Here is a 57671-nt window from a genome sequence, read left to right on the forward strand (position 1 = left end):
CACGCCCCAGTGAATGAATAAACCATAGCGGGCATCCTGAAACCATTTTCGGGCTTCCAGATTCTCGGGTGTAGGTTGGTAGGCTTGCCCCTGAGCTAGAAGAGTGCTCAAGGAGAAAAGGATAATAAATAGTTTTTTCATAGGAGATGAGGTATAAAACGTCCCGAAAGGCAGCACGCCCTAGTCCTAAACTGAGGCACGCCGTCTTTCGGGACGTGGTAGTGCTAAAACTGTTGCAAAACTTTCGCCATCTGCTCTGCTACGAACTGATTACCTGTATCATTCAGATGGACCCGATCCGTCGTGAGAATGCCTTTTTCTTCGTTTTTAGGGTTGTTTTTCTGGCTGTAGTCCATGAATGCCTTGCGAAGATCAATCAGAGGTAAGTTATTCTTGGCGGCCAGTTCGCGAATAAACATACTGTATTTATTAAGGTCACCATCCTGCTGATTGGTGTTATCGTAACGCTCCCCAATGGTGGAAGGAGTTGTTAAGACCACTTTGATATTTTGGGCTTTCATCTTATCAATCAAAGCCTGATAAAACTTGACGAACTTATCAGGGTCCGTTCCCGTACCGGAGCTGGCTTTATGCCACACATCATTCACGCCCACCCAGATCACTACCACATCGGGCTTTTGAGCAAGGACATCATCTTCCAGTCGCAGGTACAGATCATAGACCTTATTCCCACCAATGCCTTTGCCCACTAACTCGTACTTGTTTTTGTCGAGTAAGGTGCCCAGTTTGGTAATGTATCCGGTAGGACTAACCCCAGCCTGCGTGATGGAGTCGCCAAAGAAAATAATCTTTTTAGGCTTATCGGCCCGGAAAGCGAAGAGGAGTGTGGTGAGACAGAGTAAAGCAAGTACTTTTTTCATTGGAGCGTATTAGAGGTAAGTAATGGATTGTTTTTAGTGGCTGCGGTTACTAGCCCATGTTTTACAACTGAACCCTGTATGGTTAACTAATGGTAAGATCTTACTAAAATGGTTTGATGAAACTAGCCAGGGCAACCGCAAAGTAAGCGATTTCCCCAAAGCCCTATCTTCATCAAACCATTCCAGTGTATTAATTATTTAAAGTCGTGAAACCACCGTCAATGGGATAATCTACACCCGTAATGAAGGCCGAAGCATCCGAGCAGAGGAAGAGAGCCAGTTGAGCAATTTCTTCGGGTTTCGCCATACGGCCAATGGGTTGCGTAGCCGACAACTTCTCGAACATTTCTTCTTCTTTGCCGGGATAATTTTTGGCGATAAAGCCGTCCACAAAAGGCGTGTGAACGCGGGCGGGAGAAATGCTATTGCAACGGATGTTATCCTTGATGTAATCCTTTGCTACCGACAGAGTCATGGCGTGAACGGCACCCTTGCTCATGCTATAGGCAAAACGATCCGGGATACCCACTAGAGCTGCAATCGAAGCCATGTTCAGAATTACTCCGCCACCCTGAGCTTTCATCAGGGGAATGGCTGCGAAAAGACTGTTATAGGCTCCTTTGATGTTTACATTATAGATACGATCAAGGTCAGCTTCGGTTGTTTTTTCGAGGTTACCTACGTGAGCAATGCCAGCGTTATTTACCAGAATATCCACGGCACCAATGCGAGCAAAAACGGCCAGCATTTCTTCCTGATTAGCCACATTTACGGCATGAACGGCTGCCACACCACCGGCCTGCGTGATTTCATCAGCAACGGTCTGAGCACCTTCCGCACTTAAATCAAGAATATGCACATGGGCTCCCTGGCTACCAAATAAAAGACTGATGGCCCGACCAATGCCGCTGCCGCCGCCCGTAATCACCGCCGTTTTTCCGGCAAGACTAAATACACTCATCCTTGTTAGCTTTTTATTACCTAAAGACCCTTTCGTCCGGGCTAATACCCTATGAATACTGGATTTTTCGGTCTGAATTTATGACTTTGCAAGTTTCGTGTATTTCCGGAAAGAAGCGGAAACTTTATTCGGCTTTCTTTTTGAAGAGGGAAAAACACCAGCCTACCGTAAAGGCGACCACGCAACCCAGCATAACTTCAGACGTGCGTAATAAGGCAATTTGAAGAGCATCCTGCCAGGAGGCTTGCTGGAAGATGGCGGGCGTCATGACCGCAATAACTGTTGACGGAGCCAGTTTCCAACTGGAAGGATATTTCTTGATAATCGTACTCATGAAGATCGCAACGGCAATGGCGAGGAAAAGTGAGTAGATGTTAACACCCGTCAGAACAATGAAAACAATACCAATCAGACAACCGCTAATAGTATTAATAATCCTAGAAATGGTATTACGGCGAAGATCGCCAAAATCGGGTTCAGAAACGATGGCAACGGAGATCAAAGCCCATTCTTTTTTCTCAATATGCAGTAGATCAAGCAATATCCAGGTAATAGCAGCCCCGAGTAGAATCCGGGAAGCGTATAAAAAAGCAACCTTTTTCAGGTCAAATTGGGCAATAATAGCTTTTTCTATTTCAATAAGTCGGCGTTTGGGGTTGATCAGCGTTCTTGACATCATAGCAATCATATAAACTTTTGAAGGGAAGTGTATTTCGTGGCTTTGTATATTATTAACGCAGAAAAGCTCGATTCAGTTTTCTGTAAATTTGTATTATTCTAATAATCTACGCAATCTTTTAAATAGATTTACAAAATAGCCTGTCAGCATTTTACGAATCTGCGTCCTCGCTTAACGCCGCCAGCCGCTTATCTTTGACCGCCATCTTCATGATTAACGCATGCCTTATTTAGTATTAGACCTTGAAATGACCGGCGGTGAACCCGGCTGGAATGAGATTATTCAAATCGGTGCCGTTTTATGCGACGACCAGTGGAATGAGTTAGGAACGTATCTAACGAACGTTTACCCGGAAAATGAAGAAGCATTTTCGGAATATTCGGCTCGCATTCACGGCCTGACTCTGGATGATCTGGAGGATGCTCCCATGATTTACGACGTCATTCCCGAATTTGAAGAATGGATTCTGGAAAAGCTGGGCCGCTTGCGGGGACGGACGCAAACGGTTGATAATTCGCAATACCTGCGGGACGTTATCATCAGTGGTCAGTCGGTAATCAACGATATTAACTTTCTGCGTTTTGCCTATCGGGAGGAAAAGCTGAAATGGCCGTTTTCCAATAAGTTACTGGATTTACACACCCTAGGTTACTTTACGTTCGAAGTGCTGAAAGCCAACGGAAAACCCACGCCCAAGTCGCTAAGCTTGAAAGCCATTGCGGGTTATTTTGGGCTGGAACGCGAAGATGCGGAATTCCATAATGCCCTGGAAGACGCTCAGCTAACTACGCAATCGTTCAAGAACGTTTTTGCCCTGGCGAAGAAGTTCAAAATACAGGAGTAATAAAAAAAACGCTCTTTCGGGTTTTGAAAGGGTAGAGACGCGACTTTATCACGTCTGGGTAAGAGGCGGTTATTGGTGCTGATTGGGATTATAAATCCCTGTCAGATGGCTTTCGAATTACAAATCCGAAAGAGCGAAGGTCTCTTCGTTGGGGAGAATCATGAAGGAAGTTATGGGACTGTCATCCAGAGCGAAGCGAAAAACCTCGGTGGAGGATGCGGCCTTACCTATCATTAGTAACTGCTAGGATTTACTTGCGAAACTGTGTGATAGTAAACGCCGTTTAACCCGAAGTTTTGGTTTTGAAAGGGTAGAGACGCGACTTCATCGCGTCTGGGTAAGAGGCAGTTTTTGTTACCTCTGTATAACTTCCATCTCCCGGCCAGACGCGATGAAGTCGCGTCTCTACTTATGAACTGCAAGAATAATAAAAAACTAGCCCTGAAATAACTCAGGGCTAGTTGGCCTTCCTCCCTTACAAAACAAATGTCTGACTCGTAGCCGGAACGTGTACGGTAAAGCTTTTTTGCTGAACCGTTGTAGTAACGAGTACCTGATAATCTCCGGGTTGATTTAATCCTGAAAGGGTAAACTTCCCGTTCGCATCCGTTAAGGCTGCCACTTCGGCAAACGCTCCCGGCCCTGACTGAATCAGAATGGTCGCGTCCGAAATGGGTTGATTTTGCTGAGTTACCAGCTGTCCTTCAATGGTCATGAACCTAAGGCTTTCCAGTTTTGAATGTTATCATATACCGCCTGCACAATGCGGGTAGCCGAGTTACCCGAGCTGTGCCCGTTCGTGTGAATGCCCACTGCATATCGACTTTCGCCCACTTTCACCCACACGGGGCAACCGCTTTGTCCGCCCGCTGTATCAATCTGATAAGTAATGACCCGGGCCGAAACCGACGAGGCTTTCTGAGCCATCCACCACAGCTGATTACCTCCTTTGTCACCGGGGTAACCACCAACGTTTAAAGCATTCGCTTTGAGATAATTATCATCTCGTACCGCAAAACCAAAATACCCAACGGTATCGCCAAGGCGGGCATTGGCAGGAAGGATAATGGCTCCGTAATCGTTATTGCGGTTTCTGCTTTGCGTCCAGCCCGTCACACTTCTAAAATCAGTAGCAATAACTGAGCCATAGGGGCGGGAGGCATCATTTAATCCGGCTATTACTTCAATACTTTTCGCCCAGCCTCCATGCTCGTGCATGAATACGCAGTGACCTGCTGTAATGACTGTTCGCGGACCAACCAGATAGCCCGAACCAATCCAGCGGCTACCATCCTGAGCGGTCATTCGTAAAGCCACAATAGCTCGCCAGGGGTAAGTCGTGGTAGCTGTGATTCGTACACGTTCATCCGGGTAAATCACTACTTCCGACAGCAGTTCTTCTTCGGGGTAACTGGCATAATAGGCATCTTTCAGGGGTTCCTGCTGACCTGTCAGGCTGCCGGATTCCTCCGTACTAAAGGCAGATTCTTTGAGATTATTGGGGCTGGCGGTTTCGTCATCATCCTGAGCCGTGCGACCGGGGAAGTAACCCTCTACTTTTTCAAGCGTATCTTCAGTTACTTGAGGAGCTTCGAGCGTGAGTGTTTCACCCTGAAAAGGATCATTCGAAAGAATGGAGGTGCCATTTTTAGTAGCCATTTTCTGAAATTGGTTTAGGTTGAACAAGCGTTTACCTTGTTAGTAAGGTGTGACAAAGGTTCAGCTAAAATGGATTTCAGGAAATACCACAATTCAGTGATTCCAAGTGAATAAATAGAGCTGGTCGTGACTTTTTATTCAAGGGGTGAAATAAAAAAGCCGACCCTTTTTACAGAGTCGGCTTTTTCTAAGCATTTATTCTTAAGCTTCCAGAGCAGCTACTCCGGGAAGCGTTTTGCCTTCCATGTATTCCAACAGAGCACCACCACCAGTAGAAACGTAGCTTACGCGATCACCGTAACCCGCGTTATTAACCGCAGCGGCAGAATCACCACCACCAATGAGGGAGAAAGCTCCGTTTTCTTCCGTTGCTTTCACTACGGCTTCTGCAATGGCGTTCGTTCCAACGGCGAAGTTCGAGAATTCGAATACGCCCATCGGACCATTCCAGAGGATTGTTTTCGATTGTTCTACAATTTCCGTGAACACGGCAATGGATTGATGTCCAATATCCAGACCTTCCCAGCCTTCAGGAATCTGACCGGAAGGAACCGTCGTTTTGGAAGCATCGTTCGAGAATTTATCGGCCATAACTGTATCCAGAGGCATAACTAGGTTTACACCTTTTTCTTTCGCTTTCTCGATCAGTTCCAGAGCCAGCTCCATTTTGTCATCTTCGTGAATGGAATTACCAATCTGACCACCCAGAGCTTTCGTGAAGGTATACGTCATACCACCACCTAAGATGAGGTTATCAACTTTATCGAGCAGTTTTTCGATCACCAGAATTTTATCGGAAATCTTAGCACCACCCATAATGGCCGTGTAAGGACGCTCTACGTTATCCAGAATGCGTTGAGCATTATCCAGCTCGGCCTGCATAACATAACCGCTTACTTTATCCGTGAAGAACTGACCGATAACCGCCGTAGAAGCGTGAGCACGGTGAGCCGTTCCAAAGGCATCGTTTACCCAAACGTCACCCAGTTTAGATAATTTTTCGGCGAAAGTTACGTCCCCCTTTTCTTCTTCTTTGTAGAAACGAAGGTTTTCGAGTAACAGAATTTCACCGGGTTGCAGAGAGGCTGCCAGGTCAATGGCCTGCTGTCCAATGGCATCATCCGCAAATTTCACGGGACGGTTGAAGATAACAGACAGGGCGTTTACTAAGTGCTTAAGCGAATACTTTTCAGTAGGTCCATCTTTCGGACGGCCCAGGTGAGACATCAGGATAACCGAACCGCCGTCGTTAAGAATTTTTTGAATCGTCGGAATGGTTGCTTTGATACGGGTATCATCGGTGATTTCATAACGGTCATTCAGGGGAACGTTGAAATCAACGCGGACAAGAGCCTTTTTTCCGGCGAAATTGTACTGGTTCAGCGTCTTCATCAGTAAGAATCAGATGTTTAAATGAGTAATGATTTGACAACTCTTATTATACGTGTTGATGAGTCGGTCGAGAAAGGAACAAAATTATACATTCGGCCAAACTTCCCTAAACTTCCCTTCTTTTTAACCTTTAAGTGATAATTTAGATTTGATAAGTTATATTTTTACTTCTTTAATTTATCTTTTGCCAAGTAGAAAAGCTCTGTTCCTCTTCATCTTTATTATAACGGCAGAACCGGAAAAGGGTTTAATCCTTTATATTTGCTCCGTTCTTTGTAACGCCCGTCAATCGGATGGTTGGTTTCATTAGCAGATCTTCGCTGCTAAAGGAATGAAAAAGGAATCGTGTGAAAATCACGAGCAGACGTGCTACTGTAAGTATCTGTTTCGAACCTCGAAACAAGTGCATCCCAGATTTCCCATTGTTCCCTGAGGAATGAGAAGGGGGGAGTCGCATGATACAAGCCAGGAGACTTGCCAGCCTTCTCAATGGTCATACCTTCACGCATAGGGTCTGATTCACGCATTGATTTTACAAATTTCTGATTACCCAACTCTGCTCACTGCCGGTCCCGAAACTGGCAGGTTTGCGGTTGTGCCTGAATTGTGCTGATTTTGAAACCATCGAAGTCGGACCAGGAAAGCTATACCCTTATAGCAGAGGCATTAACTCCGTCATTCGCGTGAACGGATGACGACTCGTACGTTACTAATGCGGAATCAGTGATTCGTAACAATTCACCGTTTTTGGCGGGTTGGGTGTTTCGAAGGCGTTTTGATAAACCCTTTTTAACACAAAAACACATGGTTACTCACAACCTGGGCTACCCCCGCGTGGGCAGCAAACGCGAACTGAAATGGGCCTGCGAACAATTTTGGGCAGGAAAGATTTCGAAAGACGAACTTCTGTGGGCAGGTCGGCAAATTCGCCGACAAAACTGGCAGACGCAATTACAGGCAGGTCTGCAATGGATTCCTTCCAATGACTTTTCCTATTACGATCAAGTGCTGGATACCGCATTAATGGTGGGAGCCGTGCCCGAAAGGTATCAGGCGGTTATTGATGGAAAAAACAATCGGGAACTGGAGATTTACTTCGCCATGGCTCGCGGAATCCAGAAGGCCGAGCTGGACATAAAGGCGATGGAAATGACGAAGTGGTTTGATACCAACTACCACTACATCGTTCCCGAATTTTTGAAAGATCAGCAGTTTAAACGGTATTCCGATAAGGTCATTCACGACTTCGAAGATGCCAAGCAGATGGGTATTCTTACCAAGCCCGTCATTCTGGGGCCGGTTTCATTTCTGTTATTGGGTAAGGAAAAAGAAGAAGGTTTCCACCGAATTGATCTGCTCAATCGGTTATTACCCGTTTATATTGACGTATTACGCGAACTGAGTTACCGGGGGGCAACTTGGATACAGCTTGACGAACCTTGCCTGACGCTCGATTTGTCAGCTAATGAAAAAATCGCTTTTCAGCAGGCGTACCAGGCTATTCAGAAAGCATTACCTCAGGTTCAGCTTCTGGTGGCGACTTACTTCGAAAAACTAGGTGACAATCAGTCTTTGGCCCTGCAATTACCCGTATCTGCTTTGCATATTGACCTAATGCGTGGACCTGGACAATTAACCTCCATTCTGGCGGATCACGAATTTGTTACTTCCACTAAAATCCTTTCGCTCGGCGTAGTGGATGGGCGTAATGTCTGGAAAAATGATTTCAGCCAGTCGTTGCAATTGCTGAATGAAGCCATTGCCAAGCTAGGCAAAGCCCGTGTTTGGGTGGCTCCGTCCTGTTCGTTATTGCATGCTCCTTACGATCTGGATTTAGAGAAAAACGAAGAGGTATTGACACCGGAAATCAAAAACTGGATGGCATTTGCTAAACAGAAATTGCAGGAAGTAACCACGCTGGGTCAGTTAATCGAAGGCGAAAATCTGGAGCTATTAGCAGAAAATCAGCAGGCCATAGAAAGCCGAAGGACGAGCTCGCTGATTCATAAACCAATTGTAAAATCCCGCGTGCAAGCGGTTCAACCCAGCGATTTCGAACGGAAGCAAGCCTTTACGATTCGTCAGAAAATTCAGGAAGCAAGTCTTCAGTTACCGCTGTTTCCCACCACCACGATTGGCTCCTTCCCCCAAACCGAAGAGGTTCGTCAGTGGCGGGCGAAGTACAAAAAAGGTGATGTTACTAAAGAAGAATATGAGGCTTTTGTGGAGGGAGAGATCGAAAAATCCATTCGTTGGCAGGAAGAAGTCGGGCTTGATGTATTGGTTCACGGTGAATTCGAGCGAAACGACATGGTTGAATATTTTGGCGAACAGCTTTCGGGTTATGTGTTTACTCAATTGGGCTGGGTACAGAGTTACGGAAGCCGTTGCGTAAAACCGCCCATTATTTACGGAGATGTCGAACGGCCTGAAGCCATGACGGTTCGCTGGACGACGTTTGCTCAATCCAAAACGGCTCAATTAATGAAAGGCATGCTGACGGGACCAGTAACGATTCTGCAATGGTCGTTTGTGCGGGATGACCAGCCGCGTAGGGATACGGCTTTTCAGATCGCTTTGGCTATTCGGGATGAAGTGCTGGATCTGGAAAAAGCAGGAATCAAAGTCATCCAGATTGACGAACCTGCCATTCGCGAAGGCTTACCCTTACGCAAAGCCGACTGGGGCACTTACCTGACCTGGGCCGTGGATGCGTTCCGACTCAGTGCCGCCGGCGTTACCGATCAAACGCAGATTCATACCCACATGTGCTACTCGGAATTTAATGACATTATCGAGGCTATCGCTCGCATGGATGCCGATGTCATTACCATCGAAACGTCGCGTTCGCAGATGGAGTTACTCGATGCGTTTTCGAACTTCCAGTACCCGAATGAAATCGGGCCGGGGGTGTATGACATTCATTCGCCCCGTGTACCCAGCGTGGAAGAAATGGCACATTTGCTGGAAAAAGCACTTCGAACCATTCCAGCTCGTAACTTGTGGGTCAATCCCGATTGCGGACTAAAAACCCGCCATTGGGCCGAAACTGATCAGGCTCTACGCCACATGGTCGCTGCCGCTAAACAATTGCAGCAAACCGTGAAAGCGTAGGAGTTTAGCGTTTTGGGTTTGGCGTTTAGAGTTAATGTTACATTGAACTCTAAACGCTAAACCCAAAACTCAAAACCATTTTCCATGTCACTCGAAGAAAAAATTAAGGCGGCGGAGACCCGCGTGTTTAAGGCCGTTTTCCCGCACACAACCAACCATTACGATACTTTATACGGCGGTATGGCCATGCAGTGGATGGACGAAATCGCCTTCATTACCGCGACCCGTTTATCCCGAAAACCCATGGTAACCGTCTCCAGCGACCGCATTGACTTTCGGCAGGCCATTCAGGCAGGGATGCTGGTTGAATTGATTGGGAACGTCGTACACGTGGGGAACACCAGTATGCGAGTGAGCGTGGAGATTTACGTAGAAAGCATGTACGCCGAAGGCCGCGAACTAGCCATACACGGCACCTTCACCTTCGTAGCCATAGACGCAAATAAAAAACCAATTCGAATTTTGGAGTAATGTTTAGGGTTTTGAGTTTAGTGTTAGGAAGTTCTTTTGATAAGAAAAGAATTTACGTCGCAAGTATTAACTCAAAACCCTAAACTCCTAACTCTAAACATATGAATAAACATGCCCTTGAAGGCTGTCCGCGTTGTGGGCAGTTATTTACCTGCAAACTCAATGCAAGCTTAAAATGCGACTGCAATCAGATCGTATTAACGCCGTCGGAAATGCAGTACATCCGCGATATTTCGATCATGGATTATGACAGCGGCTGTTTGTGTCTGAATTGTTTGCAGGAGTTACAGCAGGAGGCGAGGGCATTAGAGTAAGCTTACTAAATAAACAAACAAAAAGGTAAGGCCCTGCCGCTGCCAGCTTTTTCGCTGGCAGCAACTAGTTGAAATAATGGTAACCCAACCTGTGAGGCACTATCAAACGGATTGCTACCAGTGAAAAAGCCGGTCGGTTCACGCGGGCCACGATATTCAGAAACTAATAGCAAATCAAACTTTTTCCTGAGAAAAAGACTTATCATAGCTCTAAGCCACGTAGCTATTTATGTCTGAACGTCTGGAACTTCCACCGAAATATTACCTCGATTACTTTACCTATTTACTTGCCTTTGTGCGTCGGTTTTACCTGAACTTATTAACCGACGATGAAAAAGAATTTCTTCAGGATTTCGATCAGTTGAGCGAAAACGCTCAGTGCCTTTTTATTCGGTTTACCAACCGAAGAGTGGCCTTTTTTCGGGTTCGAAAAATCAAGTATCCCGAAATTGATAACTGGGCAGAGGCTTTGCTTGAATTGGAAAACAAAGGTTTTGTCGCCCGTTTGTCTGACTATCACCAGAATCGGGCGGGGGAGATTCTTGACATTTTCAGTAAGCCGGAAGTACTAGGTTTTGCCAAACAACTGGCGTTGGAAACCAAAGGCAAAGCCAGTCTCAAAAAAGACGAGGTAAGCGACTGGTTGTTAGAATCCGTGCCTTTTCCAGATTTAGCCAGTTATATTGATCAAAGCGAACCCGTAGTCAAGGTTAACTACGAGGCTCAGACGATGCTTTTCAAGTTTTTATTTTTTGGAAACCGGCATGCGGATATGAGTGAGTTTGTGGTGCGGGATCTCGGCCATATTCGGTTTGAACGCTTTGATGAAGATCGGTTTGTTCCACATTTTACCTCCAGGGAAGAAGTCGAAGATCGGCTGAAAGTTTCATTGGCGGCGGAAGATTTCCATTTGATGAAAACCGCCGAAACGGATCCTTTGGAAATTAATACCTGGTTTCTGGATTGGTATGAGAATCATGTCCCGCTAGCTGAAATTGCTCAGCCTTCCCTGGATCGCCTGATGCTGAAGATCGCGGGTTTCATGGAACGCCAGAAAAAACTGGAAGAAGCCCTGGTGCTGTTTCGGATGACTACCGCACCGCCGTCGCGGGAGCGGCAGGTTCGGTTATTGATGAAGTTGAAAGACCCGGAGGCAGCTACGGCTCTGGCTGAGGAGATGTTGATTAACCCTTTCAATGCGGACGAGCAGTTTTTTGCAATTGATTTTCAAAACCAGCAAGCGGCTCAGGGCCAGAAAAAAAGGGCTCGTAAATCGACCACGGAATGGTTGTTGAAATCAGAAAGTGTGACGATTGACGTTAGCTGGCGGTATCGGGTAGAGGAGGGCGTTGCTGAATATTTTCGGGCACAAGGAAAACAGGCGGTACATACCGAAAACTTTCTGTTTGATGGCCTGTTTGGGTTGCTGTTCTGGGATATCATTTTTGATGCCGGAAGTTCAGCCATTCATCACCCCTTACAGCGGTCTCCATCGGATATTTATAAACCTACCTTCTTCGAAAAACGCCGTCCCGCTTTACTGGATCGTCTGGATTTACTGGAAAACAAAGCCGATACTTTCCATTTTCTGGAAGCCGTTTTTGAAGAAAAATACGGTATCAGCAATCCGCTTGTGGTTTGGTTCCCGGAGCTATTAACACTGGTAAAAATTGCGGTAGAAAAGATTCCAGCGGAATTATTGAAGAAGTTACTCATCGAAATGGCCACCAACGTACGTGAACATACGCGGGGCTTTCCCGACCTTTTTGTGTGGGATGAAACGAGTTATGATTTCATCGAAGTAAAATCTCCCACCGATCACCTTTCGCCGCAGCAGTTATACTGGTTACGCTTTTTCGAAACCACAGGCATCCGTTCCAAAGTATTACGCGTCGTTTGGGGATATGATCAATAGAGACGGGTTTGCCTTATTTCCATTTCTTTGCCTCATCCGCCATGGTTGGTGTCTTCACCAACCACTATGTCCTTTATGAATGGCTGGTGAGGACACCAGCCATGGGAGGGTTACCTTCAGATTATTTTCATTTCTCAGAAAGACGCAATGAAGTCTCGTCTTTACATAACGCAGTCGCTCGGCTCTACCGAGTGACTACCTGACTGTAGGCCTCTGGCCGTCTTGTGGGTAAAATAATGAATACTCAAACGCGTGTCTACCTTGAAGTATCTTCCATAACCCCAGCCAGAGGCCTCTGTGCTATGTTGTCACTCGACAGAGCCGAGCGACTGCGTCAGGGAGATGAGAGCATATACAGAGGTAACAAAATCGTCTCATCCGCCATGGTTGGTGTCCTCACCAGCCATAGTGGGAAAATTAGTACTAGTATTGTAGAGACGCAATGAAGTCGTGTCTGGGTAAGAGGCGGTTTTTAGGGCTAGTCCGTTCTTTTCATCTCCTGACCGAACGCCATAAAGTCACGTATCTACCTGCATTTAACAATCCATACCTATAATTCTTTTAGTTCCGTTGCCACTTTTTCTGCCCAGCGGGCTTGTTCGGCGTGGTTAATGCTGTGGCGGGTTTCGGCGTCGTATAATTCCTGATAGCGATTCATTTCCCGGAAAGACTCCAGAAAAATGTACTGAATCCGGCTATCATAATCTTCCAGCGGCAACTCTTCCGCTAATAAGGCTTTCTTAAATCGTTCCGTAATGAGATGCGTAATGTCAAAATGTAACTGCTCGTGAGCCAAAGCGTACATATTTGTGGCTGGTTCGGCCGTCCAGGACGAATTTTGAAGCATAAATGCCTTGACCGTCATGTCAATAAATACGGTTCCATTTTCAACTTTTGTCATCGCTTCATAGCCAAAACTGGTGTAAATCAGAGCTCCCGTTCGGGGATTAACTCGCCGAATCGGACCTCGGAAATCATTCCAGGTTAGCTTTCGTTGCGGACTATAAAACACGGTATCACCCAGGCGACTTTTAGGTTCGTACTCCTTAAACCGAATCTGTACACGACGGGCAAGTTTCTCGGTTTTCAGTTCATGCGTCTTTACCCAGTTACCAAACTCATGCAAACAGCGTTGCAACGTTTGCCGGATCTGAATCTCGTAATTTCCATCCATGCCAGCCGAGCGATTATAATCAGACCCTGCCTGGCATTCCGTCAATAAAATGTACCGCCCTTCTATTTCACGTTCAAAAGCCAACTGTACCCGAAACGTACCGCGAATCATCCGACTGGATGTTCTCTCATCAAACCAGAATTGCTTTACTCGTATTCGAACCGGATAATCCCGTTCCTGCCGGGGCGACTGCTTCAGTAAACGCTGAAAGGTAGTGGGCAAACTTCCCACAAAGCGAAGAGAAGAGCTCTGACCCGAGGGCAGAATGATTGAACCAATGCCGGACCGATTGGGCCGTTCGTCTACAATGTCCTGAATTGTGTATAAATGGGGTAATTGCGAAATAGACTCTGATCGTAGCTCAAGCGTTCGTTGAGCCTGGGCCGAATTTAGTAATCCGACAAGAAAAAATAGTAGCCCCCAAAGGGATGGTTTATGTCTCAAGTTCATGGGTTTATACCTCTATGAACGTAAACGCTAGTTAAAAAGTGCGATGAAATAAATCACTTTATGCTTGACTTTATGGGTTGAGGTCATTAGGTTCACTCTTGCTAAGAGCTATTCTGTTTTCTACGATTAGTGAAGAATAGAATGGTTTTTTTACGCAAGCCAATATGGTCAAACCCTAAAAATGAGTGTGCGTATGAAACTGCAAGTGCAAACAGTTCATTTCGATGCAGATAGCAAACTGCTCGACTTTGTGCAAGCCAAATTCAACAAATTAGATCAATTTTATGATCGGATTACCAATGGCGAAGTCTATCTAAAACTAGACAAAGGCGAATCGAGCAAGGTCCAAAATAAAATCGTTGAGTTAAAGCTCTATTTACCCGGCGATTCCATCTTTATTAAAGAAAGCGGAACCACTTTCGAAGAGGCTACAGATTTAGTATTGAATGCCGCTAAAACGACGGTGAAAAAATATAAGGAAAAGCTCAAGGACAAAACGGCCCCTAAAGCAGCCGAGTTAATCGTTGAGGAAGAAGAAGAAGAATTCTAGTCCGTTCATCATCTGGAAAAGAGGTCGTTTCATAGCAGAAGCGACCTCTTTTATTTTCTAGTTCATCAGATTTTCCAGCGAAACGTGGATATTCTCCATATTTTAAGTAAATAGCCTGTGAAGTTTTGATACTCAGCCTGATACTTATGGAAAAACGTACGTTCATTAAATTATCTTCCGTCTTTCTGACGGGTTCGCTTTTCTCGCCTATGACGAGCTGTAACCAAACCAAGCAAACCGAATCAAGGGAAACTACCCAGAGCGGCAAACAGTACAATTGGGCCCGTAACCTTGAATATAATACGGAGAATTTTCAGTATCCCGAATACGCCCGAGACATTCAGGGCCTCATTAAAGGAAGTAAAAGCCTGAGAATTCTCGGTACGCGGCATTCGTTCAATCGCATTGCAGATAGCACGCAGGAGATCGTATCTCTGGAGAAGATCAAGCCTGTTTACGTGATTGATAAAGAGAATAGGACCGTTACCGTAGACGGAAACGTAAAATATGGCGATCTGGCCGAATACCTGCATTCAGAGGGATACGCCCTGCACAACATGGCCTCGCTGCCGCATATCTCAGTGGCCGGTTCCTGTGCAACGGCGACGCATGGTTCGGGGGTAAAGAATGCAAATTTGTCTTCGGAAGTGGTCGCTCTGGAAATGATTACGGCAGCCGGTAGACTCCTCCGGGCTTCCCGAACCTTAAGCCCGGAAACTTTTCCTGGAATGGTGGTTGCTCTGGGGGCACTGGGGGCAATTACGAAAGTTACACTTAAGATCCAGCCTTCTTTTCAGGTACGACAGGATGTATACCAGAATATGCCGCTGGTGGAGGTGAAAAAACACTTTGATGAAGTAATGTCGGCGGGTTATAGCGTGAGTTTATTTACTAATTACGCCAAAGAGAATATTAATCAGGTGTGGGTCAAGCGGAAGGTTGAGGGAGACGTGAAACTGAATCTGGTTACGGACTGGTTCGGATCAAAACTGGCGACTAAAAACCTGCATCCCATCGAAGAAATTTCGGCGGAAAACTGCACCGAACAGATGGGGGTTCCCGGTCCCTGGCATGAGCGATTACCGCACTTTAAAATGAACTTCACGCCAAGTAGCGGGGAGGAGTTACAATCAGAATTTTTTGTTCCGTATAAAAATGGAGCTGAAGCTCTGGCTGCTGTTTTCGAATTACATGAAAAAATTACACCACATTTATTAATCTCAGAAGTACGAACCATCGCTGCTGATGATCTTTGGATGAGTCCCTGTTACCAGCAGGATTGCGTGGCCATTCACTTTACCTGGAAGCAGGACTGGATGGCGGTGAAGCAGGTATTACCTTTGATTGAAGAAAAACTGGTTCCCTTTAACGCTCGTCCACACTGGGCTAAGTTATTTACTATGTCGCCATCCAGACTTCAGTCGCAATATAAAAAGCTGGATGACTTCAAGAAATTAATCAAGGAATATGACCCAGAAGGGAAGTTCAGAAATGAGTTTCTAGAGCAGAATTTATATGGAGTTTAAGGAACTCGCCTCTGGTCGGTAGGGTACAAACTCGTAGCTGGTCATAGAGCATCTTTCCAGACAAAAGCTTTCTTGCTAACATCGGCCAGAGGTCTACCAAACTATAACGTCACTCGGCTAGAGCCGAGCGACTGCGGGGTTGGGTATCAACAATTGGATATTAGCGAATGATGCCAGCGAAAAAGCTGGCATCGGTTGGGCTGAAGTCTATGGATTTGTCTTTTGTATTTTCTTACAGTCACTCGGCAAAGCGAGCGACTGCGAGAAAACCATTCGTGAATGGAGCTTCTGTTAGTGCATTTTTGTCTGAACTATTTACAGGAAAGCAGAATAAGGAAAGCTAATACTCTATATAATAAAATAATTTAAAAATTATCATTGACTGCTTCGGTCGGTTGCTAAATAATCCGTATCATTCGGGAATGAAACGCATGGTACGTACCCCTATTCTCATGGCAGGTGCCTTTTTTGCACTGGTGTCTTTATCTTCCCTCACGGACCCTAAACCTCTGTATAAGAATGCTTCGTTGCCTACGCATCGGCGGGTACAGGACTTGCTCAAGCGGATGACCACCGAAGAAAAAGTGGGTCAGTTGGCTACGCCGCTGGGCTGGTTTATGTATGACAAAAATGGCTCGCAGGTAACGGTAAGTGAAAAATTCAAAAAAGCGGTAAAAGAACAGCAGATCGGCATGCTCTGGGCCACCCTCCGGGCTGACCCCTGGACGCAAAAGACGTTAAAAAACGGGCTTGAGTCCCGAGCAGGCGGCTCAGGCTACCAACGCTTTACAGAAATACGTCATTGAAAATACCCGTTTAGGGATTCCCTTATTATTATCCGAAGAGTGCCCACACGGGCATATGGCCATTGGCACGACGGTTTTTCCCACGGCTCTGGCTCAGGGAAGTACCTGGGACCCGGCTTTGATTCACGAAATGGCCAAAGCCATTGCTCAGGAGGCTCGAATGCAGGGAGCTCACATTGGTTACGGCCCGGTGCTGGATTTAGCTCGTGAACCTCGGTGGTCTCGGGTAGAAGAAACCTATGGCGAAGATCCCGTCCTGAATGGTCAAATGGGTATAGCGATGGTGACTGGTTTTCAGGGGAAAAACCTGAAAAGCGGATCAAATATTATTTCGACGCTGAAGCATTTTACGGCTTATGGCGTTCCTGATGGAGGGCACAATGGTGGTAGTGTTTCGCCGGGAAATCGTGAGTTACATCAGGCCTATTTGCCTCCTTTCCGCGATGCTGTTCAGGCTGGAGCTTTGTCGGTAATGACTGCCTATAACTCCATTGATGGTATTCCCTGTACGGCTAATCCGGTATTGTTAAAGTCCATTTTACGGAAAGACTGGGGCTTCAAGGGATTTACCGTTTCAGATTTGAACAGCATTCAGGGATTAACTTTCAATCATAAAGTCGCGGCCAATAACACAGACGCAGCTGCGTTGGCAATTAACGCCGGACTGGATGCGGATTTAAGCGGAACAGGTTTCGATCAATCACTAGTACAAGCCATCAAACAAGGTAAGGTGTCGGGAGCCGTGCTGGATTCTGCCGTTAGCCATGTGTTGCGTTTGAAGTTCGAAATGGGACTTTTTGAAAACCCTTATGTTGATCCTCAGAAAGTTACTAGCGTAGCTCGCAGTGCGGAACACCTTCAGTTGGCTCGCCAGGTATCCAGAGAGGCGATTGTCCTTTTGAAGAATACCAACGAGTTATTACCTCTCAAAAAAGACCTGAAAAGCATCGCCGTGATTGGACCTAACGCGGACAACGTTTATAACCAACTTGGCGATTACACGGCACCGCAGGCGGACGGAGCTGTGATTACGGTGCTCAAAGGAATTCAGAACAAGCTGGGTAACGCTACGCAGATCAACTACGCCAAAGGATGTAGTATTAGGGATACGTCGACGGCTCAGATTGCAGCGGCGGTTGAGGCAGCCCGGAAGTCCGATGTTGCCGTGGTGGTCATCGGTGGGTCGAGTGCCCGTGATTTCAAAACGGAATACCAGGATACCGGAGCCGCTCACGTAAAGGCATCTGAAACATCGATTAGTGATATGGAAAGTGGGGAAGGATATGACCGCGTGAGTCTGGATTTGATGGGACGTCAGTTACAGTTGCTGGAAGCGATACTCAAAACGGGTAAGCCCGTTGTTGTGGTAATGATCAAAGGCCGTCCGCTGAACATGAATTGGATTTCAGCGAATGCTCCAGCCGTTATTGATGCCTGGTATCCCGGACAAGAAGGCGGGAATGCGATTGCCGATGTATTATTCGGTGATTATAATCCCGCGGGTCGTCTGCCGATATCGATTCCTAAATCCATCGGTCAGATTCCTGTCTATTACAATTACAAAAGTCCCGTTAAGCACGATTACGTAGAAATGGACGCCAAGCCTTTGTATCCGTTTGGATACGGTTTAAGTTATTCAACGTTTGAATACAGCGATTTACAAACCCAGGTAACACCTGCCAAAAACGACGTAACGGTAAAAGTAACCGTTCAGGTAAAAAATATCAGCAAGCGGGATGGCGACGAGGTGGTTCAGGTATACGTAACTGACAAAGTTTCTTCGGTGGTTGGCCCCGTGAAGCAACTGAAAAAGTTTCAGCGGGTTAATGTGAAAGCGGGTGAGACCAAAACACTGACGTTCGAGTTAAAGGCTAAAGATCTGATGTTGTATAATGCGGAAAACCAATGGGTAGCCGAGAAAGGTGACTTCAACGTACAAGTCGGAGCTTCTTCGGATGATATTCGGGTGAATAAAGATTTCCAGTTAGCATCAGATATTCGGAAATAGTTTTCCGTTTTCAATTAACCATAGAGTTTCACAGAGATTGGCACTGAGTAACTCCGTGTAAAACTCCGTGAAACTCTGTGGTTACCATACTGAAAACTCTAAAGCAATTTGTCTTTGAATTTCTGATAGAGAAATGAAGTTACCAGTAAAAGCACACCGACGCTTAGGAAGATGATGATTTTTCCGCCCGTAGCGACCCGGCTTAAGTCGAAAATCAGCAGTTTGATTAATACGACCCCAAATAAAGCGATGCCCGCCAGACGGTATCGCTTTATTTTTTTGCTAAAACCCAGAACAATCAAGGTCAGTGAATAAACGCCCCAAAGTACGCTGAAGCCTGCCTGTGTCGCCATGAGCCGTTGCTCAGCGGCTTCGGCGGGACTATTCAGGATGAAGAGCGTTACCAATTCCTGACTTAATACCCAGAGAATAACGCCGTGAATGGCGTACAAAAATAGATTTCGGGTTTGTTTCCAGTTATTAGAGTCATCAGGAATCATCCGGTATAGACCATAGGTGATGCCTGCAATGCCAAGATAAAGAAGGTAACGGGCGTTAATCCAAGCCGTTGGGGTTTTGATGGTAAGCAGGGTAACGGCCTGAACGGGATTCTGGAAAAAGATATAAATAAAAATCAGCACACTGAGTACCAGACTCGCTACTTGCCAGAAATACAATCGTCGCGGAGCAATGATTACTAGGGTAGCTCCGATGTACAGGCTGGTATAAATGCTGAAAACGAGATTTCGAATGGATTGCGGGAATCTCAGATTGCCCTGAGCTGCGAAGTAACGATCCCATTCCATTGAAATCACGTAATAACCCATTACAAACAGTAACAAGCCAAGTAATTTCCTTGAAAAACCAACTTGTTGAGCCTTGATTGACTGGATTAACATAAAGATAACCGCCGCAAGGAATAAGGCATTCGTAAAAAAAGTAAGATTCCAGTAAGGCAGATAATCTAATGAAGGGTTGGGTATAGAGTATCCGTGAATGAGTAGAGCACAGGCTGTCAGATTAATCAAAGCCGTCCCGAAGTGGGTCAGAATTTTCGACGAACGTTGAATGCCCAGCGTGTATAAGGTAGCAGCTCCACCTGCCCAAACCAACGTAATCCAATCGCCTTCCAATTGGATAGGAACCATTAGAATAAGGAATACAAGGGCCATAGACAGCGAAGCATCCGCTAACGAGGTCAGATTTCTCTGCCGTAAAAACCAGGCGATTCCCCCATGAAATAGGCTGTTGGTAAACGTATAGGCAGTAATAGAAAGGGTTGAATAATGCTGCTCTTTCAGAATGAAATACGTGGGAATGTAAAAAAATAGAGCGTTTAATACAATCTGTAAAATCGTGCGATGATGAGCGTAGGCTTTCTGGAATAAAGGGTAAACCAGTTGATTGGCATACATTAGCAGAAAGAAAATGGTGCCGAATACCAGGCTAATCCAGACGTAGCCTGGACGGTCGAAGCCATTGATGATGAAGGCTATAAATATCAGCCAGGTAACGAAAAAAGCGGAGGTGTTCATTAACTGCCAGTCGCGTTGGTAGGCCAGACTCAGCACGCCAGCGTTCAGAATAGTCATGTATACAAAAAGTCCCCAGGGGGACCCATTGCCACCCACCAGAAAAGGAACCGCATAAGCCCCGACCAGACCGAATAAGCCAATCCATTGCACTTCATAACGCGTAGCCTGCCAGACCGTAAAGAGCGTAACGAGTACCATCAGTGCAAAAGATAGCGGCGAAGGTAAGAACTGATAAAAGTAATAAGCCGCGTACGTAGTGAGATATACGGTAGCCACGCCTCCGCTGAGTAGTACGGCACTGTAGGTCAGGTATTTAGGCTTTAGCCATAGGGCCAGCGTAACAAGAGCAGAGCCGATGCTCCAACCCAGAGCCAGTCGCCCCCAGGGGCCAATAAGGTCATTGTCGAAAGCGTATTTAACGAAAATCGCAATCCCGATCACTAGGGCGGCAATCCCAACTTTGCTTAATAAATTCCCTCCGATGTATTCTTCCGTTGGTGTTTTGGCGTACGTAGGAGCAGGTTTTGTTATTACGGGTGGAGAAACCGCAGAAACTGGAGCTGAGGGAGGAGCAATGGGGGTTTGTGTAACGGTTTTAACAGGAGTAGTGTCGGGGCGTAGTGAACTTAACTCCCGTTGAATCTGAATAAGATTTTTCTGAGCACTGGAAAGCTGCTCAGCCAGTCGCTGGACTTCGGCTTCTAATGCATCAATCCGATTACGTTCATTCATAGGTAATAGATAGAGTAGGTTGGAAGGTAATGAGCTTAGTTTTCTGTTTTTGATTAACCACAGCGTTACTCAGAGTTTTGCACAGAGTACCTCAGCATAAAACTTTGTGAACCTTGGTGTCTTCGAGCCTTTGTGGCAAAAAATTGAAAACAGAAAACTAAACTTATTGGATTACAAAGTTAATTCGGTCGATTCCGGTGTTTTTGTTTACCTGATCGTAGGCGTAAATCTGTATTTCGTACATGCCTTTATCTTTAACGGAAAGCATTCCTTCAAAAATATTATCCTGCGAAGCAAAGCTCAACGGAATTTCTCCAAACTTCATGCCATCTTTTTTGACGAGAGCTTTTACTTCGATGTTATCAGATTTCCAGAACCCGTTTTTATTAATCACACAACCGCACATCATAACCAGATTAATCCGAATTTTTACCTGATTATCCTTTAGTGTGGTTTGGGTAATCACCTGATGAGATTGAGGTTCTAAAATGTCCACCATTAATCCGGGAATTTGGAGAATAATCCCGTCGCCATCGATGGGTTTTCCCGGGATGAGCCAGAGTTGGGTAGAAGCTTTTACGGCTGAACTTTTACGATTAACGGGAGCGATGGCTTCGACGGTAACGAAGGTAGGGGCATCCAGTTTTAAGTCTGCTTCAAATCGGGCTGTCTGGTCGTCGGTAAGGCGATTGTGGCGTTTGTAGGGCTGGTTCATAAGTAAATCCGTGTTGCCAGAATTTCCGCTGGTCAGACCTTTCGCCAGAATTTCACCCGTCAACTCATTACGAATAATGACATAAGCCCCACCAATGCCGGTGCCAATAAATTTGGCATCTTTGGCCTGGGCCCGAACGATAACTTTGGTGGTTTGTGCAAAAGTAAAAGTGGAAGTTAGGAGTACTAAAGTAGTGGTTAGGATTTTCAGCATATCAGATTTGACCAAGAGAAGAAAGAATAGGAATCTAAGATAGACAAAAAACCTAGAGACGCGATTCATCGCTTCTGGGTAAGAGGCGGTTTTAGCTATCCTGACGTCCATCTTCTGGGTAAGAGGCAGTTTTGGGTTACCCCTACGTTACTTCCATTTCCCGGCCAGACGCGATGAAGTCGCGTCTCTACAGGGTAGAAAACCAAAAGCCCGGATTGTTTATACAATCCGGGCTTTTTAAAGAGATATAATTCAAGGAATTACAGACCAAATTTGGCTTTTACCTGATCCACGTAATCCAGTTTTTCCCAGGTAAATAATTCTACTTCCTGCTCGATTACTTTTCCGTCGGGAGATTTGAATGTTTTCGTTACCACTTTCGATTCGCGACCCATGTGACCATAGGCTGCCGTTTCGGAATAAATTGGGTTACGAAGTTTCAGACGCTGCTCAATGAAGTAAGGACGCATGTCGAAGATCTCGCCTACTTTCAAGGCAATTTCTCCGTCCGTTAATCCCACCTTCGAAGTTCCGTACGTGTTGATATACAGACCGCAAGGTTCTGCTACACCAATGGCATAAGAAACCTGAACCAATACTTCATCCGCCAGCCCAGCGGCAACCAGGTTTTTCGCAATGTGACGCGTAGCGTAAGCTGCCGAGCGGTCTACTTTCGAAGGATCTTTACCCGAGAACGCACCCCCACCGTGGGCACCTTTTCCGCCGTATGTATCAACAATGATCTTACGACCCGTCAGACCCGTATCCCCATGAGGACCACCAATCACGAATTTACCCGTAGGGTTGATGTGATAGGTAATTTCTCCTTCGAATAACTGGCTTAACTCAGGTTTCAGAGCAGCTTTCACGCGGGGAATAACGATGTTAATGATGTCTTCGCGGATTTTAGCGAGCATCGTTTCGTCATCACCGAAATCATCATGTTGCGTCGAAACAACGATGGTATCAATTCGCTGAGGCGTGTTGTCATCACTATATTCAATCGTTACCTGAGACTTCGCATCGGGGCGTAAGTAAGGCATCAGCGACAGCTCATTATTACGAATGTCGCTCATTTCCTTCAGAATTTTGTGAGCTAAATCCAGAGCTAAAGGCATGTAGTTGTCCGTTTCGCGAGTAGCGTAACCGAACATCATACCCTGGTCACCAGCACCTTGTTCTTCAGGATTTGAGCGATCCACGCCCTGGTTAATATCGGCTGACTGGTCGTGAATAGCAGAAAGAACACCGCAGGAATTGGCTTCAAACATGTATTCAGACTTCGTATATCCAATTTTACGGATTACTTCACGAGCAATGCTCTGAACGTCAAGATAGGTAGTTGATTTAACTTCACCGGCCAAAACAACCTGTCCGGTAGTTACCAGGGTTTCGCAGGCAACTTTAGATTGAGGGTCGAAGGCTAAGAAATGATCAATGAGGGCATCTGAAATTTGATCGGCTACTTTATCAGGATGTCCTTCAGATACAGACTCAGAAGTGAACAAATAAGGCATGTTCTGTTAATTAATTGATTTGGGAGTACGAATCGATGAATATGTAATATTTCGTAATCCTTGGCCAAAGGAAGGAATTGAACGTTTTTGACTTTTCCTAAAAAGCTGATTTTCAGGAAAAAGTCCGTATCGTCAAACCACCGTAGCGTTCGAAACTCGGTTGGTGCCCTAGCTGGAGCCTCTGGATACTTTTGCAAAATTGTACATTCCGTGGAAATTCACCAAACAAGATGGCTTAACCTTGTCGGAATTCCTGAATATTTCGTTTAAAAATGTCAATGGCGGCTTTGGTAAAGGGAAGGATGGGCACGGAAACAATGACTTTTAAGTCTTCTGCCAGACTGCTTTCTTCATCCAGAAACCGGAAAATGCGGGGAGCCGGATTTTTTTGGAACAACCCCGTAAATATAGCAGCCGTAGATACCCGCTTTTTTAAAAAGACATTTAGAAAAACCTGATCGTAAAAGTAATTGAGAGCAGGGATGGCTTTATGAGTTACGGGCGAAACGTCGAAAGATCGTTCCAGGTTATGAACCAATTGTTGTAAACGCTTTTGCGTGCGGGTAAAGGTATAACCCGTGCTGGCCCGCGTATAACCGCCCGCAGTACCCACGCGAATCACGCGTGGAGCTGCCTGTTCCTGAGCAGGCTCGTCGCTCATGGGAATAACCCCGAATTCTTCTTCCAGAATTTCATAGTGCTGAATGGAAGTGAATTCCTGAATGTAACTTTTTAAACCTTCATCGTACTCTTTTTTTGAAAGCAGGGCCGGGGTAAAGAGCGTGAATTCAATGAGAGCTTCCGTTTCAGAAAAAGGCATGACGTAGACGAATCGACATTCGTTCTGCTGGTCGATTCGGAAATCCATCATAATCGGTACCTGCGGGTCAAAGGCAGGTTGATTAGTGCGAATGACCCAGCCTTTGAAGTGCTGTAACAGGTTTTGGTAGACAAAGCCACTCGCTGGCAAGGGTTTCATGGCTTGCAAAACGTGCGTACTATCGAAACACCAGCTTGCCCGGTATTCGCCTGCTTCGGTTTGAACAATGGCTTCCTGGTTATCAGACAGAATAGACTGAATGGGGCTGTATAAGAATTCAATGGCAGGGTTTGTCGCCAGTTCGTGATGAATAAACTGGTAGAAATCAATTCCGCGAAGTAACTTATACTGATGCTTGCCTAAGGTCAACTTTCGGGAAAATCCATTAGATCCATGAAACCAGATGGAATTCCATTTTCGGTAGAGGATGGACTCGAATGCACTTTCTCCTTCCTGCCAAAAGGCCCAGGTCCGGTCATTCCGGGTTTTCTTTTCACGATCAATGATCAAAATTTTCTTATCGCGTAAAGCACTACGATTGAGGTAATAGGCCAGACTTAGTCCAGCCATACCTCCTCCTGTTATGATGATGTCGTACTTCAAGCAATCGGGAATCTCGTGAATGAAAATAGAACCTGGAAAATTCGATTTTGTTTGAATGTAGAGAGGCGACTTCATCGCGTCTGAGTAGAGGCAATTTTTGTTACTCCCGCTATGGCTGGTGTCTTCACCCGCCATTAATAAAGCATCATGGTTGGTGAGGACACCAACCATGATGGAGCTCTGCCTGATCTCCATCTCCCGACTAGACGCGATGAAGTCACGTCTCTACCAAAAAGGCCTCGCTACTCCTAGGTAACGAGGCCTTTGACTCAAATCAATATAAATTATACGTTTACGTGACGTTCGGCGTGGTAGCTAGAGCGTACCAGTGGGCCCGATTCAACGTATTTGATACCTCGTTTTTCGCCCTCTTCCTTATACATCGCGAAGGTGTCGGGGTGAATCCATTCAATAACTTCGTGGTGCATTTTTGTAGGCTGAAGGTATTGGCCCAGCGTCAGAACGTCCAGTCCATGAGCGACCAGATCATCCATAGCTTTGAATACTTCGTCCTGCGTTTCGCCCAAACCTAGCATAATGCCCGTTTTGGTACGTTTGCCAAAGTCTTTCGTCCGTTTGATTTGCTCCAGACTCCGCGAATATTTCGCCTGAGGACGTACGGGGCGATACAGACGTTCTACCGTCTCCATATTATGGGAGACCACTTCCTGTCCGGCAGCAATCATACGCTCCAGAGCAGCCCAGTTTCCTTTCGTATCAGGAATCAGCGTTTCAATCGTTGTGCTGGGGCTTAATTCTTTCGTCAGGCGAACCGTCTGATACCAGATTTCAGCTCCCCGGTCTTTCAATTCATCCCGGTTTACAGAAGTCAGAACGGCATGCTTCACACCCATGATCTTAATGGCTTCGGCTACGCGACGGGGTTCGTCCGCATCATATTCGTTGGGACGTCCGGTTGCTACTGCACAGAAGGTACAGGAACGCGTACAGACATTACCCAAAATCATAAATGTAGCCGTACCCGCTCCCCAACACTCACCCATATTCGGACAGTTTCCTGACTGACAAATGGTGTGGAGTTTATATTCATCTACAACTTGCCGCACGTTGCGGTATTCCGGACCGGTGGGGAGTTTCACTCGCAACCAGTCGGGTTTGCGGGTAGAGGAACCTGGCTTGTTCTCGCCTTTGGTGCCTGTACCGGGTTTTGTTATTACGGGTAGCTCAATCATCCCAATATCAATTGCTGATTTGATAAACAGTGGGGTCTATCAAAAGATGTACAAAGGTAATGAGCTAACCTGTAATGACGATAAAAAGTTGCGTTTGATAAAAGAATGAAGCTTTTCACTTGAATTGTGAGGGCGATAACCCCGTGAAGAAAGATGAGTTAGAAAGAATAACTTACCTTTAATGGCATTTTTAGGAAAAGTGAGAGAAAAGCTTTTCGGAAAATACGTCTCATTCATTCAATTAAGATAACAGTTACAGGCATGGCAACGGCTACCATTACGTATTTAGGACAACTTCGCACGCAGGCTACACACGTAAGATCTGGCTCAGAAATTATTACGGATGCCCCAGTGGATAATCACGGAAAAGGAGAGGCATTTTCTCCCACTGATTTAGTTGCTTCGGCTTTGGGTTCCTGCATGTTAACCATCATGGGAATCGTTGCCCAGCGGGACCAGGTGGATATTACCGGGACGCAGGTAGAAGTTACGAAGAGTATGGCTGAAAATCCCCGTCGAATCAGTGAGATCGCTGTTAAACTGATTGTTAAGACGAGTCAGCCCCTAACTGAAACTCGTAAAAAGAAGCTGGAAAACGCCGCCTTAACCTGCCCCGTAGCGGAAAGCCTTCATCCCGACCTAGTGAAGGCCGTTACGTTTGAATTTGTTGTGTAGAGTTTGGCGTTTTGAGTTTAAATGTTGTGCCGCTGCCGTCGTGGCGGCTCCATAGGGGCAGTAGTGCTTGGGGATTCTGTCTGTCATCATATCCTATAAGAAAAAGCCGGAATCATCTGTTTGATTCCGGCTTTTTTCATGCCGCTGCCAGCGGAAAAGCTGGCAGCAATCGGTTTAATTCTTTATGGAATGCGTTTAGACCTAAAGTCACTGCTGCCAGCTTTTCCGCTGGCAGCGGCCACGATGCTAGAAGATGCTGTTTAGTATCTACAACTTAAGGAAAAAGCCGAAATGATCACTTCATTCCGGCTTTTTCTTTAAGTAATACTGAAGGTTTTAATAACAAAATCCCAACACTTATTTACGACTTAACACTGATTCTCCCCACCAGGCTTGCTGGATTTTTTTATTTACTTCTACATTAGGGAAAATACCACGGAATAACTCCGCTCCAGGACCATAAGCAAAGACAGGAACAGGATTGGCAGTGTGGTTCGACCAGATGAATTTACCTTCTACCTTACCATTTCTCCAGTCACCGCCCGTCAGGCATAAGCCGCCCGTTTCGTGGTCAGCAGTGACAATAACCAGCGTTTCGCCATCTTTCTCGGCAAAGTCGAGGGCAGCTCCTACGGCTTTGTCAAAATCAAGCGTTTCGGTGAGGAGGTAATCCAGATCGTTGGCGTGGCCAGCCCAGTCAATTTGAGAACCTTCGGCCATCAGGAAGAAGCCATTATTATTCTTCGAAAGGATTGATAACGCTTTCTCTACTTCCTGACGAAGCATTTCACCGCGACCTTCTCTAACTTTTTTAGGGTTTTCGCGGGCTGTGAACGCTACCAGTTTTTTACCTTCCAGTTTCGTAAAATCACCAGAAGTATCCGCTACCGAATACCCTTTGTCTTTGAAAGCCGCTAGTAAGTTTTTCTGGTCTTTACGTTCGGTAAAATACCGCATCCCTCCACCAATGACTACATCAAGATCGGACGTAACCATATCCTCGGCGATGGCTTCGTGTTTGGACCTTGAAGATTGATGAGCGTAAAAATCTGCTGGTGTAGCATCCGTAATATCGCACGTAGTGACAATACCGGTTGACAGTTTTTTCTTCTTCGCCAGTTCGGCTAACGTTACCTGAGGACGGTTCGAAGAATCCACCGCAATAGCTCCGTTTTTCGTTTTGACACCCGTAGCCAGGGCCGATCCTCCCGCACCCGAATCCGTGATGAAATCCTTAACCGGGTGTGTCGTCGACATCCCCATGTAAGGAAGACGATTCATATGAAGAGAGCCTTTATTGGCAATTTGAGCAGCATAAACGTGATTAGCTCCCATACCGTCGCCAATCAGTAAGATTACATTCTTAGGTCGTTTGGGCGTAGTTTGAGCAAAGCTCGACACACAGGCGGCCATCAGTCCTAAACAGAGAAGTGCGTAACGATTCATAGATACTAAAGAATAATGTTTCGAATTGCAAAATTCCACTATTTCCTGAACCTCACGGCGGCTCATCATGTCAATAAATTGTTAATAATAGCGACCTAAATATCATAAATTGATAAATAGAAGAATAGTACCTGAATGCTTTGCAAACCAATAGCTGAGGAGTAATGCTTATTTTATGTAAATTGATTTTTGATCATAAATAAGAATTCGTTTGTGATTTACTAATTAATAACCTGCCCGCTTTTAGAAAACTAAATATTAAGTTAAAAACATGGAAAAATAAAAACCATTAATTTTATTTGTTGGAGTCAATCCTCGAATGTCCTTCATTTCACCACCTTAATCCTATGCTCACACCACCTATCCAACTACTGTTGTAGGCTTAAGTCCTACTACTTAACATTGTTTTAAGTACAGATGCTAGTCCTCCTAAAAAATTGACCTTCTCTCATTGAAGATAAATTTATTCTTTTACCTATCCTGATAAATATCCTTTATGAATCGGTTGTCCGCCTGGTTTGCTATACTCTTATGTATAGTCAGTCTCTCCACGTCTGCCCAACGCTTTAAAATTAGTAAAGTAACAGTTGATGATCTGGCCGCCAAGTATTATCCTCTGGATTCCGCCGCTGAAGCGGTAGTTCTAGGAGAGTATGGGTCCGTAGAAATTACGGATAATGATATTAAAGGTTATTATGCGGTACATCGACGAATTCGACGCATTAAAATCCTGAAAAAATCAGCTTATGATCGAGCTACGATATCGGTTCATCAATACCGTAGGGGGGCAGATAGTGAGGAAGTAATTCGCAATATTAAAGGAAAAACGTATTGGCTGGAAAACGGGGAAATTAAATCCGAAGACCTGAGCAGATCAGCCATCTTTACTTCCAAAACTAACAAAAACTTTTACGAGACGAAGTTCACGCTTCCCCATGTACAGGAAGGTTGTATTATTGAGTATGAATACGATCTGATGTCAGACTTTATTTTACAGCTTCCGTCCTGGGATTTTCAAACGGATATTCCTATCAAGTATAGTGAGTATTATGCAACCTTTCCTCCCAAATTAGGCTATCGGGCGGTCTTCCAAAACCCGGTTGATCTGGTGATTAAAGAATATTCTGAAAATCCCAATACGGGAACATTTATGCGGTATGCGGTGAAAGATCAACCGGCTTTACGGCCTGAACCCTACATCACCACGATAGATGATTATACCACACGTTTGCGTTTTGAGCTGGTTGAAGCAATGGTTAATGGCCGGATACAGCGGTTTAGCCAAAGCTGGCTGGATGTCGATAAAAAGATGGCTACCGACGATGAAGTGGGTAGTTACATTCGGAAAACTACATTCCTGAAAGCAGTGGCTAAGGAAATCAAAAGTAAGTACTCGGATACGTTGTCAATCATCAAGGAAGCCCACCGGTATATCCGTACAAACATGACCTGGAACGGGCACGTAAGTTACTGGTCGGCCAGCAGTCCCAAAACCATCTTCGAGCAAAAGACGGGTAATTCGGCGGAGATCAATCTAATCCTGATCGGTTTGATTCGGGAATTAGGTTTTGAGGCCAGCCCCGTGATTCTCAGTACCCGCTCGAACGGAGCTGTATTCATGGCAATTCCTATGATTTCTTATTTCAACGATCTCGTTGGGATAACGAACATTGGAGGAAAAGAAGTGCTTTTAGACGCAACGGATACGTTTCTTCCCTTGGGCGTTTTACCAGATCGTTGTCTAACCAGAATTGGACGTATTGTAGATATTAAACATGCCAATTGGGTTTACCTCAAACCCACCTTAACTCGACAGGTAAAAACGCTTCAATATACACTCGATGAATCTGGTTCAGCCAAAGGATCTATTTCCTATAGCTGGCAGGGTGAGCTTGCTTGCCGTTACCGGAATGCTATTCAAAAATCGGGGATTAAGAAGTTTGGGAAGGAACTAATCAAGCAACCTTCTGCTGAAGTAGGCGAAAGCAAAGTTGAAAACGCTACGGAAATCGACAAACCCCTGATTGTAACTACAGAGGTTTCTTACGAAGAAACCTTTAATAAAGCGGGCGATCGTATTTACTTAAGTCCCGCCTTGGGGGAAGCACTTTCCGTTAACCCCTTTAAATACGAAAAACGAATGTATCCTGTCGATTTTGGTAACCCTAGTGAAGAAGTTTTCATGGCCAATATTAAAATTCCGCAGGGATATGTAGTGGAAAGTTCGCCTGCAACTCAGGTCATAGCATTGCCAGAAGATGGAGGCCGATTTACCTATCAGGTTCAGGTGCATGGAGAGGATATTATTAATGTTGTTACTCGTTTGCAGCTTAAAAAACCTATTTATTCTTCTGAAGAATATCCTTATTTAAAGAAGTTAATGGATATGGCCATTGCAAAAAATGGAGAACAAATTATTCTCAAAAAGAAATAATTGAATAGGGTTAAAAATCTGGTTATGAAAAGGGTATTATTTTTATTACTTCTGTTTCCGCTGAGCCTTTTCGCTCAGACGTATTCCGTAGAGTCCATTCCGGCTGATTTACGAAATGAAGCCTCTGCCGTGATTCGTTTGCAGGAAGAAAGTTTCGAGGTTTTAGCGGTAGGAGAAGCCGTTAAACGCATACATACGGTTGTTACCATTCTGAATGAAAAAGGAGATAAATATGCTACTGAAGAAGTATATTACGATAAGCTGAGCCGTGTTAAAAACTTTGAAGGTAAGTTATATGATGCGAATGGAAAGGAAATAAAACGACTAAGAAAATCGGATATTCTTGATGTTTCATCTCATTCAGATTATTCACTGTTTGACGACAATAAAGTAAAGCAGGCTGACTTTAAGTACGCTAACTATCCGTTTACCGTAGAGTTTGATTACGAATTAGTTTCTTATAATACTTTATTTTACCCTTACTGGATTCCGCAGCGAGACGAAGAGCTTGCCATTGAAAATTCAGCTTTCACGGTAATCGTTCCGGCTACGCTGGGATTACGTTTCCGGGAAATGAATGGGGTAGGAGCGGTTCAGAAATCAGAGAAAGATGGAATTCAGACGTATCAATGGCAGGTTAAAAATCTGAAAATCAGAGAAGAAGAGCCATACGTTGATTTTTATGCTTCCTGCGGGCCTGCCGTATTGACAGCTCCCAATCAGTTTGACATGAAAGGTAACAAAGGCTCGGCGGCAAGCTGGAAAGAGCTGGGGCAGTTTTTCTATGACCTGAATGTGAATCGTGATGAGTTACCCGAACCCGCTAAGGCTAACGTTTTGAAGGTAGTTGGAACAGAAACCGATCCACTGCGTAAAGTAGAAAAACTATATCAGTATTTGCAGCAATCTACCCGATACGTAAGTATTCAATTGGGCGTGGGGGGCTGGCAGAGTATTCCGGCGGCAACAGTGGTTGAGAAAGGCTATGGAGATTGCAAGGCTCTTTCCAACTACATGAAGGCAATGCTGAAAGTGGCTGGAGTGACTTCTTACACCGCTTCGGTTTCGGCGAGTTCTATTGATGTTTTGACGGATTTCCCGTCGGCCCGCTTTAATCACGAAATTCTGTGTGTACCACTGGCGAAGGATACCCTTTGGCTGGAATGTACGAGTCAACACGCCGATCCGGGTTATATGGGCAGCTTTACGGGTAATCGACATGCCTTGCTGGAGACGCCGCAGGGTGGGGTACTAGTGAAAACGCCTTCCTACCAGCAAGCCGAAAATGGGCAGTATCGTACCATTGAAGTATTCCTGGATAAAGAGGGAAATGCGACAACAAAGATGCTTACCCACTATTCAGGAATTCAGCACGATGATTATCGCTCTGCCACCGAATCGATGGCTGGGGAGACGCTGAAACGCTGGAAAATTCAACGGATGCGTCTGGCCAGTTTTGATCTGAATGACTTTGCCTTTGAAGTGGGCAAGCCCGTAAAGAGAATTCCTTCGATTACTGAAAAATTGAGTCTGACGGTTCGGAAAAGTGCGACGATGAGTGGTAATCGTATGTTCCTGTCAGTTAATCAGTACACACCCTGGACGCTAATTCCTAAAACCCTTTCCAATCGTCAGCATGAAGTGGTATGGACGGTGGGTTTTACGGATGCCGATACGGTTACCTATCATATTCCCGAATCTTATACGCTGGAAGCCTTGCCCGAACCTGTTAAATTGGAAACGGAATTTGGTACTTATACTGCTCAGACTGTTAAAAAGGGCGAGACTATCGTCTATACCCGGCGGCTGGAAATGCCTCGGTTTCGTAAACCCGCTTCTGCTTACCCTAAATTCGTAGATTTTTGCAAGAAAATAGCTCGGGCAGATCGCTCACAAGCGGTCTTTGTGAAGCAATAATCACTCCTTAATTAGAACAAAAAAGCCGAAGCTGTAGTATTAGCTTCGGCTTTTTCATTCGATGTTGCAGGTGCCTTCAGCTAAGTAATGAGCAGGAAGTGTATCCTTCCCCGGGTTTGTAAAGAATTTAGAAAGGGTTAAAATAACCAGATGAAAAATCGCACGCAGCGTGAAATTGGACGTATAGGCATGAACTTTTTTGCACAAGAGGATCAGTAGAGAATATACCTCAATGGGTAGTAAGTACAGGTGAGGTTAAGTAATTAATAAAAATACTGTAACTATTCCAACAAAATATTTAATCATTCAATGAAATATTTGGTAAGTTCGTAAAGAAACGCATTCTTTGCATAGTACAAAATATCACGGCAAAGTACAAATACGAGCTGTTCCCCGCTTGACCCTTATGTATATCAACGCGATAAGTAGCTATCTGCCGGAGCAAGTTGTTACCAATGAACATTTTGCCCGACTGAATGGATTGTCTGACCAGTGGATCGTGGAGCGGACGGGCATCCGAGAACGTCGGAAAGCTGCCCCTCACGAAAACACTAACACGATGGCCGTTGAGGCCGTTCGTCAGGGCCTAGCCCTTTTACCTTACCCAGTACAAGAAATTGATTTGATTGTAGGGGCTACATACACCCCTTATGATACGATTGTCTCACTGGCTCACGCTGTACAGCACGACCTGCAGATTCCAGATATTCCGGTTCTGTCGGTTTCTACGGCCTGTTCGTCTTTATTGAATGCGATTGAAGTAGTGCAAGGCTACTTCTGCATGAAAAAAGCGACCAAAGCTTTAGTGGTCGTGTCGGATAATAACACTGCTTACAGTAACGAATCTGATAAAGTAGCTGGTCACCTCTGGGGTGACGGAGCCGCGGCTCTGTTCATGTCCAGTGAACGGGTTTCTGATTCTGATCTGAAAGTGGTCGATATTCTGACGGGCGGTGCGGCTACGGTTGGCAAGGCTCTGGAAGGTGTAGTATTGCGACCCAATGATGAAGGTTTCGTAATGCCCAATGGCCGCGATGTCTTTATTCATGCTGTTCAGTACATGCCCAAAGCCAGTCGTCAGATTTTGGGCCGCAATGGCCTGACGATGGAAGACGTGGACTGGGTATTGCCTCATCAGGCCAATTTCCGAATCAGTAAGAAAGTAATGGAGGAATTAGGACTTCCCATGGAAAAACTTCTATCTAACATTCAGTACTTGGGTAATACCGGTTGTGCGGGCTGTGCCATTGGTCTCAGCGAAAACCGTTACCGATTCCAGAAAGGAGACAACATCGTAGTGACTACCTTCGGAGGTGGTTATTCGTACGGTGCCATGTTGGTGGCAGTTGAATAACTCTACGTTATTTCCTAGCAAAAAAAGGCTAGTCCAATCTGTGGACTAGCCTTTTTGCTGTATTGTCAAGCAATGATTGCTTAAAATTTCATAGTCAGAACCCGATCCCGGGAATTGTCGTAAGCGTCCACCGATACCGAAAGACTGCCAGGGGCTTTGGTTAAAAAGTTATAGGTATCAATCTGATCCCAGAATTCACTTTTTTCCTGACCAAAATCAATGGTCTTGCTGGCTCCTTCGTAACTGATAACGAGGTAATAATGCTTGGAACGAGGAGTAATATCCGCGAATTTCTTATACACTTTTTCGTGTTTCCATTCCATAGCCTGAATGGCCTTGGGTTCGTCCACCGTATTTTTATCCTTCTTGTTGAAAGCCGAGAAAGTGTCATACATGGCGTACGCCGCAAAAATCAGCACAATTAGCGGCATGAACTTCATCCAGATGTCTCCGTTATCTTTTCTGCCTTCATTATCGCCTTTGCCACCGAACATTTTTCCACCCCCAAAACCTGGAATGGACATTTTCTTACGCTCACGGTGGACAGGGCGGTAATACGGATTATCTTGCTGGTTTTGGCTCATAGTGAAAATGAAGTAGGGGTTATGGTGTCTATTACAGAACGTTAGTAAGCAAACTAACGTTTCAAAGTAGTCGTAATTTCAAAGCTTACTTTCCTATGATACAGCACTAGGGTTTTGTATCAGGCGGCAAATTACAACGAATTTTTTAGTTTGAAAGTTTCATGCCTCAGGGCTTCGGTTCAGAAAAGCTGTCAATTTGTCGCTTTGATATAACGTTTTGACCACTTTCGACTCTAAACTGTATTTAGGAATCGTTTTTTTGTTTTTGGGTAAAAAGAATGAAGTAAATTTGCATTCTACCTATTGTTGTACCCCGGTTGGGGTTTCATGTAAATCCGCTTAACCTGGCCGGATTATGAAAGAGCAGCTCGGTAAAACGGCTGACTAACCACGAATAACGGTGCATTAGCACATAGCTATGTTTAAACTCATCACCAAAATTTTCGGCACTAAGTCCGATCGGGATCTAAAGGAATTATATCCCTACGTAGGAAAAATTAATGCCGAATTTGCCAAATTAAGAGAGTTAACCGATGAGCAGCTTCGTCAGGAAACGGCTGCTTTGAAGTCTATTATCAAGCAACAACTGGCTCCTATCACCGACCAGGTTGATAGCATCCGTCAGCGAATTGAATCCAATCCAGATCTGGACGTTAATGAGAAAGACTCGCTCTTCAAGCAAATTGACGCTCTGGAAGTTCAGTCTGATCAGAAACTTGAAGAAGTATTATTAGAAATTCTGCCCCGTGCTTTCGCTATTGTGAAAGAGACGGGTCGTCGTTATACTGAAAACGGTGAACTGGTGGTAACAGCTACCGTTCATGACCGTTTTGTTGCTTCCCGCAAATCAAATGTGGTGATTGAAGGGGAGAAAGCTACCTGGAAAAATACCTGGAACGTCATGGGCCAGCCCATTACCTGGAACATGATTCACTATGACGTACAGTTGATTGGTGGGGTAGTGTTACACCAGGGTAAGATTGCAGAAATGGCTACCGGGGAAGGTAAAACGCTGGTTTCTACCTTGCCTTCTTTCCTGAATGCCCTGGCCGGTAAAGGGGTTCACATCGTAACCGTCAACGATTATCTGGCGAAGCGTGACTCCGAGTGGAATGCTCCTCTGTTTGAATTCCACGGCATGACGGTTGATTGTATTGATCGTCACGAGCCTAACACGCATAGCCGCCGCAATGCTTACCTGGCGGATATTACTTACGGTACCAATAACGAGTTTGGTTTCGATTACCTGCGTGACAACATGGCTCGCAGCCCGGAAGAACTCGTGCAGCGAAAACACCATTATGCCATGGTCGATGAGGTCGATTCCGTCCTGATTGACGATGCCCGTACGCCTCTGATTATCAGTGGACCGATGGTGAAAGATAATGATGTTCAGGAATTTGAAGTATTAAATCCCCGTATTTCCCGACTGGTAGAAGAGCAGCAGAAACTGGTTCAGGGTTTCTTGACCGAAGCTCGCCGACTAATTGCCGCTGGTAATACCAAAGAAGGGGGGTTGGCTCTGTTCCGGGCTCACCGTGGGTTACCTAAATACAAGCCTCTGATTAAATATCTGAGTGAGCAGGGGAACCAGGCAGTGATGCGGGCGACCGAAAACGAATACTTGCAGGAACAGGGCAAACGCATGCCCGAAGCCGATGCTCCCTTGTATTTCGTGATCGAAGAGAAAAACAATTCGGTTGAACTGACGGAAAAAGGGATCGACGTAATGACGGCAAATAATGAAGATCCTAACTTCTTCATTCTGCCTGACTTGTCAGTTGCCCTGAATAAAATTGAAAAATCGGATCTTTCTGAAGTAGAAAAAATTCATAAGAAAGACGAGATTATCCGTGATTACTCAATCAAAACCCAGCGTATTCACACCGTCAACCAGTTATTGAAAGCTCACACGCTGTTCGAGTTGGATGTGGAATACGTAATCATGGACGGAAAAATTAAAATCGTTGATGAGCAAACGGGCCGGATTATGGAAGGCCGTCGTTACTCGGACGGTTTGCACCAGGCAATCGAAGCAAAAGAGCGGGTTAAGGTGGAAGATGCCACCCAGACTTACGCTACGGTAACGCTTCAGAACTACTTCCGTATGTACCACAAACTGTCAGGGATGACAGGTACGGCTGAAACGGAAGCAGGCGAGTTCTGGCAGATTTACAAACTCGATGTCGTTTCGATTCCTACCAATCTTAAGATTTCGCGGAAGGATCAGGAAGACAAGGTATACAAAACGGTTCGTGAAAAATACAATGCAGTAGTACAGGAGATCGACGAGCTTGTGAAGGCGGGTCGTCCGGTACTCGTAGGTACTACTTCCGTTGAAAACTCGGAAATCCTGAGCCGTCTGTTACGGATGCGTGGAATCAAACACCAGGTACTGAACGCGAAGCAACACCAACGCGAGGCTGAGATTGTAGCCACGGCGGGTCATTCACAAAACGTAACGATTGCGACGAACATGGCCGGTCGGGGTACGGATATTAAGCTGACTCCCGAGTCGAAAGCCGCGGGTGGTCTGGCCATTATCGGTACTGAGCGTCACGAATCTCGCCGGGTGGATCGTCAGTTACGCGGTCGTGCCGGTCGTCAGGGTGACCCCGGATCGTCTCAATTCTTCGTATCACTGGAAGATAACCTGATGCGTCTGTTCGGTTCTGAACGGATTGCGAAGGTAATGGACCGCATGGGTATGGAAGAAGGAGAGGTAATTCAGCACTCCATGATTACTTCGTCCATCGAACGGGCTCAGAAGAAAGTAGAAGAAAATAACTTTGGTATTCGGAAGCGTCTGCTGGAATATGATGATGTCATGAACTACCAGCGGGAAGCCATTTACAAGCGTCGTAAAAATGCTCTGTTTGGCGACCGACTGGCTCTGGATATTGCCAACATTACCTATGACGTTTGCGAAGAACTGGTTTCCAATAACCCTAGTTTCGAAGAATTTGAACTTCGCGTAATCGAAACACTGGCGATTCAGGTTCCTTTCACCAAGGATGAATTTGTTCGTCTGAAGCCTGAGCAACGCACGCAGCAGTTATATGCCGCGGCAGAAGGACATTACCAATCGAAAGGAGCGGACATCGCTCGTCGGATGCAGCCTTTCTTCCAGGACTTATTCGAAGCCAACCAGGGCAATGTGAATGAAAATTCAGTAATTGGATTGCCTTACACCGATGGCGAGCACGTGATGGGCTTCCAGGTGAACTTCCTGAAAGCACTGAACAGCGAAGGACGTGAGGTAACTCGTGAGATTGAGAAGAACATTGCTTTGACGGTAATCGATCAGGAGTGGAAAGAGCACCTTCGTGACATGGATGATCTGAAGCAATCCGTTCAGAATGCGGTGTTCGAACAAAAAGACCCGCTGCTGATTTACAAATTCGAGTCGATTGACCTGTTCAAGCAGTTCATTAATAAAGTAAACTTTGACATTGTTCAGATGTTGATGCGTTACGATGTTCCTGAACTTCACGTAGAACAGCCACAGGTTCCGCAACCTCCCCGTCGTCCTGAACCACAGCCTCAACTGCAATTAAGTAAGGATGATGTCAGTGGGCTTACGGGTGGCGATGGTCCTTCGGTAGAAGAACTGGAGGAAATTGAGGTGGTAGAACGTCCGCGTCAGCAGCCCATTCGCGTGAACAAAATTGAACCTAACCAACGGGTATCCGTTCAGTACAGCGATGGTCGCATCGAGCGTGATGTGAAATATAAGAAAGTAGAGGAAGATGTTAAACGTGGTATTTGTGTCGTAATCGACTAATGCTGTGTTGAGTTTAGGGTGTTGTGCGTAGAGTTCTCGCACTAACCTATCTTTTGCAAAAGGTCAGCCTGCTTATAGTAGGCTGACCTTTTTGTTTATGGTAGAGACGATTTTATTACTAGTGATTCGTTTTCATCCCCCGACCAGACGCTCCGGCCCTGGTTGGTGTGTTCACCAACCATTACTAAAAGCCTAGTGGTTGGTGAAGACACCAGCCAGGGGGGGCTATACATAAAAAATAATCCTGATAATCCGAGTCAACGGTTACTATCCTTATATCAGGTAGAGACGCGATTGATCGCGTCTGGGTAAGAGGCTGTTTTAGTAATAGTGATTCGTTCCGGCCCTGGTTGGTGTCCTCACCAACCATTACTAAAAGCCTAGTGGTTGGCGGAGACACCAACCAGGGCGGATGTTACCATTTAAATGATTTCCATTTCCCGGCCAGACGCGATCAATCGCGTCTCTACAGAAATTTAAAATAGGATACAGTAAACCTACTGACATAGGGCTGTCACTGGGCGGTTTTAGTTTTGAATCGAACCATAAAACAACATAGACGATGGAACTAATTCCCCTGTTTTTGAAAGAAATGGAGCAGGAAGCTCTCACCACCCGCAAATTTATGGCCCTCATTCCCGACGATAAGCTGGATTGGGCTCCGCACCAGAAAAGCATGAAAATGCGTAACCTCGCCACCCACATTGCAGAGCTGCCCACCTGGGTAACCATGGTGTTGACTACCGACGAGCTGGACTTTGCCAAAATTCCTTATGAAGAGAAGAAAATTCAGAATAATGCTGATTTGATGGCTCTTTTTGAGGGAAGTCTGGCGAATGGACGGACGCAGTTAATCCCAGGAAATGAAGCCCTCCTGAATAAACCCTGGACTTTACGAAACGGTGAAATTGTTTACAGCGTTGATCCTAAACACGAAGTAATCCGAATGGCTTTTTCTCAAATTACTCACCACCGGGCTCAATTGGGCGTTTACCTGCGGTTACTTAACATTCCCATTCCCGGAAGTTATGGTCCAAGTGCGGACGAAACCCAGCATTAAGACTAGATAGAGTAGGTAGTATTCTAAATAAATCTTAAAAGCCAATCCCTCGGGTTGGCTTTTTCTGTTGAATTTTAAATATTTGATTATGAGTTACAAACCTTACCTATTTTAACTCCCTTACCTCTATGACTAGTACGCCTACACCTCCTTTATCCTTGTCTAACCATTGGTCTTTTCTACGCCGCTTGGGCATATGGTTTGTAGCCATTTATTCCGTTTGTTACGCTATGCCATTAGTTGCGATGCTGGGGCTAACACCTCTGGTTGAAACCGTAGGGAACTCCGTGTTGAGGATGAAAGATGTCAGGCAGATCACCAACACAGGCAGCGGCGATACTTCTTTTGACTATGCCTATTTAGCTGTCCTAACAACTTTTGCGTTAACGCTTGCCCTGGTACTGGCAATGATTCTTCGAAACCGATTTAATTACCCCTTACTTTACGTACTAACCCAAACCTTCGTGCGGTATTATCTGGCTTATTTCATGCTGATTTACGGCTTTGTTAAAGTCTTTGAAGCCCAGTTCAGATATCCCGATTTCTATACTCTGGAACAAACGTATGGGGACTCCTCGCCCATGGGGATCGTCTGGCGGCTCATGGGGCTTTCCCGACCTTATTCCATTTTTGGTGGTTTAGGGGAAGTGATAGGAGGCTTATTACTGTTTTTCAGACGAACTAAAGCTCTGGGAGCTTTGGTTGTCATTGCCGTAATGACTAATGTGGTCATGCTGAATTTCAGCTTTGATATTCCCGTAAAGCTGTTTTCCAGTTATCTGCTTTTACTGGCTTTTTTTATACTAGCTCCTGATCTATCCGCCCTTTACCATTTCTTCATCCTTCATAAACCCTCCTCACTGAATCGCGAATCGGTAGTGTTATCTAAGAAATGGCATCGCATTACGCACGTAGTTGGGAAAACGTTGGTGATTTTCTTCCTGCTTTTTGTAACGATTAGTGGTCATTCGTGGACGCGAAAACCGGATCATCCCTTGCGAGGTATCTATGCGGTGAAATCTTTTGTCTTGGGAAAGGATACTTTACCGCCGTTAACGACAGATACCGCTCGCTGGAATAAGTTGTTGCTGGAAAACAATTTTGCTGAAATTCGGCTGATGAACCGGAATTCTGAATCTTTTATGTTGAAGATTGATGAAAAAGAAAAAACCATTGCTTTAAAAAGTGACCGGGATTCAACCTCAACCCACCTTTTTCATTACCAGCTTCAAAAGGATAGTTTGAGCATAAGTGGAGCATGGCGAGGAAAAGCCTTGAAAGCAGGATTGAAACGTAAAAAAATCAGCGATTATAACCTGACGGGTCGGGGATTTCACTGGATCAATGAGTATCCTTACAATCGGTAATGGTACAGTTTATTTACGGCTTATCATTAAACATTGGTACAACTAACCATGCCGCATCGTAAGCCATACCTTCCCTCCAAAATCTGTCCTGTTTGCCAGTTACCCTTTAGCTGGCGAAAAAAATGGGAGAAAAACTGGGAAGAGGTGGTGTATTGCAGTGATCAATGCCGGATGAATAAATCAAAAGCCAAACCCAAGTCAGAAACATTATGAAACCTTTTGCCCTGTTCCTATTGCTCATCAGTTTGCTAGCCTGTCAAAACAAAGACAAAGATTCAGTAGTTGGAAAATGGACACTCAGCGGAGAAAATCAGTCGGATACTGGTTTTACCCTGGATAAAGAGGGGATTGCATCGGTTTTTCCTGCGGGTGATATAGACTATCAAACCTGGGAAATGCAGGGGGATAACCTGCTTCTGCACGGCAGAAAGCAACAAAATGGTTCGACTAGTCCCTATGATCATACGCTTAAAGTTATCTCGATTAAGGATAATACCTTGATCGTAGAAACGGAAGACGGCCAAACCCTGACGTATACCAAGACGCTGGATTCGGCTCAGGAAAACGAAGAGGAATGTTATGCTTACATGACCGCTAAAGACACGGTTTATCTACACATTTCCAGAAAGAACCGAAACATTACTGGAGACTTAACCTACAAGCTTTACGAAAAAGATAGTAATCATGGCTCACTGGATGGTCGTGTAAAGGGAGATACCCTCCTGGCAGAGTATAGCTTCAGTGCGGAAGGTCGGTCGTCGGTTCGGGAAGTGATTTTTCTGAAAAAAGGCGATACGTATGTCGAGGGGTTTGGTCCGGTGAATGATAAAGAAGGAAAGACCGTTTTTCAGGATCATAAGAATATTACCTTCATCAACGGAATTACGTTGAGTAAGACCAATTGCACGAAATAAGAACCACAGTTTAATAGTATTTTATCATTTATTGATGCAATTTGGAGGCAGTCGGAAACGGCTGCCTTTTTTGTGTTCAGGAAAAGATTTCAGGCTTTATTTTTAGTGGTTCATTTCAACTCTTACCCTATGCAAAACCGTTTATCCGCCCGCTGGATTCCCAGTTTTCTTGCGACTATTATTACCACTTCCTTCGTATACGCCCAGCAAACCGTCATTCCCATCGAAACCGAGCAGAACGCTCTGGTATTACAAACCGATGGTAGCAAACGGGTGGGGATTAGTTACTTCGGTACGCGGCTGCAACAAGCGAATGAATATGCTCTGGTAACGAAAGAAAGCCGCCAGAATGACGAAAACTCGGGGATTTCTAATTCGGCTTATACCCCCAGTGGAACCTGGAATCTTTTCGAACCCGCCATTCGAGTTACGCATGCCGACGGGAATACTTCGCTGGAGTTACAATACCAGAGCCATCAAACGCAGAAAGTGGATGATAACGTTACGCTAACTACCGTAGTACTGAAAGATCCCGCCTATGCCGTTGAGGTAAGCCTGTATTATAAAACCTACCGGAAAGAGAACGTAGTGGAGCAATGGAGCACGATTCGTAACAACGAAAAAGGGACGATTACGCTCAATAAATACGCGTCGGCAAACCTGTATTTTGTGGGACAGTCTTTCCATCTCACGCATTACCACGGGAGCTGGGCTCACGAAATGAATCCCGAAACCACCGAATTGAAGGCCGGAATTCTCTCGCTGGATTCCAAATTAGGCACGCGGGCAAACCTGTTTCAACCGCCGAGCTTCATGCTTTCGTTTGATCAAAAGGCTACGGAAGAAACCGGGAAAGTATTACTCGGAACGTTGGGCTGGTCGGGTAACTTCAAGATTGATTTTGAGACCGATACGTATAATAATCTTCGTGTAATCGCGGGGATTAATCCTCATGCCTCGGAATATCCGTTGACCAGTGGACAGGAGTTGAAAACGCCTTCGTTCATTTATACGTTCTCGGATCATGGCAAAGGAGAGGCCAGTCGTAACATGCACCGCTGGGCTCGTAAGTATCGAATTCTGGACGGCGAAGGCTCGCGTCTGACACTTCTGAACAACTGGGAAGCGACGTATTTCGATTTTGATGAGCAGAAGTTAACCGGACTTTTCGCAGATGGTAAAAAATTAGGCGTGGATCTGTTTCTGTTGGATGATGGCTGGTTCGCTAATAAGTATCCCCGGAATGGTGATAACGCGGGTTTGGGTGACTGGAAAGAGAATGTCAAAAAGTTACCTCATGGCCTTGGTTATCTGGTAAAAGAGGCTCAGAAAGCCGGGGTAAAATTCGGTATTTGGGTTGAACCGGAGATGGTGAATCCCAAGAGTGAACTCTACGAAAAGCACCCGGATTGGGTAATCAAACAGCCCGAGCGTCCTGAACATTATTTCCGTAATCAGTTAGTACTGGATTTATCTAATCCTAAAGTTCAGGATTTTGTATATGGTATATTGGACGAGTTATTCACGAAAAATCCTGATCTGGCCTTCATTAAATGGGATTGTAATGCAGTAATTTATAATGCTCACTCGGAGTATCTGAAAAACAGCAAACAGGCCGACTCGAAGCTTTACGTGGATTATGTGAAAGGCTTGTATAAAGTATTGGAACGGGTTCGGGCGAAATACCCCAAAGTACCCATGATGTTATGCTCAGGGGGCGGTGGCCGCGTAGATTATGAGGCCCTGAAATATTTCACCGAATTTTGGCCGAGTGATAATACTGATCCGCTGGAGCGGGTGTTTATGCAGTGGGAGTATTCGTACTTTTTCCCAACCATTGCTCATTGTAATCACGTAACGGATTGGGGCAAGCAACCACTGAAGTATCGAACGGATGTGGCAATGATGGGTAAGTTGGGTTACGATATTGTGGTAAGTAAGCTGGACGAAAAAGACTTTGAATTTAGCAAGCAATCGGTAGAGACCTATAAAAAAATCAGCGATCTGGTTTGGCACGGAGACTTGTATCGATTGGCTAATCCTCGCGAAAATGAGTATGCTTCCTTGCAATTCGTGAATGAAAATAAATCGCGGTCGGTTTGGTTTACCTACATGGTAAGCAGTCGGTATGGCGTAGGTACAGGCCGACCTATCGTATTAAAAGGCCTGGACCCCAAGAAAAAATACGCTTTGAAAGAACTGAACTTATACCCCGGCACAAAGTCCAGCATTACGCCTGACGCCGCGTATACCGGAGATTTCTTGATGAGCGTGGGTTTCAATCCCGCCGCTAACCTGAAGCGTACCAGTGTTATGATTGAATTAACGGAAGTCAAATAAAAGAACGAATTATTGCCCTAGCGAAAAGAAACTATTCAGCCGAGTAGTTTCTTTTTTTTTGTTGATTATCAGTGGATTAAAGGAAAGTGTAAAAACAATTCCTAAAAAATCTCAACAATCGAAAACTAATTTTCACAAAATAGGCTTTGTATTATATGTACCGACATTTAATGTGAAAGTCAATATTTATCCTTCATAAAAAAGAACATCATGAGTTCCCTTATTGAAAACCTGGAATGGCGTTACGCTACAAAAAAAATGAATGGTGTAGCGGTTCCACAGGAAAAAGTAGACATTATTCTGGAAGCGGCTCGTTTAGCTCCAACTTCGTCTGGATTGCAGCCTTTTGAAATTCTGGTGGTAACAAATCCTGAACTGAAACAACAAATTCGGGCGATTGCCAACGATCAGAGTCAAGTTACAGACGCGTCACATGTACTGATTTTCGCTGCTTGGGATGATCTGGATGCGAAACGGATTAATGACATGTTTCTCTACACCACTCGCGAACGCGGTTTACCCGATGACCGAATGGATAGCTATAAAAATTACCTGTTATCGGTGTACGGATCGAAAACGGCTGAAGAAAACTTCCAGGCTACGGCTCGTCAGGCGTATATCGGTTTCGGAATAGCTATTGCGGCTGCCGCTGAGCAACGCGTAGATGCTACGCCCATGGAAGGCTTTAACGCTCCTGCTCTGGATGAGTTATTGAATCTGAAAGAAAAAGGCCTTCGCAGTGTAACGCTATTACCGCTGGGTTATCGTGATGAAGCCAATGACTGGCTGCACGGCATGAAGAAAGTTCGTAAGCCGAAAGAACAATTCATTACTGAATTAAGCTAAGACGCTTTTCCCCTTTGAAAGCCATGAATAATGAGGACGGTTCAGCTTAGCTGAATCGTCTTTTTGTTTGAGGGAGTTTGATTGAGGTTTGAATGTTCGATGGGTTTGGGTTCTGTGTTTTGAGGGTTGGCTTTGTTTGAGTGTTTAAATAAAGTTTACTAATCATAAAACGCAGAAAGGCTGGCGTTGAGCCAACCTTTCAAACGTATATCAAACTTAGCTTTGACCAATCACTTTCAGACAAACGTCAAACCTTCTCCAACTAATTAAAGAAATCCTTCATTTTTTCGAAGAAGCTCTTGTCATTTTTCGTAGGGCGAGGCTGGAAGTTAGGCGAATTGCGGAGTCTTTCCAGAATTCCTTTTTCTTCCGACGATAACACGCGTGGCGTCCAGACGTTCACGTAGATCAATTGATCGCCTTTGCCGTAGCTATTCAAATGCGGAATGCCTTTGCCTTTCATGCGAAGAATCTTACCACTCTGAGTACCGGCTTCAAGCGTAATTTTCGCCCGGCCTTCAATGGTAGGAACTTCAACGGAAGTACCTAAAGCTGCATCAACGAAGTTTACGTACAACTCATGAACCACGTTGTTACCATCGCGTTTCAGGTCTTCGTTTTCTTCTTCTTCTACGACGATAAGTAAGTCGCCCGCCACGCCACCGCGAGGAGGAACGTTACCTTTACCGCTCATGGAAAGCTGCATGCCTTCGGCAACCCCAGCCGGAATTTTAATAGAGATTACCTCTTCTGCCAGCGTGCGGCCTTCGCCCATGCAAACGTCACATTTTGAATCAATGATCTTGCCTTCGCCGTTACAGGTAGGGCAGGTGCTGGCTGTAACCATCTGGCCCAGCATGGTTTGCTGCACGCGACGAACCTGACCCTGACCATTACAGGTAGGACAAGTTCGCAGGGAAGTTCCATTTTTAGAACCGTTACCACCGCAGGCATTACAGGAAACGTGACGCTTTACCTTGATTTTTTTCTCAACGCCATTAGCCACTTCCTGTAAATCCAGTTTTAGCTTGATGCGTAGGTCAGAACCTTTACGCACGCGTTGCCGCTGACCACCGCCGCCGCCAAAACCACCACCAAAGAAGCTACCAAACGGACTACCTTCTCCGAAAATATCGCCGAATTGGGAGAAAATATCTTCTGCGTTTTGTGGGCCAGAGTAACCACCTCCCATACCCGCATGACCGTATTGGTCATAACGAGCTTTTTTATTAGGGTCGGAGAGAACTTCGTAAGCCTCAGCCGCCTCCTTAAATTTATCTTCTGCTTCGGGGTTATCGGGGTTCTTATCCGGGTGGTATTTAATTGCCAGCTTCCGGTAAGCCTTCTTGATCTCGTCTTCCGACGAAGATTTGGTTACCCCTAATATTTCATAATAATCACGCTTTTGTGCCATCGTTTCTTAAAAAATGAGGAGAGAAAGACCACTGGAGAGAACGAAAATTTTTGTCTCTCTAGAATTCAATTACGCTCCAACCACAACTTTGGCAAAGCGGATTACTTTATCACCCAGGTAATAACCTTTTTCAACTTCCTCCACAACCTTTCCTTTGAGGTCTTCGGAAGGAGCGGGGAATTGGGTAATACTTTCGTGTAAATCAGGATCAAAAGGTTGGCCTTTGGACTCCATAGGTTTCAGTCCCTTGGCTGCCACTGCTTTTACCAGTTTGTTGAAAATCAGGTCAATGCCTTCAGTTTCAACTTTACCATCTGGTCCATAGTTTGCCTGAGCACGTTCAATATCGTCCAATACGGGCAAAATGGCTTTGATAACTCCTTCCGAAGCAGTTTTCACTAATTCTTCTTTCTCGCGTAGGGTGCGTTTACGGAAGTTATCAAATTCGGCGGCGAGGCGAACGTATTTATCTTTCAGGTCTGCAATTTCAGCCTGAGCTTTGTCAGCTTTATTATCAACAGGTTGCTCCGAAGTTTCAGCGGTGGGAGTACCTTCGGAGTTATCCGTTGCGGGTTCAGCCTGAGGAGCCTTTTCGTTTTCTTCGGGTTGCGTAAATTCCGGATTCGTCATGTCTTTTCGTACCTTGTTACTGTTAGCCTAACTACAAAATTACTTTGCCATTTGGGTTTTCGCTGACAGAATGACATTTTAAATGAAGTTTTTTGAGGAACCCATAGCGTCAAACCGTCCTGAAACCCACGACATCGGGTAGTGATGCTGGCTAATTATGCCGTAACTTTGCAATGGAATCTCCAGTACCTACTACAGCTGGGAACCCGTAGAGTTGACCAAATAGCCATGACTGTATCAGAAATTATTCAGCAACGCAATGCGTTAACAATCAAAGAAATTGCCCGGGATTTAGGGTTCGATTTCTGTGGCATTTCGCGAGCTGATTTTCTGGAAGAAGAAGCCCCCCGGCTGGAGAAATGGCTAACCCTCGGCAAACACGGTCAGATGCAGTACATGGAAAACCATTTTGACAAACGCCTTGATCCCAGACTGCTGGTAGAAGGGGCTAAATCGGTGGTTTCTTTGTTATACAATTATTACCCTTCTGAAACCTTGCCTGCCGAAGACGATGACCTGAAACTTTCCAAGTACGCCTACGGAGTAGATTATCACTTTGTAGTGAAAGATCGGTTGAAAGAGTTTCTGCAACGAATTCAGGACCAAATCGGCCAGGTGGACGGACGCTGTTTCGTTGATTCGGCTCCGGTAATGGAAAAGGCCTGGGCAAAAAAAGCGGGGCTGGGTTGGGTTGGTAAAAATAGTAACCTCATCACTCGAAAAAGCGGCAGTTTTTTCTTCATCGCCGAATTAATTATCGATCTGGAATTGCAGCCCGACGGCCCAATGGCCGATTACTGCGGTACCTGTACCCGTTGCATTGATGCTTGCCCGACCGACGCGATCTCTGAACCGTATTCGGTGGATGGCAGTCGTTGCATTAGTTACCTCACGATTGAATTAAAGGATGCCATTCCAAATGAATTTCGGGGAAAAATGGAAAACTGGTTTTTTGGTTGTGACATCTGCCAGGACGTTTGCCCCTGGAATCGTTTTTCCCAACCCCACCGCGAATCGGCCTTTGATCTTCCCCAGGAATTGAAATCCTGGCAAAGCCGTGATTGGCAAGAACTTACCGAAGAAACCTTCAGAAAAGTCTTCAAAAAATCGCCTCTCAAACGAACCAAATACGAAGGTCTTCAACGAAATGTGCTATTCCTGACTACCGAAGAAAAATAAAATTGGGGAAATTATTCAACAAATTAACATAGCATAAGGGCTGGAATGAGCTTTTTTTAAGTCGCAGTATACAAATATTTATACTTGCTTCAATCATGAAAAAGTACAGTTTATTATTCCTCCTCTTTGCAAGCATTATTGGAACGAAGGCTCAAGCTCAGGACAACCTTTCCTGGGGCCCCATGGGTGGTTTATCAATAGCTACCTTTCGCGGGGGTGGAGCGGGCAACACAACCTGGAAAACGGGTGGAACCGCCGGTTTATTCATCAACTATAGTGTAAACGAACACTTTGGTGTGGGTGGTCAGGTGCTCTACACCCAGCTCGGAGCTAAGAACCGACTGGCAGATCAGCAGATCAGATTAAACTACCTGCAAATCCCAATTCTGGCGACCTTTTACCTGAACGACCGTGGACATGCCCTGCGTCCTAAGCTATTCGCTGGACCTTACGTTGGTTTTCTCCTGGCGGCTCGTAATCAAAACGGCGACAACATCAACGTCAATCGTCAGAACTGGACGGCGGCTGATGCCGGTGTGCACTTGGGCGGGGGATTCAACTACCGCATTCAAAACAAAGTCTGGCTGAATTTCGACGTTCGTTACGGCTTAGGGCTGGTTGACGTAGCCAAGCCGATTTACGGAAGCGGCGATGTGTACCACAGCAACTGGGGCGTTAATCTCGGGTTAAGCTTCCCGTTGGGTAACTATAACTCCCGCACTGGTAGAATTCGCTAATAGCAGAGCTAAAGATTCTTAACTTACCTTCAAACTAATGAAATATGCCGCTGGCCGTAGAGGTCAGCGGTTTTTTTGTGCGGGTACTGGCCGGGTTTTATTAAGGTTTGGAGGAATCCACTAGAACGAAACTGCTAAACCATGGTCATCATTGAAAACGCTACCCTTGCCATTATCTTTTGCCTCATTACCATGCTTTGCTGGGGCTCCTGGACAAGCGGTCAGAAACTCGTTACGCAATCCGCTCCACTGTCCATCTTTTACCGTGATTACGTTTATGGGATTTTCATTACTGCTCTTGTATTGGCTTTCACGCTAGGCAGTTTGGGTTCTAACGAGCGAGCCTTTCTAGACGATATTCAGCAGGCAACCTTGCGAAATATGGCTCTGGCCGTAGTAGGAGGTATGATCTTCAATATTGGAAATACGTTACTTACCGTGGGAATTAATATTTCAGGTATTGCCGTAGCCATGCCCGTCGGTACAGGTTTGTCATTGGCTTTAGGACTGATTGTTAACTACATAGCTAAACCTGAAGGAAACGTAGGGTTACTTGCCATTGGGGGCGGCCTGGTGCTGGCTTCAATCGCGGCCTGTGCGTTTGCCTATAAAGCCAAAAATGAAGAAGAGGAGGAAGACGAAGGTTCCAGTACCAAGGGCATTTGGGTAGCTCTGGCGGGCGGGGTCTTCTCGGGTTTCTTTTTTCTACTGGTTACCCAATCCATTGTGGAGGATATTGCTTTACCTGAAGCTGAAAAGCTTACGCCCTACACGGGCTTTGTGTTGTTTGCGTTGGGAATTTTGATTAGTAACCCGCTGATAGAATGGACCGTGAAACGACTAAAGTTACTCGAAGGAGAAGACGAGGTGCGGTATGGAGACGTTTCTGCCAAAGAACATGGACTGAGTCTGGGCAGTGGATTCATCTGGGGAATCGGAATGATTACACTCCTGTTGGGTTCGCAGGATGCGGGCGGAGCTGTTTCTTACGGGTTAAGCCAGGGAGCAACGGTTGTGTCGGTTCTTTGGGGACTTTTGGTCTGGAAGGAATTTGAAGGAGCACCCGCCAAAGCCAAACGTTATTTATGGATCATGGGCGGAACTTATGTGGTCGGGTTAATACTCATCGTCATGGCTCGGGCCAATGCCGGATAAACCAAGAGCCGGAATAAATCCGGCTCTGGTTCTTAATTAAGTTCGTATGATTACTTAATAATGAATAGTTTGATGTTAAGTTATTGACTGTGAGTTTACTAGCTGATGACCGCAACGGCGGTCGCTAAGTCCTGCCCATTACTTAGTAACTCATCTCCACAATCTTCTTCACGTCCGAAGGTTTCAGGTCTTTATATTCCCCGATGCCCAGCCAGTTTCGTTGCGTAAATCGTTGCTCAATTTGCTCAGCCGTGTTTTCGAACTGATCGGTATAGGCAGACAATTTGGTTTGAATATGCAGCGAATGGAAAAACTCTTCCGTTTTTACAATGGCCCGTTCCGCTTTCTCTTCCGTCGTTCCTTCCGTAATCTGCCAAACCCGTTCGCCGTATTGAGCGAGTTTCTCTTTCTTCCGCTCGAAATTGTAACGGTAATGGCTGGGGGCAATAACCGCCAGTGTACGGGCATGGTCAATGCCATACAGGGCCGTTAACTCGTGACCCATGGCATGAACGGCCCAGTCGGTGGGAACCCCTTTCTGAATCAGTCCATTGAGAGCCATGGTGCAACTCCACATAAAGTCAGCGGCCGCTGAATAATCCGCTGGGTTTGCCATGACCAGCGGGGCCACTTCAATTAGCGTTTGCATAATGCTTTCCGCAAAACGATCCTGTAAACGGGCATGAATCGGGTACGTCATGTATTGCTCCAGCACGTGCGTAAAGGCATCGGTAATTCCGTTCGCAAGCTGCCGCGGAGGAATGGATTGAATAACCTGAGGATCAAGAATGGAGAAAACCGGGAACATGCCGGGTCCGCCGAAGGATAATTTTTCCTGCGTTTCTGCCCGACTGATGACCGAACCCGAATTCATTTCAGAACCCGTAGCGGGCAGGGTTAAGACAGTGGCAAAGGGTAAGCCTTTCTCAAAACGAATGCCTTTGGAAAGAATATCCCAGGGTTCGTCTCCTTCGTATAAAGCCGCCGCCGAAAGAAACTTGGCCCCGTCAATAACTGAGCCGCCACCCACGGCGAGGATGAAAGTAATGGACTGATCCTTAATAATTTGGAGGGCCTTTAAAAGGATGGCGTATTCGGGGTTAGCGGGAACGCCGCCGAATTCAACTACCTCAAAACCTTGGAGTGCTGCAATGACTTGTTCGTAAACGCCGTTTTTTTTGATACTTCCACCACCGTACAGCAACAGAACTTTAGCATGGGCTGGTAGCTCGGTGGATAATTTTTCAATTTGGCCCTTTCCGAAAATAATTTTAGTCGGATTCTTAAATTCAAAATTTAGCATAATCTCTGAAGGAATTGTTGGGAATTTGGGGGTTTAGAGTTTTGAGTTTGGGGTTGTGAGTTAACTGCAATTGTTGCATGACAACCCCAGCGGGGTTAAATTTCTAATAGCCCCGGGTGATAACCCGGGGAGGGATTGCACCCCCGCATTTCATACGGGGCTATTCATGATTTAACCCCGCTGGGGTTATTTTTTGCGTAATTACCCGAATCTATTAACCCGGGGAAGGATTGCACCCCCGCATTTCATACGGGGCTATTCATGGTTTAACCCCGCTGGGGTTATTTTTCATAATTACCCGGATCTATTAACCCGGGGAGGGATTGCACCCCCGCATTTCATACGGGGCTATTCATGATTTAACCCCGCTGGGGTTGTTTTTCATAATTACCCGGATCTATTAACTCGGGGAGGTTGTCTCCTTGGCACCCCGCATTTCATACGGGGCTATTCATGATTTAACCCCGCTGAGGTTATTTTTTGCGTAATTATCGAGTCCATTAACTGGAAAAGGCTTTCATTCCCACAACCCTGCATTATATGGAGTCAATTCATCAGCTTAACCCCAAACTCAAAACCCTTAACCCTAAACAAAAAAACTAAACCCCGAACTCCTAAACTCAACCCATAAACAGAAAGTGCCCCTTCGGGGGCACTTTACTGATAAGGTATTCAGAATCAGAGATTAAATTTTCCCTTTCAAGGCTTCCAGCCGGGCGTACATTTCCAGCATGGCGGCCTGATCGATTAGCGACTTCCAGGGGCGGGGGCCAACCAGATGTTGCGGATCTTTCTCTTCTTTCCAGATTCGCTCAGCGTCTTTCGCAAATAAACGCAGGTACTGCGGGTCCTTATCCACTTCAAAAAGCTCTACGTACCCCCGTAGCAAAACAACGTTGAACCAGTAGTTTCCCGGAAATTTATGGTTTCGATAAAAATGCTTCTTCGCCGCTTCGGCCACTCGCTTCGCCTCCTTGAGATACGTTTGATCCTTCGTTAATTCATACAAAAGCACGTTAGACTGAAGCATAGTTCCGGTATTATAGGTATAAATGGCCGAGTCGATTTTCATGCTGGGTAACTTCACTGCATCATAATAAACGCCCGATGGAGCCTGCAACTGTTGGTTCGTCCAGCGGTACAGCTCAAGGGCCGTTTGTAGATCTTTCGGGTCTTTCCTAAGTTTATAGAACTGCAAGGCAATGAGAATACCCGGGCCATTTGAACAGGTATTCTTGGTGGTTTTATCATCTTCTTTCCAGTAGATACCGCCGCCGCCCCGCTGATCGTAACCTGTCAGCATAAATTTATAAATCAGCTCTGCCGTTTTGAGGTAAGATGGCTGTTTGGTTCGTTTGTAAGCATCCAGGCAAGCAATCGCAATCCACTGATTATCATCATAGAAACGCGTGTCTGTCATTTCTTTTGTGACATAAGCCTGGTAACCCGGAGCCGGAGGGTTGGCGTTGTAATACTGCTGAATAGTGTGCAAAACGGGTTGAAGGTAAGATGCTCTGGGTTCCAGCACTTCCATTTCATTCGCCGCCTGAACCAGAGCACAAAGCGGCCACAGGTAGGAGTGAGGCTTTTCATTGTGAGCCGCATCGTTCGTCTCTTTATAGAGCCCGGTTGAAGGCTCGTAAAAAACGCTTTGAATATTCTGGTGAATTTGATGCAATCGCTCGGTTTGAGCCCAGCCGGATAAACTAAACGATAGGAATGTTGCCAGCAGGAAGGCAGATTTTTTCATAAAACGTAAGTATAGAGGAATTGTCAATGGTTCATCTATACATAGTGATACGTCACGGTTGGGAACTCTGATAACGAAGAAATTATTCCAAGGTCAGCTTGCTCGACTCCTGTTCCACAAACGCCTGAAAACGTTCCTGCAACTCCATATAAAGGTTAATCCAGCGTTTGCCTTCCGGGGTGATGAGGGCCCCGCCGCCGCGTTCGCCCCCCGTCTGCGTGCTAACTACGGGAGAAGCGGCCTGATTGTTCAGCGATTGGATCAAATCCCAGGCTCGTTTGTAAGACATGCCCATGCCCTTGGCCGCCGCAGAAATTGAGCCAGTCTGTTCAATTCGCTGAAGCAATTCCAGTCTGCCAATGCCCATGAAGCGTTCTTCTCCTTCAATCCAGATTCGCCCGTTTACTTTAAATGCCATAACATCGTCTTATTAGAATTTTCAGTAGCAAAAATAAGGATGAAATGAAAGGGATCGTATTTCGGAACCCTACCTGCTGAAACGAAGCCAGCTTAATACGGGATTATAAATTGATAACAAATAATCATTCGTTCAGCTTAAAATTTTGATTGAGCTAACAAGAAAGTTGGATAGCAGTTAAATTCACGACTAATTTTAAACAAGAAATCACAATCAAGGTTTCAACCTTGTGAGTAAGTGCTCTAGTGTTTTGAAAAAAGTTTCTTTGGATATGATTCTTATAGTAGATGACAGACCTGAGAATATTCTTCCTTTGAAGAAAATTCTTGAGCAGCATCAATTTTCTGTCGATACCGCAGAATCTGGAGAAGAGGCTCTGAAGAAAGTTCTTGCTAATAACTATGCCGTCATTATTCTGGACGTGCAAATGCCCGGAATGGACGGTTTCGAAGTAGCAAACTTCATCGGTGGGTATAGTAAAGCAAAAGATACCTCCATCATATTTCTTTCAGCAGTCAATAAAGAAAAAGAATTTATTACCAAAGGGTATACTTCGGGTGGAATTGACTATTTAACCAAACCGGTTGATCCAGACATTTTATTGCTGAAGGTCAAAATACTCAATCGTTTATACGAGCAGCAGCAGGAATTAAGGGCTACGCAGGAAAGCCTACTGAAAGAAATCGAGGTTAGAAAGCAAGCCGAAGAGCAATTGGCCAAAGGCATGCAGGAGTTACGGTCTATCGTAGAATCGCTGCCGCAAATGGCTTTTACGATTGCTTCAGCAGGGAGGGGAGATTGAGTATGTTAATGAACACTGGTATAAATACTCAAGACAACTGGATCAATTCCCTGAAATGCACCCGGATGATAACATTCATCTGGAGTGGGAGACGTATCTGAAACAGGGAGTTGAATACATCAAAGAAACGCGATTAAAAGAATTAACTACGGGAGAATACCGCTATCATTTGCTTCGCATTACCCCTATCAAATTTGAAGAAGTAACGGTTCGCTGGGTGGGGACTTTTACGGATATTCATCAGCAAAAAATCAATGCTGAAATTCTTGAACAAAAAGTAGAATTACGTACCAAAGAGTTACTGGATAAAAACGTAGAGTTAGAGCGAACCAATCACGAATTGCAACAATTTGCCTGGGTAGTATCGCATGATCTAAAAGAACCTTTACGGAAGATTCAAATCTTCAATGGCGTAATTAAAGAAAAGTATTTAAAAGACAATAACGAAGCCATCTCTTACCTGGACCGTTCCATTCAGTCTTCAGCCCGGATGTCGAGGCTTATCAGTGATGTGCTAGAGTATTCCAGATTATCCAATAGCTCTTCTTTCCAGGAAACGAATTTAAATGAAATCTTACACGAGTTATTAATCGATTTTGACGATTTAATATCCCGTAAAGAAGCCATTGTATCCGTAGGTAATTTACCAGTTATTTCAGCGATGCCGAGCCGGATCAGGCAGGTGTTCCAAAACCTGATTAGTAACGCTTTAAAATTCTCAAAGCCTACGGTAGCTCCTGTTATTCACATTACTGGTGAATTAGTCGCAGATAAGTCCATTGACAGCCCGGCAAAAGAAAATGGGGCATTCTGTCGGATCATAGTAGAAGATAATGGAATTGGTTTTGATGAGAAATTCCTGAATCGAATCTTCATCATTTTTCAGCGATTAAACGATCAGAGTAGTTACGAAGGGACGGGAATTGGATTAGCCATTGCCAAGAAAAACATTGATACGCACAACGGAATCATATCAGCCAAAAGCCAGATGGGAGAAGGGACAAGCTTTATTATTGTTTTACCCGTGAATCAAACTAACCACGTATTGAAGTAAGCATTTCTATTCGCCATGCCTAGAGCTCATTATTCAGTAATTAAACAATTGCAGGTTGTTTTCTCAATCTCTGTCATATTATTAGTCTTTAGCTTAGTAGCGTCTTTTTACAGCACCCAGCGACTGATTACCAATTCCGAATTGGTTAATCATACCAATGAAGTATTGTTGGAATCTGAAAACATTATGTCGCATTTAAAGGACGCAGAAACCGGACAGCGAGGATACCTGATTACGCTGGACCCGGACTTTCTTCAACCTTACACGGGTGCGTATGATAAAGCTAACCGCAGTTATAATACCCTTAAAAATCTGACCATTGACAATAAGGTTCAACAGAAAAATCTGGACGAAGCCAAGCGTCTATACGATGCAAAGTTTAACCAGATGCAACTGATTATTGATCTGGTTAGGAGAAAAGGAATGGCTGTTAGTCGGGATACGGCTCGTCAGAACGATGAAATGATAAAAGGCAAGAAGATTATGGATAATCTTCGCAGCGTCATCGAACAGATTAAAAAAGAAGAAAATAATATCCTGCAAAGCCGTCTTGAAAAACAAAGTTTTTACATAACGTATACGCCAATCGTTCTGGCTATTGCGGCGATTGTTTCTATTCTTATTACCGGCTTTTCATACACGAGAATTAAAAATGAATTAGATACTAAATTAAAAGAGCAAATTAAAAGAGAAGAGGCCTTCGAAGAGGCCAATCGTCGGATTTCGGTTATGGAAGGCATTACCGGAAGAATTGCACAGGGCGATTATACTTCTCGGAGCCAGGATACCCGGGATGATGAATTAGGGCGAATTGGCAGAGCTCTTAATGCAATGGTCGAATCGCTGGAAATGAGCTTTAATGACTTAGAACGTAGAAACTGGCTTCAAACGGGTTCCGCTGAAATTAATAATGCCATTAATGGCGAACGTAATGCCCGAAAACTAGCCAGTAATTTAATTAATACACTTACTCATTTTATCGGTGTTCCGGTGGGTACCGTGTACTTTATGGAATCAGATTTGAGTTATAAATTAATCTCAAGTTACGCTTCCAGTACTGCTCCCGAAGTCGTTTATATTGAAAAAGGACTGGTGGGCCAGGCGATTAAGGAGAAACAGATAATGCTCGTTAATGATCTGCCTGACAATTACTTAGTGGTGGAGTCAAGCTTAGGTCAAACGCCCATTTCTTCTCTGGTAATCATGCCGCTGGTATACGCCAATATGTGTATTGGAGTTATTGAACTGGGCTTTTTACGGTCACCAAACGAGCTAGAACTGGAGTTGCTAAAAAGTAATGCAGACGATATAGCAGTCGGCGTGAACGCCGCTTTAGATTATATTAAACTTCAGAATTTCCTGGAAGAAACACAGGCTCAGGCTGAAGAGTTACAGGCTCAGCACAACGAGTTAGAGAACCTGAATGCTGAACTTGAAGCTCAGTCTCAGAAGTTACAGGCTTCAGAAGAAGAGCTGAGAGTACAACAGGAAGAATTGTTACAGTCTAATACAGAACTGGAAGAAAGAAGTTTATTACTGGAAGAAAAAAATGAAGAAATTCAGAGAAAAGCCGAAGAGCTTGAAATATCAACGCGATATAAATCTGAATTTTTAGCGAATATGTCCCATGAATTGCGGACACCCTTGAACTCAATTTTATTATTGAGCCGTCTGTTAGCTGAGAATAATGAAAATCATCTTTCGAAAGATGAAGTTGAATATGCTCAGGTAATTAATAACTCTGGAAATGGACTATTAGGCTTAATTGATGAAATCCTTGATCTTTCAAAAATCGAAGCAGGTCAGATGAAGCTCGAATTTATGAATGTATCAACGAATGAAATTACCGATGAATTAAAAGCCCTCTTTACTCCTTTAGCGAAAGATAAAAAATTAGATTTCAAGGTAAAGGTTGCTGATACTATTCCTGCTTACCTGGAAACAGACCGTTTACGTCTGGGACAGATTTTGAAGAATTTATTATCCAATGCCATTAAGTTTACTTCCGAAGGCGAAGTTTCTTTAACGTTAGAAAAGGATACTAAATACGATAATTCAGTTCGATTCATTGTTAGAGATACCGGTATTGGTATTCCGAAAGAAAAGCAGCATTTGATTTTTGAAGCCTTCCAGCAAGCGGATGGTTCGACGAAGCGTAAGTACGGCGGAACGGGTCTGGGATTATCGATTAGCCGAGAGTTAGTAAAATTATTAGGTGGCGAGTTAGTAGTAACCAGTGAGGTAAATAAAGGTAGTGAATTCACGTTGCACTTACCTATTTCGAAGCTCAATCGAATTGAGATTGAAGAGATAGAGGTCACTCCAGTAATCATTAAAAAGGAAGAAGAAAAGCCGCAGCCTGCGAAAGAAAAGACTACTGAATTTTTGAGTACCACAATCCCGGCTAATATTCCTGATGATCGGCAGTCCATAGAA

General features: G+C 45.1%; 47 protein-coding genes and 2 riboswitches (2 of these 49 cut by a window edge). Of the genes, 27 read left to right on the top strand and 20 right to left on the bottom strand.

Annotation, left to right across the window (positions count from 1 at the left end; translation table 11 throughout):
- The 4 genes from QE390_RS15550 to QE390_RS15565 form a co-directional block, all read right to left on the bottom strand.
- Positions 1 to 141: the start of an alpha-L-fucosidase gene (locus QE390_RS15550; protein ID WP_307142809.1), read on the bottom strand. Its footprint begins 1191 nt before the window's first position; only the first 141 of its 1332 coding nucleotides appear in the window; it begins with the start codon at positions 139 to 141; the stop codon falls past the left edge of the window.
- Positions 142 to 224: 83 nt separating this feature from the next.
- Positions 225 to 881, bottom strand: a complete 657-nt coding sequence (locus QE390_RS15555; protein WP_307142810.1) for an SGNH/GDSL hydrolase family protein — start codon at positions 879 to 881, stop codon at positions 225 to 227.
- Positions 882 to 1071: 190 nt separating this feature from the next.
- The gene (locus QE390_RS15560) at positions 1072 to 1842 is read right to left on the bottom strand and encodes an SDR family NAD(P)-dependent oxidoreductase (protein WP_307142811.1); all 771 of its coding nucleotides are present in this window, start codon (positions 1840 to 1842) and stop codon (positions 1072 to 1074) included.
- Positions 1843 to 1966: 124 nt separating this feature from the next.
- A complete protein-coding gene (locus tag QE390_RS15565; protein ID WP_157830436.1) occupies positions 1967 to 2521 on the bottom strand; it encodes an FUSC family protein in 555 nt (184 codons plus the stop codon).
- 220 nt (positions 2522 to 2741) lie between these two features.
- On the opposite strand from QE390_RS15565, the gene QE390_RS15570 reads away from it, so the two are divergent.
- Positions 2742 to 3365: a PolC-type DNA polymerase III gene (locus QE390_RS15570; RefSeq protein ID WP_307142812.1), complete on the top strand. Its 624-nt coding sequence runs from the start codon at positions 2742 to 2744 to the stop codon at positions 3363 to 3365.
- Positions 3366 to 3470: 105 nt separating this feature from the next.
- On the top strand, positions 3471 to 3602 hold the full coding sequence (locus tag QE390_RS15575; protein WP_307142813.1) for a hypothetical protein: 132 nt from the start codon (positions 3471 to 3473) through the stop codon (positions 3600 to 3602).
- A 238-nt stretch (positions 3603 to 3840) separates the two neighbouring features.
- On the opposite strand, the gene QE390_RS15580 is transcribed toward QE390_RS15575, so the two are convergent.
- From QE390_RS15580 to pgk, 3 genes are all read right to left on the bottom strand, one after another.
- Positions 3841 to 4080, bottom strand: a complete 240-nt coding sequence (locus QE390_RS15580) for a carboxypeptidase-like regulatory domain-containing protein (protein WP_307142814.1) — start codon at positions 4078 to 4080, stop codon at positions 3841 to 3843.
- Entirely contained in the window at positions 4077 to 5024 is a 948-nt protein-coding gene (locus tag QE390_RS15585; protein ID WP_307142815.1) for a serine protease, read from the bottom strand. Before QE390_RS15585 ends, QE390_RS15580 begins: the two co-directional genes overlap by 4 nt.
- 201 nt (positions 5025 to 5225) lie before the next feature.
- Positions 5226 to 6416, bottom strand: a complete 1191-nt coding sequence (gene pgk, locus QE390_RS15590; RefSeq protein WP_307142816.1) for a phosphoglycerate kinase — start codon at positions 6414 to 6416, stop codon at positions 5226 to 5228.
- 281 nt (positions 6417 to 6697) lie between these two features.
- A riboswitch (cobalamin riboswitch) is annotated at positions 6698 to 6913 on the top strand.
- Between the two features lie 307 nt (positions 6914 to 7220).
- Here pgk and metE point away from each other — a divergent pair.
- The 4 genes from metE (at position 7221) to QE390_RS15610 (ending at position 12230) form a co-directional block, all read left to right on the top strand.
- Complete coding sequence (gene metE / locus QE390_RS15595) at positions 7221 to 9530, top strand: 5-methyltetrahydropteroyltriglutamate--homocysteine S-methyltransferase (protein ID WP_307142817.1); 2310 nt, start codon at positions 7221 to 7223, stop codon at positions 9528 to 9530.
- 84 nt (positions 9531 to 9614) lie between these two features.
- Positions 9615 to 10001: an acyl-CoA thioesterase gene (locus QE390_RS15600; RefSeq protein WP_106638032.1), complete on the top strand. Its 387-nt coding sequence runs from the start codon at positions 9615 to 9617 to the stop codon at positions 9999 to 10001.
- 101 nt (positions 10002 to 10102) lie between these two features.
- Positions 10103 to 10315, top strand: coding sequence for a cysteine-rich CWC family protein (locus QE390_RS15605; RefSeq protein ID WP_307142818.1), 213 nt, complete (start codon positions 10103 to 10105; stop codon positions 10313 to 10315).
- 229 nt (positions 10316 to 10544) lie between these two features.
- Positions 10545 to 12230: a VRR-NUC domain-containing protein gene (locus QE390_RS15610; RefSeq protein WP_307142819.1), complete on the top strand. Its 1686-nt coding sequence runs from the start codon at positions 10545 to 10547 to the stop codon at positions 12228 to 12230.
- Positions 12231 to 12780: 550 nt separating this feature from the next.
- Here QE390_RS15610 and QE390_RS15615 read toward each other — a convergent pair.
- Positions 12781 to 13854: a hypothetical protein gene (locus tag QE390_RS15615; RefSeq protein WP_307142820.1), complete on the bottom strand. Its 1074-nt coding sequence runs from the start codon at positions 13852 to 13854 to the stop codon at positions 12781 to 12783.
- 193 nt (positions 13855 to 14047) lie between these two features.
- On the opposite strand from QE390_RS15615, the gene QE390_RS15620 reads away from it, so the two are divergent.
- The 4 genes from QE390_RS15620 to QE390_RS15635 all read left to right on the top strand — a co-directional run bounded on the left by QE390_RS15620 (position 14048) and on the right by QE390_RS15635 (position 18744).
- A complete protein-coding gene (locus tag QE390_RS15620) occupies positions 14048 to 14404 on the top strand; it encodes an HPF/RaiA family ribosome-associated protein (RefSeq protein ID WP_106638027.1) in 357 nt (118 codons plus the stop codon).
- 146 nt (positions 14405 to 14550) lie between these two features.
- Positions 14551 to 15930 carry a D-arabinono-1,4-lactone oxidase gene (locus QE390_RS15625; RefSeq protein WP_307142821.1) on the top strand — a complete coding sequence of 460 codons (1380 nt, stop codon included), beginning with the start codon at positions 14551 to 14553 and terminating at the stop codon, positions 15928 to 15930.
- A gap of 422 nt (positions 15931 to 16352) precedes the next feature.
- On the top strand, positions 16353 to 16736 hold the full coding sequence (locus QE390_RS15630; RefSeq protein WP_307142822.1) for a hypothetical protein: 384 nt from the start codon (positions 16353 to 16355) through the stop codon (positions 16734 to 16736).
- Complete coding sequence (locus QE390_RS15635; RefSeq protein WP_307142823.1) at positions 16681 to 18744, top strand: glycoside hydrolase family 3 N-terminal domain-containing protein; 2064 nt, start codon at positions 16681 to 16683, stop codon at positions 18742 to 18744. Before QE390_RS15630 ends, QE390_RS15635 begins: the two co-directional genes overlap by 56 nt.
- A 98-nt stretch (positions 18745 to 18842) precedes the next feature.
- Here the strand turns inward: QE390_RS15635 and QE390_RS15640 are convergent, their stop codons facing one another.
- From QE390_RS15640 to lipA, 5 genes are all read right to left on the bottom strand, one after another.
- Positions 18843 to 21011: a DUF2339 domain-containing protein gene (locus tag QE390_RS15640; RefSeq protein WP_307142824.1), complete on the bottom strand. Its 2169-nt coding sequence runs from the start codon at positions 21009 to 21011 to the stop codon at positions 18843 to 18845.
- A 163-nt stretch (positions 21012 to 21174) separates the two neighbouring features.
- A complete protein-coding gene (locus tag QE390_RS15645; protein WP_307142825.1) occupies positions 21175 to 21939 on the bottom strand; it encodes a hypothetical protein in 765 nt (254 codons plus the stop codon).
- Between the two features lie 260 nt (positions 21940 to 22199).
- Positions 22200 to 23456 carry a methionine adenosyltransferase gene (gene metK, locus QE390_RS15650; RefSeq protein WP_307142826.1) on the bottom strand — a complete coding sequence of 419 codons (1257 nt, stop codon included), beginning with the start codon at positions 23454 to 23456 and terminating at the stop codon, positions 22200 to 22202.
- A 75-nt stretch (positions 23457 to 23531) separates the two neighbouring features.
- Positions 23532 to 23650, bottom strand: a riboswitch (SAM-I-IV-variant riboswitch).
- A 41-nt stretch (positions 23651 to 23691) separates the two neighbouring features.
- Positions 23692 to 25050, bottom strand: a complete 1359-nt coding sequence (locus QE390_RS15655) for a lycopene cyclase family protein (protein ID WP_307142827.1) — start codon at positions 25048 to 25050, stop codon at positions 23692 to 23694.
- A 113-nt stretch (positions 25051 to 25163) separates the two neighbouring features.
- A complete protein-coding gene (lipA, locus tag QE390_RS15660) occupies positions 25164 to 26072 on the bottom strand; it encodes a lipoyl synthase (protein ID WP_106635023.1) in 909 nt (302 codons plus the stop codon).
- 261 nt (positions 26073 to 26333) lie between these two features.
- On the opposite strand from lipA, the gene QE390_RS15665 reads away from it, so the two are divergent.
- Positions 26334 to 26747, top strand: a complete 414-nt coding sequence (locus tag QE390_RS15665) for an OsmC family protein (RefSeq protein WP_106635022.1) — start codon at positions 26334 to 26336, stop codon at positions 26745 to 26747.
- Between the two features lie 357 nt (positions 26748 to 27104).
- Here QE390_RS15665 and QE390_RS15670 read toward each other — a convergent pair whose 3' ends face one another.
- Positions 27105 to 28193 carry an alkaline phosphatase gene (locus QE390_RS15670; protein ID WP_157830181.1) on the bottom strand — a complete coding sequence of 363 codons (1089 nt, stop codon included), beginning with the start codon at positions 28191 to 28193 and terminating at the stop codon, positions 27105 to 27107.
- A 496-nt stretch (positions 28194 to 28689) separates the two neighbouring features.
- On the opposite strand from QE390_RS15670, the gene QE390_RS15675 reads away from it, so the two are divergent.
- The 3 genes from QE390_RS15675 (at position 28690) to QE390_RS15685 (ending at position 33898) form a co-directional block, all read left to right on the top strand.
- Positions 28690 to 30627: a transglutaminase domain-containing protein gene (locus QE390_RS15675; protein ID WP_307142828.1), complete on the top strand. Its 1938-nt coding sequence runs from the start codon at positions 28690 to 28692 to the stop codon at positions 30625 to 30627.
- 24 nt (positions 30628 to 30651) lie between these two features.
- Positions 30652 to 32544: a DUF3857 domain-containing protein gene (locus tag QE390_RS15680; RefSeq protein ID WP_307142829.1), complete on the top strand. Its 1893-nt coding sequence runs from the start codon at positions 30652 to 30654 to the stop codon at positions 32542 to 32544.
- A 406-nt stretch (positions 32545 to 32950) separates the two neighbouring features.
- On the top strand, positions 32951 to 33898 hold the full coding sequence (locus tag QE390_RS15685) for a 3-oxoacyl-ACP synthase III family protein (protein WP_307142830.1): 948 nt from the start codon (positions 32951 to 32953) through the stop codon (positions 33896 to 33898).
- 80 nt (positions 33899 to 33978) lie between these two features.
- Here QE390_RS15685 and QE390_RS15690 read toward each other — a convergent pair whose 3' ends face one another.
- Positions 33979 to 34482 carry a hypothetical protein gene (locus QE390_RS15690; RefSeq protein ID WP_106635017.1) on the bottom strand — a complete coding sequence of 168 codons (504 nt, stop codon included), beginning with the start codon at positions 34480 to 34482 and terminating at the stop codon, positions 33979 to 33981.
- Between the two features lie 418 nt (positions 34483 to 34900).
- Here QE390_RS15690 and secA point away from each other — a divergent pair, with 418 nt between their 5' ends.
- From secA to QE390_RS15725, 7 genes are all read left to right on the top strand, one after another.
- Complete coding sequence (gene secA / locus QE390_RS15695; protein ID WP_307142831.1) at positions 34901 to 38266, top strand: preprotein translocase subunit SecA; 3366 nt, start codon at positions 34901 to 34903, stop codon at positions 38264 to 38266.
- A 562-nt stretch (positions 38267 to 38828) separates the two neighbouring features.
- Positions 38829 to 39326, top strand: coding sequence for a DinB family protein (locus QE390_RS15700; RefSeq protein WP_307142832.1), 498 nt, complete (start codon positions 38829 to 38831; stop codon positions 39324 to 39326).
- 128 nt (positions 39327 to 39454) lie between these two features.
- Complete coding sequence (locus QE390_RS15705; protein WP_307142833.1) at positions 39455 to 40693, top strand: hypothetical protein; 1239 nt, start codon at positions 39455 to 39457, stop codon at positions 40691 to 40693.
- A gap of 48 nt (positions 40694 to 40741) precedes the next feature.
- The gene (locus QE390_RS15710; RefSeq protein ID WP_106635014.1) at positions 40742 to 40906 is read left to right on the top strand and encodes a DUF2256 domain-containing protein; all 165 of its coding nucleotides are present in this window, start codon (positions 40742 to 40744) and stop codon (positions 40904 to 40906) included.
- The gene (locus tag QE390_RS15715) at positions 40903 to 41607 is read left to right on the top strand and encodes a lipocalin family protein (protein ID WP_307142834.1); all 705 of its coding nucleotides are present in this window, start codon (positions 40903 to 40905) and stop codon (positions 41605 to 41607) included. The genes QE390_RS15710 and QE390_RS15715 overlap by 4 nt, the downstream gene beginning before the upstream one ends.
- A 129-nt stretch (positions 41608 to 41736) precedes the next feature.
- Positions 41737 to 43947: an alpha-galactosidase gene (locus tag QE390_RS15720; protein WP_307142835.1), complete on the top strand. Its 2211-nt coding sequence runs from the start codon at positions 41737 to 41739 to the stop codon at positions 43945 to 43947.
- Positions 43948 to 44157: 210 nt separating this feature from the next.
- Positions 44158 to 44793: a nitroreductase family protein gene (locus tag QE390_RS15725; RefSeq protein WP_307142836.1), complete on the top strand. Its 636-nt coding sequence runs from the start codon at positions 44158 to 44160 to the stop codon at positions 44791 to 44793.
- Between the two features lie 262 nt (positions 44794 to 45055).
- On the opposite strand, the gene dnaJ is transcribed toward QE390_RS15725, so the two are convergent.
- Both dnaJ and QE390_RS15735 read right to left on the bottom strand, forming a co-directional pair.
- Positions 45056 to 46207: a molecular chaperone DnaJ gene (gene dnaJ / locus QE390_RS15730; RefSeq protein WP_106635012.1), complete on the bottom strand. Its 1152-nt coding sequence runs from the start codon at positions 46205 to 46207 to the stop codon at positions 45056 to 45058.
- A 69-nt stretch (positions 46208 to 46276) separates the two neighbouring features.
- Positions 46277 to 46837, bottom strand: coding sequence for a nucleotide exchange factor GrpE (locus QE390_RS15735; protein WP_106635011.1), 561 nt, complete (start codon positions 46835 to 46837; stop codon positions 46277 to 46279).
- 228 nt (positions 46838 to 47065) lie between these two features.
- Here QE390_RS15735 and queG point away from each other — a divergent pair, with 228 nt between their 5' ends.
- From queG to QE390_RS15750, 3 genes are all read left to right on the top strand, one after another.
- Entirely contained in the window at positions 47066 to 48016 is a 951-nt protein-coding gene (gene queG, locus QE390_RS15740; RefSeq protein ID WP_307142837.1) for a tRNA epoxyqueuosine(34) reductase QueG, read from the top strand.
- Positions 48017 to 48111: 95 nt separating this feature from the next.
- Entirely contained in the window at positions 48112 to 48753 is a 642-nt protein-coding gene (locus QE390_RS15745; protein ID WP_307142838.1) for a porin family protein, read from the top strand.
- A 141-nt stretch (positions 48754 to 48894) separates the two neighbouring features.
- On the top strand, positions 48895 to 49908 hold the full coding sequence (locus QE390_RS15750; RefSeq protein ID WP_307142839.1) for a GRP family sugar transporter: 1014 nt from the start codon (positions 48895 to 48897) through the stop codon (positions 49906 to 49908).
- 142 nt (positions 49909 to 50050) lie between these two features.
- On the opposite strand, the gene QE390_RS15755 is transcribed toward QE390_RS15750, so the two are convergent.
- From QE390_RS15755 to QE390_RS15765, 3 genes are all read right to left on the bottom strand, one after another.
- Entirely contained in the window at positions 50051 to 51211 is a 1161-nt protein-coding gene (locus QE390_RS15755) for an iron-containing alcohol dehydrogenase (protein WP_307142840.1), read from the bottom strand.
- A gap of 685 nt (positions 51212 to 51896) precedes the next feature.
- Complete coding sequence (locus QE390_RS15760) at positions 51897 to 52961, bottom strand: glycoside hydrolase family 76 protein (protein ID WP_307142841.1); 1065 nt, start codon at positions 52959 to 52961, stop codon at positions 51897 to 51899.
- An 82-nt stretch (positions 52962 to 53043) separates the two neighbouring features.
- Positions 53044 to 53379 carry a winged helix-turn-helix domain-containing protein gene (locus QE390_RS15765; protein WP_307142842.1) on the bottom strand — a complete coding sequence of 112 codons (336 nt, stop codon included), beginning with the start codon at positions 53377 to 53379 and terminating at the stop codon, positions 53044 to 53046.
- Positions 53380 to 53650: 271 nt separating this feature from the next.
- On the opposite strand from QE390_RS15765, the gene QE390_RS15770 reads away from it, so the two are divergent.
- The 3 genes in view from QE390_RS15770 to QE390_RS15780 are tightly spaced (at most 15 nt apart) and all read left to right on the top strand, a layout consistent with a single transcriptional unit that may run on beyond the window.
- Positions 53651 to 54181: a two-component system response regulator gene (locus QE390_RS15770; protein WP_307142843.1), complete on the top strand. Its 531-nt coding sequence runs from the start codon at positions 53651 to 53653 to the stop codon at positions 54179 to 54181.
- A complete protein-coding gene (locus tag QE390_RS15775) occupies positions 54156 to 55235 on the top strand; it encodes an ATP-binding protein (RefSeq protein ID WP_307142844.1) in 1080 nt (359 codons plus the stop codon). The genes QE390_RS15770 and QE390_RS15775 overlap by 26 nt, the downstream gene beginning before the upstream one ends.
- Positions 55236 to 55250: 15 nt before the next feature.
- Positions 55251 to 57671: the 5' portion of a response regulator gene (locus tag QE390_RS15780; RefSeq protein ID WP_307142845.1), read on the top strand. The gene runs 1188 nt beyond the window's last position; 2421 of the gene's 3609 nt are visible here — the first part of the coding sequence; its start codon is at positions 55251 to 55253; its stop codon lies off the right edge, out of view.

The organism is Siphonobacter sp. SORGH_AS_1065 (assembly GCF_030818595.1).
GTDB lineage: Bacteria > Bacteroidota > Bacteroidia > Cytophagales > Spirosomataceae > Siphonobacter.

What these genes read in the sequence shown, in the direction of transcription:
- queG (WP_307142837.1), top strand. Translation starts at nt 47,066, where the DNA reads ATGACTGTATCAGAAATTATTCAGCAACGCAATGCGTTAACAATCAAA.
- QE390_RS15705 (WP_307142833.1), top strand. Translation starts at nt 39,455, where the DNA reads ATGACTAGTACGCCTACACCTCCTTTATCCTTGTCTAACCATTGGTCT.
- QE390_RS15720 (WP_307142835.1), top strand. Translation starts at nt 41,737, where the DNA reads ATGCAAAACCGTTTATCCGCCCGCTGGATTCCCAGTTTTCTTGCGACT.
- QE390_RS15600 (WP_106638032.1), top strand. Translation starts at nt 9,615, where the DNA reads ATGTCACTCGAAGAAAAAATTAAGGCGGCGGAGACCCGCGTGTTTAAG.
- QE390_RS15680 (WP_307142829.1), top strand. Translation starts at nt 30,652, where the DNA reads ATGAAAAGGGTATTATTTTTATTACTTCTGTTTCCGCTGAGCCTTTTC.
- QE390_RS15665 (WP_106635022.1), top strand. Translation starts at nt 26,334, where the DNA reads ATGGCAACGGCTACCATTACGTATTTAGGACAACTTCGCACGCAGGCT.
- QE390_RS15570 (WP_307142812.1), top strand. Translation starts at nt 2,742, where the DNA reads ATGCCTTATTTAGTATTAGACCTTGAAATGACCGGCGGTGAACCCGGC.
- QE390_RS15555 (WP_307142810.1), bottom strand. Translation starts at nt 881, where the DNA reads ATGAAAAAAGTACTTGCTTTACTCTGTCTCACCACACTCCTCTTCGCT.
- QE390_RS15765 (WP_307142842.1), bottom strand. Translation starts at nt 53,379, where the DNA reads ATGGCATTTAAAGTAAACGGGCGAATCTGGATTGAAGGAGAAGAACGC.
- QE390_RS15565 (WP_157830436.1), bottom strand. Translation starts at nt 2,521, where the DNA reads ATGATGTCAAGAACGCTGATCAACCCCAAACGCCGACTTATTGAAATA.
- QE390_RS15690 (WP_106635017.1), bottom strand. Translation starts at nt 34,482, where the DNA reads ATGAGCCAAAACCAGCAAGATAATCCGTATTACCGCCCTGTCCACCGT.
- QE390_RS15760 (WP_307142841.1), bottom strand. Translation starts at nt 52,961, where the DNA reads ATGAAAAAATCTGCCTTCCTGCTGGCAACATTCCTATCGTTTAGTTTA.
- QE390_RS15735 (WP_106635011.1), bottom strand. Translation starts at nt 46,837, where the DNA reads ATGACGAATCCGGAATTTACGCAACCCGAAGAAAACGAAAAGGCTCCT.
- secA (WP_307142831.1), top strand. Translation starts at nt 34,901, where the DNA reads ATGTTTAAACTCATCACCAAAATTTTCGGCACTAAGTCCGATCGGGAT.
- QE390_RS15580 (WP_307142814.1), bottom strand. Translation starts at nt 4,080, where the DNA reads ATGACCATTGAAGGACAGCTGGTAACTCAGCAAAATCAACCCATTTCG.
- QE390_RS15745 (WP_307142838.1), top strand. Translation starts at nt 48,112, where the DNA reads ATGAAAAAGTACAGTTTATTATTCCTCCTCTTTGCAAGCATTATTGGA.
- QE390_RS15750 (WP_307142839.1), top strand. Translation starts at nt 48,895, where the DNA reads ATGGTCATCATTGAAAACGCTACCCTTGCCATTATCTTTTGCCTCATT.
- metK (WP_307142826.1), bottom strand. Translation starts at nt 23,456, where the DNA reads ATGCCTTATTTGTTCACTTCTGAGTCTGTATCTGAAGGACATCCTGAT.
- QE390_RS15710 (WP_106635014.1), top strand. Translation starts at nt 40,742, where the DNA reads ATGCCGCATCGTAAGCCATACCTTCCCTCCAAAATCTGTCCTGTTTGC.
- QE390_RS15685 (WP_307142830.1), top strand. Translation starts at nt 32,951, where the DNA reads ATGTATATCAACGCGATAAGTAGCTATCTGCCGGAGCAAGTTGTTACC.
- QE390_RS15670 (WP_157830181.1), bottom strand. Translation starts at nt 28,193, where the DNA reads ATGAATCGTTACGCACTTCTCTGTTTAGGACTGATGGCCGCCTGTGTG.
- QE390_RS15645 (WP_307142825.1), bottom strand. Translation starts at nt 21,939, where the DNA reads ATGCTGAAAATCCTAACCACTACTTTAGTACTCCTAACTTCCACTTTT.
- QE390_RS15700 (WP_307142832.1), top strand. Translation starts at nt 38,829, where the DNA reads ATGGAACTAATTCCCCTGTTTTTGAAAGAAATGGAGCAGGAAGCTCTC.
- lipA (WP_106635023.1), bottom strand. Translation starts at nt 26,072, where the DNA reads ATGATTGAGCTACCCGTAATAACAAAACCCGGTACAGGCACCAAAGGC.
- dnaJ (WP_106635012.1), bottom strand. Translation starts at nt 46,207, where the DNA reads ATGGCACAAAAGCGTGATTATTATGAAATATTAGGGGTAACCAAATCT.
- QE390_RS15575 (WP_307142813.1), top strand. Translation starts at nt 3,471, where the DNA reads ATGGCTTTCGAATTACAAATCCGAAAGAGCGAAGGTCTCTTCGTTGGG.
- QE390_RS15640 (WP_307142824.1), bottom strand. Translation starts at nt 21,011, where the DNA reads ATGAATGAACGTAATCGGATTGATGCATTAGAAGCCGAAGTCCAGCGA.
- QE390_RS15770 (WP_307142843.1), top strand. Translation starts at nt 53,651, where the DNA reads ATGATTCTTATAGTAGATGACAGACCTGAGAATATTCTTCCTTTGAAG.
- QE390_RS15605 (WP_307142818.1), top strand. Translation starts at nt 10,103, where the DNA reads ATGAATAAACATGCCCTTGAAGGCTGTCCGCGTTGTGGGCAGTTATTT.
- QE390_RS15620 (WP_106638027.1), top strand. Translation starts at nt 14,048, where the DNA reads ATGAAACTGCAAGTGCAAACAGTTCATTTCGATGCAGATAGCAAACTG.
- QE390_RS15755 (WP_307142840.1), bottom strand. Translation starts at nt 51,211, where the DNA reads ATGCTAAATTTTGAATTTAAGAATCCGACTAAAATTATTTTCGGAAAG.
- pgk (WP_307142816.1), bottom strand. Translation starts at nt 6,416, where the DNA reads ATGAAGACGCTGAACCAGTACAATTTCGCCGGAAAAAAGGCTCTTGTC.
- QE390_RS15560 (WP_307142811.1), bottom strand. Translation starts at nt 1,842, where the DNA reads ATGAGTGTATTTAGTCTTGCCGGAAAAACGGCGGTGATTACGGGCGGC.
- metE (WP_307142817.1), top strand. Translation starts at nt 7,221, where the DNA reads ATGGTTACTCACAACCTGGGCTACCCCCGCGTGGGCAGCAAACGCGAA.
- QE390_RS15615 (WP_307142820.1), bottom strand. Translation starts at nt 13,854, where the DNA reads ATGAACTTGAGACATAAACCATCCCTTTGGGGGCTACTATTTTTTCTT.
- QE390_RS15655 (WP_307142827.1), bottom strand. Translation starts at nt 25,050, where the DNA reads ATGGTTGGTGTCCTCACCAACCATGATGCTTTATTAATGGCGGGTGAA.
- QE390_RS15610 (WP_307142819.1), top strand. Translation starts at nt 10,545, where the DNA reads ATGTCTGAACGTCTGGAACTTCCACCGAAATATTACCTCGATTACTTT.
- QE390_RS15725 (WP_307142836.1), top strand. Translation starts at nt 44,158, where the DNA reads ATGAGTTCCCTTATTGAAAACCTGGAATGGCGTTACGCTACAAAAAAA.
- QE390_RS15585 (WP_307142815.1), bottom strand. Translation starts at nt 5,024, where the DNA reads ATGGCTACTAAAAATGGCACCTCCATTCTTTCGAATGATCCTTTTCAG.
- QE390_RS15630 (WP_307142822.1), top strand. Translation starts at nt 16,353, where the DNA reads ATGAAACGCATGGTACGTACCCCTATTCTCATGGCAGGTGCCTTTTTT.
- QE390_RS15675 (WP_307142828.1), top strand. Translation starts at nt 28,690, where the DNA reads ATGAATCGGTTGTCCGCCTGGTTTGCTATACTCTTATGTATAGTCAGT.
- QE390_RS15715 (WP_307142834.1), top strand. Translation starts at nt 40,903, where the DNA reads ATGAAACCTTTTGCCCTGTTCCTATTGCTCATCAGTTTGCTAGCCTGT.
- QE390_RS15625 (WP_307142821.1), top strand. Translation starts at nt 14,551, where the DNA reads ATGGAAAAACGTACGTTCATTAAATTATCTTCCGTCTTTCTGACGGGT.